The sequence below is a fragment of the Rhizobium vallis genome (assembly GCF_003985155.1).
Classification (GTDB): domain Bacteria; phylum Pseudomonadota; class Alphaproteobacteria; order Rhizobiales; family Rhizobiaceae; genus Rhizobium; species Rhizobium vallis.
Genome location: NZ_ML133695.1, coordinates 225,114 through 279,223 on the forward strand (window position 1 = coordinate 225,114; position 54,110 = coordinate 279,223).

Annotated in this window: 55 protein-coding genes and 1 pseudogene (1 of these 56 only partly in view); 37 read left to right on the forward strand and 19 right to left on the reverse strand. The window is 62.3% G+C overall.

From position 1 onward, the window contains the following. From EFQ99_RS25590 to EFQ99_RS25630, 9 genes are all read left to right on the forward strand, one after another. Positions 1-536, forward strand: partial view of a Crp/Fnr family transcriptional regulator gene (locus EFQ99_RS25590; protein WP_126923999.1) — the 3' portion only. Its footprint begins 211 nt before the window's first position; the window shows 536 of its 747 coding nt (coding positions 212-747); the start codon falls outside the window, past its left edge; its stop codon occupies positions 534-536. Positions 537-645: 109 nt separating this feature from the next. Then, positions 646-1,404, forward strand: coding sequence for a FadR/GntR family transcriptional regulator (locus EFQ99_RS25595; protein WP_126924000.1), 759 nt, complete (start codon positions 646-648; stop codon positions 1,402-1,404). A 24-nt stretch (positions 1,405-1,428) separates the two neighbouring features. Beyond that, positions 1,429-2,403 (forward strand): sialic acid TRAP transporter substrate-binding protein SiaP, encoded by a 975-nt coding sequence (locus tag EFQ99_RS25600; RefSeq protein WP_126924001.1) that lies wholly within the window; start codon positions 1,429-1,431, stop codon positions 2,401-2,403. A 60-nt stretch (positions 2,404-2,463) separates the two neighbouring features. Then, positions 2,464-3,036 (forward strand): TRAP transporter small permease, encoded by a 573-nt coding sequence (locus EFQ99_RS25605; protein ID WP_126924002.1) that lies wholly within the window; start codon positions 2,464-2,466, stop codon positions 3,034-3,036. Positions 3,037-3,040: 4 nt separating this feature from the next. Next, positions 3,041-4,447: a TRAP transporter large permease gene (locus tag EFQ99_RS25610; protein WP_126924003.1), complete on the forward strand. Its 1,407-nt coding sequence runs from the start codon at positions 3,041-3,043 to the stop codon at positions 4,445-4,447. A 9-nt stretch (positions 4,448-4,456) separates the two neighbouring features. Then, positions 4,457-5,491 carry an L-idonate 5-dehydrogenase gene (locus tag EFQ99_RS25615; RefSeq protein WP_126924004.1) on the forward strand — a complete coding sequence of 345 codons (1,035 nt, stop codon included), beginning with the start codon at positions 4,457-4,459 and terminating at the stop codon, positions 5,489-5,491. A gap of 207 nt (positions 5,492-5,698) precedes the next feature. Further along, positions 5,699-6,247: a carboxymuconolactone decarboxylase family protein gene (locus EFQ99_RS25620; protein WP_245441585.1), complete on the forward strand. Its 549-nt coding sequence runs from the start codon at positions 5,699-5,701 to the stop codon at positions 6,245-6,247. Positions 6,248-6,296: 49 nt separating this feature from the next. Beyond that, on the forward strand, positions 6,297-7,142 hold the full coding sequence (locus EFQ99_RS25625; protein ID WP_126924006.1) for a helix-turn-helix domain-containing protein: 846 nt from the start codon (positions 6,297-6,299) through the stop codon (positions 7,140-7,142). Positions 7,143-7,262: 120 nt separating this feature from the next. Beyond that, positions 7,263-8,405 (forward strand): GGDEF domain-containing protein, encoded by a 1,143-nt coding sequence (locus tag EFQ99_RS25630; RefSeq protein ID WP_126924007.1) that lies wholly within the window; start codon positions 7,263-7,265, stop codon positions 8,403-8,405. Here EFQ99_RS25630 and EFQ99_RS25635 read toward each other — a convergent pair. Together EFQ99_RS25635 and EFQ99_RS25640 are read right to left on the reverse strand one after the other, a co-directional pair. Then, positions 8,398-8,835 carry a VOC family protein gene (locus EFQ99_RS25635; protein ID WP_126924008.1) on the reverse strand — a complete coding sequence of 146 codons (438 nt, stop codon included), beginning with the start codon at positions 8,833-8,835 and terminating at the stop codon, positions 8,398-8,400. The genes EFQ99_RS25630 and EFQ99_RS25635 overlap by 8 nt on opposite strands. Positions 8,836-8,974: 139 nt before the next feature. After that, positions 8,975-10,270, reverse strand: a pseudogene (locus EFQ99_RS25640) (GGDEF domain-containing protein). A 198-nt stretch (positions 10,271-10,468) separates the two neighbouring features. Here EFQ99_RS25640 and EFQ99_RS25645 point away from each other — a divergent pair. The 3 genes from EFQ99_RS25645 (at position 10,469) to EFQ99_RS25655 (ending at position 13,182) form a co-directional block, all read left to right on the forward strand. Next, positions 10,469-12,163: a sensor histidine kinase gene (locus tag EFQ99_RS25645; protein ID WP_126924009.1), complete on the forward strand. Its 1,695-nt coding sequence runs from the start codon at positions 10,469-10,471 to the stop codon at positions 12,161-12,163. A gap of 258 nt (positions 12,164-12,421) precedes the next feature. Further along, positions 12,422-12,679, forward strand: a complete 258-nt coding sequence (locus EFQ99_RS36320; RefSeq protein ID WP_126924010.1) for a YgaP family membrane protein — start codon at positions 12,422-12,424, stop codon at positions 12,677-12,679. Next, entirely contained in the window at positions 12,676-13,182 is a 507-nt protein-coding gene (locus EFQ99_RS25655; RefSeq protein ID WP_126924011.1) for an RNA polymerase sigma factor, read from the forward strand. Before EFQ99_RS36320 ends, EFQ99_RS25655 begins: the two co-directional genes overlap by 4 nt. A 324-nt stretch (positions 13,183-13,506) precedes the next feature. On the opposite strand, the gene EFQ99_RS25660 is transcribed toward EFQ99_RS25655, so the two are convergent. Further along, positions 13,507-14,025, reverse strand: a complete 519-nt coding sequence (locus tag EFQ99_RS25660; RefSeq protein ID WP_126924012.1) for a hypothetical protein — start codon at positions 14,023-14,025, stop codon at positions 13,507-13,509. Between the two features lie 98 nt (positions 14,026-14,123). Next, the gene (locus EFQ99_RS25665; RefSeq protein WP_126924013.1) at positions 14,124-14,663 is read right to left on the reverse strand and encodes a GXWXG domain-containing protein; all 540 of its coding nucleotides are present in this window, start codon (positions 14,661-14,663) and stop codon (positions 14,124-14,126) included. A 104-nt stretch (positions 14,664-14,767) separates the two neighbouring features. Here EFQ99_RS25665 and EFQ99_RS25670 point away from each other — a divergent pair, with 104 nt between their 5' ends. Further along, positions 14,768-15,634, forward strand: a complete 867-nt coding sequence (locus EFQ99_RS25670; RefSeq protein WP_126924014.1) for a hypothetical protein — start codon at positions 14,768-14,770, stop codon at positions 15,632-15,634. A gap of 43 nt (positions 15,635-15,677) precedes the next feature. Here the strand turns inward: EFQ99_RS25670 and EFQ99_RS25675 are convergent, their stop codons facing one another. Further along, positions 15,678-16,175, reverse strand: a complete 498-nt coding sequence (locus tag EFQ99_RS25675; protein WP_126924066.1) for a metallophosphoesterase family protein — start codon at positions 16,173-16,175, stop codon at positions 15,678-15,680. Between the two features lie 138 nt (positions 16,176-16,313). Between EFQ99_RS25675 and EFQ99_RS25680 the strand changes: the two genes are divergently transcribed. Further along, positions 16,314-16,787, forward strand: coding sequence for an NUDIX hydrolase (locus EFQ99_RS25680; RefSeq protein ID WP_126924015.1), 474 nt, complete (start codon positions 16,314-16,316; stop codon positions 16,785-16,787). Positions 16,788-16,864: 77 nt separating this feature from the next. On the opposite strand, the gene EFQ99_RS25685 is transcribed toward EFQ99_RS25680, so the two are convergent. The 3 genes from EFQ99_RS25685 to EFQ99_RS25695 are packed head-to-tail and all read right to left on the reverse strand — an operon-like array spanning position 16,865 to position 18,218. Then, entirely contained in the window at positions 16,865-17,338 is a 474-nt protein-coding gene (locus EFQ99_RS25685; protein WP_126924016.1) for a nucleoside deaminase, read from the reverse strand. A gap of 14 nt (positions 17,339-17,352) precedes the next feature. Then, entirely contained in the window at positions 17,353-17,772 is a 420-nt protein-coding gene (locus EFQ99_RS25690) for a nuclear transport factor 2 family protein (RefSeq protein WP_126924017.1), read from the reverse strand. Further along, positions 17,769-18,218 (reverse strand): VOC family protein, encoded by a 450-nt coding sequence (locus tag EFQ99_RS25695; protein WP_126924018.1) that lies wholly within the window; start codon positions 18,216-18,218, stop codon positions 17,769-17,771. The genes EFQ99_RS25690 and EFQ99_RS25695 overlap by 4 nt, the downstream gene beginning before the upstream one ends. Before the next feature lie 51 nt (positions 18,219-18,269). Between EFQ99_RS25695 and EFQ99_RS25700 the strand changes: the two genes are divergently transcribed. Then, positions 18,270-18,872, forward strand: coding sequence for a TetR/AcrR family transcriptional regulator (locus EFQ99_RS25700; protein WP_126924019.1), 603 nt, complete (start codon positions 18,270-18,272; stop codon positions 18,870-18,872). A gap of 93 nt (positions 18,873-18,965) precedes the next feature. On the opposite strand, the gene EFQ99_RS25705 is transcribed toward EFQ99_RS25700, so the two are convergent. Next, positions 18,966-19,955 (reverse strand): LacI family DNA-binding transcriptional regulator, encoded by a 990-nt coding sequence (locus EFQ99_RS25705; protein ID WP_126924020.1) that lies wholly within the window; start codon positions 19,953-19,955, stop codon positions 18,966-18,968. A gap of 216 nt (positions 19,956-20,171) precedes the next feature. On the opposite strand from EFQ99_RS25705, the gene ltnD reads away from it, so the two are divergent. The 12 genes from ltnD to EFQ99_RS25765 all read left to right on the forward strand — a co-directional run bounded on the left by ltnD (position 20,172) and on the right by EFQ99_RS25765 (position 32,462). After that, positions 20,172-21,038, forward strand: coding sequence for an L-threonate dehydrogenase (gene ltnD / locus EFQ99_RS25710; RefSeq protein ID WP_342635429.1), 867 nt, complete (start codon positions 20,172-20,174; stop codon positions 21,036-21,038). Positions 21,039-21,044: 6 nt separating this feature from the next. Continuing rightward, positions 21,045-22,319 (forward strand): 3-oxo-tetronate kinase, encoded by a 1,275-nt coding sequence (gene otnK / locus EFQ99_RS25715; RefSeq protein WP_126924021.1) that lies wholly within the window; start codon positions 21,045-21,047, stop codon positions 22,317-22,319. After that, positions 22,316-22,966 (forward strand): 3-oxo-tetronate 4-phosphate decarboxylase, encoded by a 651-nt coding sequence (gene otnC, locus EFQ99_RS25720; protein ID WP_126924022.1) that lies wholly within the window; start codon positions 22,316-22,318, stop codon positions 22,964-22,966. Before otnK ends, otnC begins: the two co-directional genes overlap by 4 nt. Positions 22,967-22,968: 2 nt before the next feature. Beyond that, positions 22,969-23,733 (forward strand): hydroxypyruvate isomerase family protein, encoded by a 765-nt coding sequence (locus tag EFQ99_RS25725; protein WP_126924023.1) that lies wholly within the window; start codon positions 22,969-22,971, stop codon positions 23,731-23,733. A gap of 117 nt (positions 23,734-23,850) precedes the next feature. Continuing rightward, positions 23,851-24,837, forward strand: a complete 987-nt coding sequence (gene denD, locus EFQ99_RS25730; protein ID WP_126924024.1) for a D-erythronate dehydrogenase — start codon at positions 23,851-23,853, stop codon at positions 24,835-24,837. Next, positions 24,834-25,607: an SDR family oxidoreductase gene (locus EFQ99_RS25735; protein WP_126924025.1), complete on the forward strand. Its 774-nt coding sequence runs from the start codon at positions 24,834-24,836 to the stop codon at positions 25,605-25,607. Before denD ends, EFQ99_RS25735 begins: the two co-directional genes overlap by 4 nt. A 76-nt stretch (positions 25,608-25,683) precedes the next feature. Continuing rightward, positions 25,684-26,751, forward strand: coding sequence for an ABC transporter ATP-binding protein (locus EFQ99_RS25740; protein WP_126924026.1), 1,068 nt, complete (start codon positions 25,684-25,686; stop codon positions 26,749-26,751). 149 nt (positions 26,752-26,900) lie between these two features. Continuing rightward, positions 26,901-28,205 carry an ABC transporter substrate-binding protein gene (locus EFQ99_RS25745; RefSeq protein ID WP_126924027.1) on the forward strand — a complete coding sequence of 435 codons (1,305 nt, stop codon included), beginning with the start codon at positions 26,901-26,903 and terminating at the stop codon, positions 28,203-28,205. A 186-nt stretch (positions 28,206-28,391) separates the two neighbouring features. Further along, positions 28,392-29,324, forward strand: coding sequence for a carbohydrate ABC transporter permease (locus EFQ99_RS25750; RefSeq protein ID WP_126924028.1), 933 nt, complete (start codon positions 28,392-28,394; stop codon positions 29,322-29,324). A 12-nt stretch (positions 29,325-29,336) separates the two neighbouring features. Next, positions 29,337-30,236, forward strand: a complete 900-nt coding sequence (locus EFQ99_RS25755; RefSeq protein ID WP_126924029.1) for a carbohydrate ABC transporter permease — start codon at positions 29,337-29,339, stop codon at positions 30,234-30,236. Positions 30,237-30,337: 101 nt separating this feature from the next. After that, a complete protein-coding gene (gene ftsZ, locus EFQ99_RS25760; RefSeq protein WP_126924030.1) occupies positions 30,338-31,360 on the forward strand; it encodes a cell division protein FtsZ in 1,023 nt (340 codons plus the stop codon). Positions 31,361-31,484: 124 nt separating this feature from the next. Further along, positions 31,485-32,462 carry a L,D-transpeptidase family protein gene (locus EFQ99_RS25765; protein WP_126924031.1) on the forward strand — a complete coding sequence of 326 codons (978 nt, stop codon included), beginning with the start codon at positions 31,485-31,487 and terminating at the stop codon, positions 32,460-32,462. Positions 32,463-32,468: 6 nt separating this feature from the next. Here the strand turns inward: EFQ99_RS25765 and EFQ99_RS25770 are convergent, their stop codons facing one another. Then, complete coding sequence (locus tag EFQ99_RS25770; RefSeq protein WP_126924032.1) at positions 32,469-33,068, reverse strand: dihydrofolate reductase family protein; 600 nt, start codon at positions 33,066-33,068, stop codon at positions 32,469-32,471. Positions 33,069-33,273: 205 nt separating this feature from the next. Further along, complete coding sequence (locus EFQ99_RS25775; RefSeq protein ID WP_126924033.1) at positions 33,274-34,206, reverse strand: LysR family transcriptional regulator; 933 nt, start codon at positions 34,204-34,206, stop codon at positions 33,274-33,276. Between the two features lie 118 nt (positions 34,207-34,324). Here EFQ99_RS25775 and EFQ99_RS25780 point away from each other — a divergent pair, with 118 nt between their 5' ends. The 7 genes from EFQ99_RS25780 to EFQ99_RS25810 all read left to right on the forward strand — a co-directional run bounded on the left by EFQ99_RS25780 (position 34,325) and on the right by EFQ99_RS25810 (position 41,175). Continuing rightward, positions 34,325-35,188 (forward strand): NmrA family NAD(P)-binding protein, encoded by an 864-nt coding sequence (locus tag EFQ99_RS25780; RefSeq protein ID WP_126924034.1) that lies wholly within the window; start codon positions 34,325-34,327, stop codon positions 35,186-35,188. Positions 35,189-35,476: 288 nt separating this feature from the next. Continuing rightward, on the forward strand, positions 35,477-36,361 hold the full coding sequence (locus tag EFQ99_RS25785) for a dihydrodipicolinate synthase family protein (RefSeq protein WP_126924035.1): 885 nt from the start codon (positions 35,477-35,479) through the stop codon (positions 36,359-36,361). A gap of 7 nt (positions 36,362-36,368) precedes the next feature. Further along, the gene (locus tag EFQ99_RS25790) at positions 36,369-37,046 is read left to right on the forward strand and encodes a GntR family transcriptional regulator (protein ID WP_208722816.1); all 678 of its coding nucleotides are present in this window, start codon (positions 36,369-36,371) and stop codon (positions 37,044-37,046) included. Positions 37,047-37,103: 57 nt separating this feature from the next. Next, a complete protein-coding gene (locus tag EFQ99_RS25795) occupies positions 37,104-38,432 on the forward strand; it encodes an ABC transporter substrate-binding protein (protein ID WP_126924037.1) in 1,329 nt (442 codons plus the stop codon). Continuing rightward, entirely contained in the window at positions 38,432-39,370 is a 939-nt protein-coding gene (locus EFQ99_RS25800; RefSeq protein ID WP_126924038.1) for a carbohydrate ABC transporter permease, read from the forward strand. The genes EFQ99_RS25795 and EFQ99_RS25800 overlap by 1 nt, the downstream gene beginning before the upstream one ends. Next, on the forward strand, positions 39,370-40,185 hold the full coding sequence (locus EFQ99_RS25805) for a carbohydrate ABC transporter permease (RefSeq protein ID WP_126924039.1): 816 nt from the start codon (positions 39,370-39,372) through the stop codon (positions 40,183-40,185). Before EFQ99_RS25800 ends, EFQ99_RS25805 begins: the two co-directional genes overlap by 1 nt. Before the next feature lie 15 nt (positions 40,186-40,200). Then, positions 40,201-41,175, forward strand: a complete 975-nt coding sequence (locus EFQ99_RS25810) for a sugar kinase (RefSeq protein ID WP_126924040.1) — start codon at positions 40,201-40,203, stop codon at positions 41,173-41,175. On the opposite strand, the gene EFQ99_RS25815 is transcribed toward EFQ99_RS25810, so the two are convergent. Then, positions 41,172-42,497 carry an NAD(P)/FAD-dependent oxidoreductase gene (locus EFQ99_RS25815; protein WP_126924041.1) on the reverse strand — a complete coding sequence of 442 codons (1,326 nt, stop codon included), beginning with the start codon at positions 42,495-42,497 and terminating at the stop codon, positions 41,172-41,174. The two genes, EFQ99_RS25810 and EFQ99_RS25815, sit on opposite strands and share 4 nt — an antisense overlap. 233 nt (positions 42,498-42,730) lie before the next feature. Between EFQ99_RS25815 and EFQ99_RS25820 the strand changes: the two genes are divergently transcribed. Then, a complete protein-coding gene (locus EFQ99_RS25820; RefSeq protein ID WP_008532606.1) occupies positions 42,731-43,207 on the forward strand; it encodes an Lrp/AsnC family transcriptional regulator in 477 nt (158 codons plus the stop codon). A 37-nt stretch (positions 43,208-43,244) separates the two neighbouring features. Here the strand turns inward: EFQ99_RS25820 and EFQ99_RS25825 are convergent, their stop codons facing one another. The 7 genes from EFQ99_RS25825 to EFQ99_RS25855 form a co-directional block, all read right to left on the reverse strand. Further along, positions 43,245-44,900: an ABC transporter ATP-binding protein gene (locus EFQ99_RS25825; RefSeq protein WP_126924042.1), complete on the reverse strand. Its 1,656-nt coding sequence runs from the start codon at positions 44,898-44,900 to the stop codon at positions 43,245-43,247. Beyond that, positions 44,900-45,754 (reverse strand): ABC transporter permease, encoded by an 855-nt coding sequence (locus EFQ99_RS25830; protein WP_126924043.1) that lies wholly within the window; start codon positions 45,752-45,754, stop codon positions 44,900-44,902. The genes EFQ99_RS25825 and EFQ99_RS25830 overlap by 1 nt, the downstream gene beginning before the upstream one ends. After that, a complete protein-coding gene (locus tag EFQ99_RS25835) occupies positions 45,751-46,701 on the reverse strand; it encodes an ABC transporter permease (RefSeq protein ID WP_126924044.1) in 951 nt (316 codons plus the stop codon). The genes EFQ99_RS25830 and EFQ99_RS25835 overlap by 4 nt, the downstream gene beginning before the upstream one ends. Before the next feature lie 88 nt (positions 46,702-46,789). Beyond that, the gene (locus EFQ99_RS25840) at positions 46,790-48,400 is read right to left on the reverse strand and encodes an ABC transporter substrate-binding protein (protein WP_126924045.1); all 1,611 of its coding nucleotides are present in this window, start codon (positions 48,398-48,400) and stop codon (positions 46,790-46,792) included. A 78-nt stretch (positions 48,401-48,478) separates the two neighbouring features. Next, positions 48,479-49,192 (reverse strand): HAD-IA family hydrolase, encoded by a 714-nt coding sequence (locus EFQ99_RS25845; RefSeq protein WP_126924046.1) that lies wholly within the window; start codon positions 49,190-49,192, stop codon positions 48,479-48,481. Positions 49,193-49,432: 240 nt separating this feature from the next. Then, positions 49,433-50,809, reverse strand: a complete 1,377-nt coding sequence (locus tag EFQ99_RS25850; protein ID WP_126924047.1) for an aspartate aminotransferase family protein — start codon at positions 50,807-50,809, stop codon at positions 49,433-49,435. Between the two features lie 14 nt (positions 50,810-50,823). Next, the gene (locus tag EFQ99_RS25855) at positions 50,824-51,660 is read right to left on the reverse strand and encodes a GNAT family N-acetyltransferase (protein ID WP_126924048.1); all 837 of its coding nucleotides are present in this window, start codon (positions 51,658-51,660) and stop codon (positions 50,824-50,826) included. 309 nt (positions 51,661-51,969) lie between these two features. Between EFQ99_RS25855 and EFQ99_RS25860 the strand changes: the two genes are divergently transcribed. Together EFQ99_RS25860 and EFQ99_RS25865 are read left to right on the forward strand one after the other, a co-directional pair. Beyond that, positions 51,970-52,638, forward strand: coding sequence for a haloacid dehalogenase type II (locus EFQ99_RS25860; RefSeq protein ID WP_126924049.1), 669 nt, complete (start codon positions 51,970-51,972; stop codon positions 52,636-52,638). A gap of 12 nt (positions 52,639-52,650) precedes the next feature. Next, on the forward strand, positions 52,651-53,925 hold the full coding sequence (locus tag EFQ99_RS25865; RefSeq protein WP_126924050.1) for an NAD(P)/FAD-dependent oxidoreductase: 1,275 nt from the start codon (positions 52,651-52,653) through the stop codon (positions 53,923-53,925). Positions 53,926-54,110: the final 185 nt, after the last annotated feature.

The window sequence follows — 54,110 nt, forward strand, 5'->3', positions numbered from 1 at the left end:
TGCTCGGCAGGGACGGAATGTCGCCGCCGGCCTTTACCGCGGGGGCGGAGCGGTTTTCCTTCGACGTGATGATGCAGATCAGCGGCCACGGACGTCGCGTGGAAGCCCGCGCCCTGGCCGGCTTCCTGGTCGAACGGCCCACCATACGCCGGGCGCTTTCGCGTTTTCTTCACACCTTCTTCGTGCAGGTCGCCAACACCGCACTTTCCAATGCCGTCCACAAGATCGACGTTCGGTTGGCGAAATGGATTCTGATGTGCCACGATCGCCTGGAAGGGGAGGAGATCGAAATCACGCACGAGTATATGGCGAGCATGCTCGGCGTCCGGCGCTCCAGCGTCACCGATGCCCTGCATGTCCTCGAAGGCGAACATCTCATCTATTCCAGCCGCGGCCTGGTGATCATCCGCAACCGCACCTCCCTCGAAGCCTTCGCGGCCGATGCCTATAATGTCCCCGGCGTCTCGGGCCGCGATTGGCCGCAGACTCGCCGCCACCGTCTCGCCTCGACCTATGGCGCAATTTCTCCTGTTTAAGTTTCATGCGGCGGATTGACGCACAACCCAGGCGATGATACCGATAACACAATTGGTCAGGCCAGTTGACCAGATGCGCGCTTGAGGAGAAGCCGCCGGGGAGGCCAGAATGTTTTCGCCCGTTGAATCACGCCGCCTCTACAGGCAGGTGGCGGACCAGATTCGCGTGATGATCGCGAGCGGCGAGCTTGCCGTCGGCCAGCGCCTGCCGGCCGAGCGCGAGCTGGCGGAAAAGCTGGCGGTTTCGCGCCCGACCGTGCGCGAGGCGCTGATCGTGCTGGAGGTCGAGGGTCTCGTCAACATCCGCATGGGGTCCGGCATCTACGTGGTGCGCCGGCATGCGGCGACGGCCGCGGCAAGCGAGCGCGAGCCGGTGGAGGGGCCCTTCGAACTGCTGCAGGCGCGCGCCATCATCGAATGCGCCATCGCCGAGGAAGCCGCCGGCTGCGCTAGCCCGGAAGGCATCGCGGTGCTCGACGAAGCGCTGATGCGCATGAGCGGCGGCGTCAACGATGCGGGCGCGGTCATTGCCGCCGATCGCGCCTTTCATATCGGCATCGCCGCCATGATCGGCAATGCGACGCTGATCCGCGTGACCGGCGAGATGTTCGACATGCGCATGACGCCTTATTTCGAAAAGCTCGCCAGCCATTTCGAGGGGCCGACGACATGGCGCAGCGCCGTCGACGAGCATCGGGCTATCCGCGATGCGATCGCCGCCGGCGATGCGGCGGGCGCAAGGGCCACCATGCGCGCCCATCTCACCCTGTCGCAGAAGAGGTTTTCCGAGAGCTTCGGGGAGGAGCTCTCGGGAGAGGAGAAGCGCGGCCGCGACAAGGCGCCCGCGAAAGGAAAGACCAAGAACTAAACCCGAATTCGGGAGGAGAGAGCGATGAAGAGCAGACTGGCAACGATACTTTGCACCGCAGCCGCGATCATGGCATCGACGGCGATTGCGCACGCCGAGACAGTGCTGAAATGGGCGCATGTCTATGAAACCTCCGAGCCATTCCACACGGATTCCGTCTGGGCTGCGGGAGAAATCGCCAAGCGCACCGACGGGCGCTACAAGATCGAGGTCTATCCGGCCTCGCAGCTCGGCAAGGAAGCCGACATCAACCAGGGCCTCAAGCTCGGAACGGTCGATATCATCATCTCAGGATCGAGCTTTGCGGCGCGCGACTACAAGCCGATCGGCGTCACCTACTTCCCCTATATTTTCCGCGGTCCCGACCACCTGATCGCCTATACGAAGAGCGACGTCTTCAAGCGTCTTGCCAAAGGCTATGAAGACAAGACCGGCAACCATATCGCCGCCGTCAGCTATTACGGCACGCGCCACACGACCTCGAACAAGCCCATCGCCAAATGCGCCGACATGCAGGGCCTGAAGATCCGCGTGCCCGACGTTCCGGCCTATCTCGCCATGCCGCGCGCCTGCGGCGCCAACACGACGCCGATCGCCTTTGCCGAGGTCTATCTCGCTTTGCAGAACGGCACCGTCGAGGCGCAGGAAAATCCGCTGACGACGATCGAGGCGAAGAAGTTCTACGAAGTCCAGAAGAACATCATCCTCACCGGTCATATCGTCGATCACCTGAACACGGTGATCTCCAAGCAGCTGTGGGCGAAGCTCTCCGACGAGGACAAGAAGATCTTCGGCGAGGTGATGCAGGAAGCCGCCGAGCGCACCAGCAAGACGATCGCCGGTAAGGAAAACAGCCTGATCGCGACCTTCAAGGACAAGGGCCTCAACGTCGCCGAGGTCGACAAAGCAGACTTCGAGAAGACCGTGATGGAAAAGGTCAAGTTCGAGGACTTCGGCTACGACAAGGCCGATTGGGAAGCGATCCGGGCGATTCAGTAAAGCTTGCGGCGCGACGTCTCGACGTCGCGCCCTTCTTCCCCAACTCAGACAAGGCCGATCATGTCGCAAGAAATCCACACCCCCATCACGGCCGAGGAGATCGGCCACGAATTCGAGGGACACGCGCCGACCGCCAACGTCTCGGACTACGCCATCGAGGATTGGATCACGCTTGTTGTCTTCTGGCTGATGGCCGGCTGCGTCTTCCTGCAGTTCTTCACCCGCTATGTGCTGAACGACAGCTACGCCTGGACCGAGGAAATCGCCATCAACTGCCTGATCGCAGTCGTCTTTCTCGGCTCCGCCATGTGCGTGCGCATGTCGCGCCATATCCAGGTTGATGTGTTCTATCACTATATGCCGGTAGGGCTGGCGCGCGTGCTCGCGACCTTTGTCGATATCGTCCGCATCAGCTTTTTCGCCTATGGCTGCACCCTGATGTGGCGCTATGTCGACATTGTCGCCGACGAGCAAATGGTCACCATCGAGCTGCCGCGCAACATCGTGTTCTACTCCGTTCTCGCAGCCTTCGTGCTGATGCTGCTCCGTGCGGTCATCGTCTTCATCGCCAACATTCGCCGCGGCTACTCCGTCCTGGAGCGCCCGGAAGAATTCCAGACCGTCGAGGGTTGATCCGATGCTGCTGCTTCTTGGCTCGTTTCTGGTGCTGATGCTGGTCGGTGTGCCCGTCGCCATCTCGATGGCCGTCGCATCCGTGCTTTACATCGTTCTCTATGGCGTGGCGCCCGACATCATCGTCGCCCAGCGCATGATCGCCGGCGTCGAAAGCTTCCCGCTGCTCGCCGTTCCCTTCTTCATCCTGGCCGGCAATCTGATGAATTCGGCCGGTGTCACCGGCCGCATCTATTCCTTTGCGGTCGCCCTCGTCGGCTGGATGAAGGGCGGGCTCGCGCAGGTCAACATCATCGGCTCCGTCATTTTCTCCGGCATGTCCGGCACGGCGCTCGCCGATGCGGCCGGCATCGGCACGATCGAGATCAAGGCGATGAAGGATCACGGCTATCCGGTCGAGGCCGCGGTCGGCGTGACGGCTGCCTCCGCCACGCTCGGGCCGATCTTCCCGCCGTCCTTGCCTTTCGTCATCTACGGCATGATGGCGAATGTCTCGATCGGCGCTCTCTTCATGGCGGGCATCCTGCCCGGCGTCGTCATGACGCTCTTGATGATGATCACAGTCGCCGCCTTCGCCTATTGGAAGCGCTGGGGCTCGGACGCGCCGTTCGATGTACGCCAGCTCCTGTCGGCGGGAATGGAAATCGTCGTCGTGCTGCTGGTGCCGGTAGCGATCTATCTGATGATGCAGGTGGGCGTATCGATGAACGCCGCAGCGGGCATTGCCCTTGCCGCGCTTCTGGCGCTGGACTGGTATTTCCGCTTTTCCGCCGTCATGGCGCTGATGACCCCGGTCATCCTGATCGGCGGCATGACGATGGGCTGGTTCACGCCGACGGAGGCCGCCGTCGCCGCCGTCCTCTGGTCGCTGTTCCTCGGCCTAGTGCGCTACCGCACGATGACGCTCTCCACGCTCGCTAAGGCAAGCTTCGATACGATCGAGACGACGGCATCGGTTCTCTTCATCGTCACTGCGGCATCGGTCTTCGCCTGGCTGCTCACGGTCAGCCAGGCCGCACAGCTGCTCTCCGATGCGATCCTGTCGATCACCGACAACAAGTGGGTGTTCCTGATCCTGGTGAACCTGCTGATGCTGTTCGTCGGCTGCTTCCTGGATACGATTGCGGCGATCACCATCCTCGTGCCGATCCTTCTGCCTATTGTCGCGAGGTTCGGCATCGATCCCGTCCAGTTCGGCCTCATCATGACACTGAACCTGATGATTGGCCTGCTGCATCCGCCGCTCGGCATGGTACTCTTCGTTCTGTCGCGGGTCGCCAAGCTCTCGGTCGAGCGCACGACCATGGCGATCCTGCCCTGGCTGGTGCCGCTCTTCCTGGCGCTGATCCTGATCACCTTCGTTCCGGCCATATCACTCTGGCTGCCGCAGCAGCTCGGGTTGTTGCGATAGGAGCCCGCAATGCAGACACGTCTGGCACGGCTTTACCAGAAGGGCGATCTCAGGATCGAAACCGACACCGTTCCGGCGCCCGGTCCAGGCGAGGTGCTTCTGCAAATGGCGGCCGCAGGCATCTGCGGCTCCGACCTGCATTATTACCAGGACGGCGGCTTCGGGCCGATCCGGGTTCGTGAGCCGATCATACCCGGCCACGAGGCCTCGGGGATCGTCAGCCAGGCGGGCGAGGGGGTCGACCTCGAAGCCGGCACGCTGGTCGCGGTCAATCCCAGCCAGCCTTGCGGCCACTGCGAATATTGCTCGAAGGGCCTGCCGATCCACTGCCTCGAGATGCGCTTCATGGGCAGCGCGATGCGCCTGCCGCATGAGCAGGGTATGTTCCGGGAATGGCTTGTCGTGCCGGCTAGGCAATGCTTCGAAGCGGGAGCGGCGACGACCGCAGCGGAAGCCGCCTGCAGCGAACCGCTCGCCGTCTGCCTGCACGCGGCATTGCGCGCGGGTCATATCGAAGGCAAGCGCGTCCTCGTCACCGGCGCTGGCCCGATCGGCTGCCTGATGGTCGCCGTCGCCCGTCATCATGGCGCAGCCGAGATCGTCGTGACCGATCTTGCCGGTGCGGCGCTGGAGAGAGCAGAAGCGATGGGCGCCAGCCGCACGGTCAATGTTTCCGAAGGGCCTGCGGCGCTTGCCGAATTCGAAGCGGGAAAAGGCTATTTCGATATCGTCTTCGAATGCTCGGCCGCAGCACCCGCCATCCGCAGCGCGATTGCGGCGATCAGGCCGCGCGGCACAATCGTCCAGGTCGGTGTCACCGGCGAGATCCCGATGCCGCTCAATGCCATCGTCGGCAAGGAGCTTCATATCCACGGCACCCAGCGTTTCCACGAAGAATTCGCCATCGCCGTCGCCCTGATCGCAAGTCGCAGCATCGACGTGAAACCGATCATCCGCCACAGCCTGCCGCTCGAAGAGGCGAATGCAGCCTTCATCCTCGCCGGTGACCGCACGGTCGCCTGTAAGGTGCAGCTTACGTTTTAGAGCAGAGGCGCCTGTTTCCGGACCGAAGCCCGCTCTTTACTCCGCCCCGTGGCGAGGATCTGCTACCCTCTCGACCGGTCGGCGCCGACGCGAACCCGGCGCCGCCTCGTGGCGGCAACTACCTGCGATGTAATTGAGACCATGCACTCCGATCGGCATGCTGCAATTGCGCTGAGACAGCGCAGGAACTCATCGAGGAGAGTCGTGATGAACTTCGAAATCCACAACACCGACACCGCGCCTGAAGGATCGAAAGCCGCTTTGAACGGGCTGAAGGCGGCGTTCGGTTTCGTGCCCAACATCGCCGGCGCCATGGCGGCTTCACCCGTCCTTGTCAATTGCCTTGCTGCCCTGTTCCAGAATGTCCATGGCGGCAGTTTTACCGAACGCCAGATACAGATCCTGCTGCTCACCAACGCCGTGACCAATGGCGCGGAGTGGGCGGTCGGGTTTCATAGTTTCCTCGCTGGGGAACAAGGCGTCGCGCCGAGGGATGTCGAGGCGATCCGCTATGGTTATCTTCCCTCCGATCCGAGCGATGCCGCCCTTTCCAGGTTTGCCCGCGCGCTTATCCAGGCGAGGGGGCAGGTCGCCCCGGAGGATGCGGAGCAATTTCTGAAGGCCGGTTTCGACCGGAACCGCCTGCTTGAAGTCATTGCCGTCGTGGCGGCATCCACCATCACCAACTATACCGCAGGCGTTACGCATCCGCCGCTCGAAGCACCCTTCGACGCCCACGCCTGGAATAAGAATTAGGCCACGCCCGGTGGAGCGCCACGGGCAAAACCAAATCCGGGAGAGAGCGATGTCGACACTATCTCAGACCATTCATCGTCCGCGGCCGGCGATAGGAGAGCTGCTGCGGCACTGGCGCGCCCTGAGAGGAAAGTCGCAGCTTGATCTCGCTCTGGACACGGGCATTTCGCAAAAGCACGTCAGCTTCGTCGAAACGGGACGGTCTGCCCCCAGCCGTCAGATGGTGATCGACCTTGCCGATGCGCTCAGCGTTCCCCTGCGCGAGCGAAACGAAATCATGCTCGCCGCCGGCTACGCCCCTCATTATGCCAAGGGCACGCCCGGGGAGTTGCCTGTCGAAATCGACCGTGCGATCGGCCGAATGCTGCGCCAGCATCAACCCTTTCCGGCGCTCGTCCTGGATCGCTACTGGAACGTCATCAGGACGAATGAGGCAGCACCTGCCTTCTTCGGCAAATTCGTCGATCTTCAAAGCCGGCCGACGCCTCGCAACCTTTTGCATCTCGTTTTCGATCCGCAGGGCCTGCGCCCGTTTATCGCCAATTTCGCGGAGACGGCGCGCGGCCTGCTGTGGCGGGTCAGGCGCGAATGCGTAGGCGGGATCGTCGACAAGGCAACGGAACGCTTGTTGGCGGAACTCGCCGCCTATCCCGGCGCGCCAAGCCTGAATGACTGCGATCCGGAAGAGCAAAATAGGAGCCTGGCGGTCATCCCGCTGAAATTTCAAGCTGCCGGCAAGGCGCTGCCGATGTTTTCGATGATCACCACCGTGGGAACGCCGCAGACGATCGCCACGGAGGAGATTCGATTGGAATCGATGTTTCCGGCCGACGATGCAGCGGAGAATGATTATCTCGAATTTATGGAGCTGTCGCAGCCCGCGCAGCCGGATTGACTTTTTGCAGCAGGGCCGAGCGGTTCGCTGCCTTCATCAAGCATCAAGCAAGAAGATTCACATAAACGTAGCTGTTGTTGATTATCTCCGTCGGCGTCTTTCTTGGCTCAGAGTTCGTCGATGGATCTTGCTACGGTTCTTCTTCTCCATAAGTCATCGTTCATCGTTGGCGCATTATGCTTTTTCTATATGAGATGGCGGTCCCGGGAGCCCGGCCTTGAGCTTCTCGCGGTTGGCGATTGCCTTCTCGCCTTCGCCTCCACGCTCGCGGGAATGGGCGAGCAGGGTTCACTTCGCTATGAAATCTGGACCTTCGGGAGCTTTTCCGTCGGAGTGACCGGCTACGCGCTGATGGCTGTTGGGATCATCCAGCTAAGCGGGCACCGACGCAGGCTTTCAGATTGGCTGCTGGTGACAGCCGCGCTCATCCTGTCAATTGTCGTCGGCGTCACGCATTGGTATCTCGATAATCAAATGCGGGCCGCGGTATTCAACGCAAACGCTTCGATCTTCCTCCTCATCTCTTCCGCTGCCATCATGGTGGATTTTCTCGGTGATCGCTTGCCCGGAAGAATCGGTCTTGCCGCATCACTTATGGCCGCGATGATATTCTCGGCATTGGTCGTCCTTGGGTTGGTGTTTCCAGAATATGGTCCGATCGCCCCGCGGAATGCCTTCTTCATGCTCATCATCTGCCACTTTTCGGTGGCGTTGTTCGTGGTGGTTCTCGTGCAGGAGAGGGCGGAAGCCAAGTTAAGTCGTCTTGCAAATACCGACGCCTTAACGGGCATTCCCAACCGCCAGAACTTCCTTGCCTCTCTCCCGCACCAACTTAAGCAAGGTGATGGCTTCATCATGATAGATATCGATCACTTCAAGTCGGTCAACGACCGGCATGGCCATGAGATCGGTGATGCTGTCCTTGTCGGCGTCGCGCAAACCATCGCCGCCGCCGCTGGACGGAAGCTGCTGCTCGGCCGCCTCGGCGGGGAAGAGTTCGCGTTGTTCCTGCGCGACCAAACGGACGACACTCTGTTCGCGACGGCTGACGTCATCCGGAGAGAGATCAGCGGCTTGGCCTTTGCCGTCGAGGCCGGGACCGTAACACCAACCGTAAGCGCGGGCGTTGCGCTCTGGAGTGGCGAATGCGATGCGACAAAGCTGCGTGACCGCGCAGATCAAGCCCTCTACCGGGCGAAGCGCGGCGGGCGTGACAGGGTCGAAATGTACGCTGCCGCCAGCACCGTCACTGCGCTCAATTGAGTTCCTGGGCTAACCCGATGAGAAGGCCTTCGGGCCCGCGGATGTAGCAGAGCAAATAAACGTCCTTGTACCGGACGACCTCGCCGACGAGCTCAGCGCCGCGCGCACGCAGCCTTTCAAGCGTCTCGTCGATATCGTCGACGGTGAACATGGCGCGGAGGTATCCGAGAGCGTTGACCGGGGCGTTGCGGTGACCTGCGACGATATCAGGCTTGATAAAGCGGGAGAGCTCGAGCCGGCTGTGCCCATCAGGCGTGCGCATCATGGCAATCTCGACATGCTGATCGCCCAGTCCGGTGACACGTCCGGCCCATTCTCCTTCGATCGTGGCCCGCCCTTCGAACTCGAGGCCAAGTTCGCGAAAGAAATCGATCGCCTCGCCGAGGTCTTCGACGACGATACCTATGTTGTCCATCCGCTTGAGCGCCATGTTGCCAATCTCCGAGCTGTCGTTTCAATCGACGAGGTGTCGCCTCGCCTCACAAAGGACGTTTGAGGTGTCCCGACACCGACAGCCATTCACGCCCAATTCGCTGCTTTTCACATCAGCGCCATGGCCGATACGCGACTTACCGCAGTGCGGCGGTCTGCTCGGCGGCCTGCCGCGGCCGGCGAAAGATGGAGACCTGGTTGCGTCCCGCCTGCTTGGCGCGATAAAGGGCCATGTCGGCCTGGTGCTGGAGATTATCCAGCGAAATCTCGGAATCGAGAGCCGATTTCACCGCCACCCCCACGCTCAGCGTTACCGAAGGCCCGACGGCGGAAGAGGGGTTGGGAAGGGCGGCGGCTTCGACGCTCTCGCGGATGCGCTTGGCGATCGCCACGGCCTCTTCTTCGTCGACGCCTGGAAGCACAATCAGGAATTCCTCGCCGCCGTGGCGCGAGACGAGGTCGCGGTCGGCGCGCACGCTGCTCTGGATGATGCCGGCCACCTTGACGAGGCAGCGGTCGCCCTCGCTGTGGCCGAGACTATCGTTCAGCGCCTTGAAGTGATCGATGTCGCACATCAGCATGGACGCGACGACGCCGGCCTCACCTTTGCTCCGCCAGAGTTCCTCCAGCGTCTCCATCATCCAGCGGCGGTTGGCAATGCCCGTCAGGGGATCGGTTCTCGCCAGCCGCTCCAGCCGGGCATTGGCATCGGCAAGTTCCGCGACGCGGCGCTAGTCTCGGCAATCGAGCAGGAATGTCTTCTGCGCCAGGATGTTCATCGTCCGCCGGGCAACCACGGTCGCGATGATGCCGCAGGAAAAGAACAGGGTTCCTGCAATAACGCTGCCCGTTTCCACGAGCGGGTTGAACCACTGAAAGATAAAGTAGAGGCAGAGGGCATAACAGGCGATCGCGACCGTCCATGCCAGCGGCACGCTGAAGATGGTGATCGCGCTCGTTGCGACGAACAGCATGATGGTCAGATGCCGCTCATAGAATTCGCCGCCGGCAAAGACGCCGACCAGCGCCACCGACAGAAGAATGAGGAACATTCCCCCGAGAAGCGATGCGCGCTGAACCGCCGCCGGACGCGGCTTGCACCAGAGGAGCGTCGTTGCAATTGCCGCCGGCGGCAGAAGGCAGGCGGGGGCAACCATCGCCAGCGCAATCGGATGGGGAAGCAGGATGGCGTTCAGCGCCAGCGTCAGAACGTCGACGAATGCCACCCATGTCATCCAGGAGCGGATGACTTTCGCCGTCTGCCGCCATGCTCTTTCATCGAAGCGGCGGCGCAGCTCGGCAGTCAGTCTTATATCGCGGGTTCGCCCCGATAAAAGCCGTTCGACTTCGGCCGACATCGCACTCGTCAGCGGCCGCGGCGAAGCCGGCCCGGCAGCGGAATTCTGGGAAGAAGCGCTTCTGGCATCGTTCATCCTTGCAATATCTAGCCACAATCCGGACGTCGGCAAGGCTCGGGCACAAACGCGCTTTCGGAGTGGTTAGCTTCCCGTTCTTACCGGCCAAGCGCATGTCCGAATTCGCACATTTGGAATTTTGCGGGGCAAGATTGCCGACCCGGTCTGGGCGAGATCGCCTCGATCGTGCTACCACCACTGGCGAGGGGGTACGGGATGAGACTCAAACTGGTTGCAGTTGCGGTCGCGGCGCTGGCGCCTGTGGTGGCGATGCTCGCCTATAACGAAGTGGCGCTACGCCACCAGCGAAATGAAGAAGTGCGCGCATCGGCGGCGCAGGCGGCGAGGCAGGCATCGTCGGAAGTCGAAAGGATCGTCGAGGGCCTGCATGGCCTTCTCGTGTCCGTCTCCGCCATGCCCTCCGTCCGGCACCTCGACGTCGGCACTTGCAACGAGGCCCTCAAATCGGTTGCCGAAAGCATTCCGAACGTCAGCACCATCTTCGTCGTCGGGCTCGACGGGCGGCCGGTCTGCGGCAGCACCGCGTTTCCAGACGGAGTGGTGTTTTCCGATCGCGACTATTTCCGGCAGATTTTGAAGACCAAGGACTTCACCGTCGGCACCTACACGCAAAGCCGTCTTTCCGACAAGCACGTGCTGCCGCTCGCAATGCCCTTGATGGAAGGCGACGTCCTCAAGGCTGTCATCGTCAGCGGCATCCGGATGGACTGGCTGCAGAACCGCATCACCGAACGCGGCGTCGCTCCCGGCAATGCGGTGACGATCGCCGACGGCAAGGGAACCATCGTCGCGCGCGTTCCCCTTGCGGAGCAATTCGTCGGCACCGTGATCCCCGACGAATACCAGCGACTGGTCCATGCCGAACAGCCCGACGTGATCGAGGTCACGAGCCGGGACGGAATGGTGCGTATCGTCGGCTATCGCCCGATCGCGCTGCCATCCAGCCCCCTTTATGTCAGCGCCAGCTTTTCCAAGCCGGAGGCCTTCGCGCCAATCGAGCGGGCGACGCTGATGAACACGCTCGCCATCATCGGCGGAGCGCTGTTTTCGCTCGCCGCCGCAATCTTCATCGGCAACCGCTTCATCCTCGTGCCGATCTGGCGGATCGCCGACGTCATGGAGAAGTGGCGCGGCGGCCAGACCTCGGCCAGAACCGGCATGACGGGATCGGACGAGCTGGCAGTGGTCGGCGCCACCTTCGATCGGCTGCTGGACGAACTCGAGGAGCGCAGGCGCCGCAACGACGAAGCGGAAGCAGAGCGGATCCTTCTCGTCCGCGAACTGGCGCACCGGGTCAAAAACGGCTTCACCCTCGTCCAGGCGATCGCCCGGCAGACGTTCTCGCGCTCCGATCCGGAACGCTACAATTCCTTTGCCGAAAGGCTCGCGGCGCTGGCGGGCACTTATGATCTCATTCTGTCCGGGGAAGCATCGGCCTCATCGGTCAGGGAGATCGTCTCCGCCGCCTTGCGGGCGCATGTGGCCTCGGAGGCCGAACATATTCGTCTCGACGGAGCGGACGTGGTTCTCCCCGCCGACATCGCCCTGCCGCTTTCGCTGGTGATCCATGAACTCGCGACCAATGCCACGAAGTACGGAAGCCTCGGAAGCGAGGACGGAACTGTGGCAATCGAGTGGAAGCGCGATCAAGGCCGCGTCCTGCTGCTGTGGACCGAATCCGGCGGGCCGCCGGTGTCGAAACCGACGAAGAGGGGCTTCGGCTCAATCCTCATCGAGCGTGCCTTCCCGGCAAAGGCACGGGCGCGATCCCACTCGGACTACAGGCCCGAAGGTCTCGTCTTCGAACTCGCCTTTTCGATCGAGGAACCTGCCGCGAAGGGGGATATCGAAAGTTGCAGCCGGGAAACCGTGCATACGAGCGGAAGGTGAAATCTTAGATCCTGCTCATTCGCCTGAAGTCCATCACCCGCTTCAGCTGAGCATCGATCTCCATAACAGGGGGGTCGAACTTGCACGCCGATAAGGGATCAATATTCCGCGTCGGTTGACACAATCCGGTTAAAAATCAAACCGTAGCCATGGGTTGCGGTCCGCAATAAGATTTTCAGCAGCCTGCTAACCGGTTCGGTGCAGTGCAGATTTTTTCCAAACCTTGAACCCTTTTTGCTTCGGCAAGGCTCTTATCTGATGTTAACGCCTTATGAAAAGGAGCGACAAGTGTTTTACACGAAGAACCTTCCCAGGTGGGAGAGGATCGCCCGTCTGTTAGCTGCTGCGGCCATGGGCTCCTGCGCCGTTCATTTTTGGGGCTCGCCCGTCGGCTACCTCTGGGCCGCACTGGTTATTCCCATGGTATTCACGTCCACGATCGGTTTCTGTCCGATGTGCGCTTTGGCTGGTCGAAAGATCGCAGCAAAGAACAAACAGCTTAAGGGGTCGGAATGACTCCCCTGGCCCGGCAAGAGCTGATCGAGGCAGCAAGACACGGAGACGAGCAGGCGCTTGTGCTTCTGCTCGACGTCTGTCGGCCCAATTTGCGTCGCTACGCCCGCCGCAACTGCGCAACCGAAGACGTGGAAGAGGCCGTTCAGGATGCTCTGTTCATCCTTTATCGCCGTCTTGGCACGTTACGAACTGTCGCGACTTTCTCTGGTTGGCTTTTTCAGATCGTCAAACGTACCTGCCTACGCAGGCTGCAGAGGCGTAAATCGGAAGTGTTCGCCGAGGAGAAAGACGAGCAATCGTACGATTCCTCGGATCTGGAGATGCGGTTAGACCTTTGTCGTTCCATCATGATGTTGCCCGCTATCTATCGGGACGTCGTCATCCTGCGCGATATCAAGGGACTTACGGCGGAGGAGGCAGCGAGCAAGCTCGGCACCTCAGTCGAGGCTACCAAAAGTCGGCTGCACCGCGGTCGGTATTTGATCCGTCAATCGCTTGCATAAGGGACGCAACATGACGTTCGGCAATCGCAACCTTTCCATTCACCTCGTTAAGGGCGCGGGTGGCTTCTCCGCATTAGCGTGCGCCTTGGCAACTATGAATGAAACTCTATGGCCATCGCTCGTTCTGTTGCCTTTGTCACTATACCTGCTTCGGGGCTGCCCGATGTGCTGGACGATCGGTCTGTTTGAAACTGTAGTGATGCGTTTTCACCGACGTTGGACCGATGATGGGTCGTGAGGATCCATAGCGGTACTTGGCAGATTTTCAGCAAAGGGCGGCCCGCCTGCGCATCCGTGGCGTAGCGATTCCGAACCGGCGGCGTCCTATCTGCTTGCCGTGGAGGGGCGTTGCAGATCGATGCGGCTCGTCACCACGGATCGGCCCGACGTGAGGTCGCGGTCGACCGTCTGCAGCCGCAGCCGGTCCTGCCCGACTTTCTCGATCATGAGCGTTGCGTTCCGATCGCCATTGACCACCCGGGCCCAGGTGACGTTGAGGTTGAGCCTGTTGCCCTGCCGGCTTCCCACGAGCTTCGAGGGCTGTCCTGACGGTCCGATGTAATTACCGCTATAGCGCTGTCCCGATGCCTTGACGTTTGCCGAGAACGCCCTGGTGAAGACCGCAAGCCCGCGACATTGGCCGTTCATCGAAACGGCGGAAGCGGTGGCGTCCGATCTCAGGGTACAGGAGACGTTGAAGCTCGCGCCGCCGATCCTGGTCAGCACCATCCCGGTCCCGCTCCAGTCGCCTCCCAAAGACTGCAGGAACCCCGCGTCCGACATCTGAGCGTGAGCCGGCAGGCAGGTGAGCGACAGCAAAGTGGTGATCAGGACAGCGCGCATGACGGCACCCCCAGGGTTGCGTGCGGTAGCAACAGGATAGCACATCGCATTGTTCCCGCATTCAGGCGATGCGGCGGCATTTGCACCCGCTTCGTCCTTCACGTGTACGTGTTCTGCCGCGGGGCGGTGTCCACCCTCCGGAGTTTGAAGAAGAAACGGCGGGTGTCACCCTCGACGCACATCATGCCGGCCAGCTCCTGGTCGTTGATCCGGCCGAAGTAATCTATAACCGGCTGGCGGTCGTAGATCATTGCGGCAGTGGCCGCATCCTCGAGGGTCCGCAGCTTCAGCGATGCGATCGTGCCCCTCGCGCGGCATGCCTTCTGCAGATAGGAAAATCCGCCGCGGGCAAGACCCGTGCGCCCGAACGGCCCCGCCTTGATCGCCAGCCCAATCGGCACGAAGCCGAGGTCGATCGCCACCAGCCGATCCGGCCGCCACTGAAAGAGCAGCGCGTCGGCGCGCATGTCCGCGTGGAAACGCTTGCCGAACCAGCCGAGATTCTCCAGCACGCCATCGAGCGGATGGCCCGAGGGGATGCCGGCGCCTTTCCAGAGGCCGAGCATCTCGATCGGCTGGACAGGCTCCAGCGACCGGAACCAGGTGATCGTCTCGTTCTGCTGATCCATGGTTTTCATCTATGCTCCTTCGCCGTAGGATCAAGTCTCCCGGCAAGCGGCGGGTTTCTTCAGTTCGCTGCTGCGGCTGGCAACTGCTTGGAGCAGGTGTTCGTTTCGACCTCATGAGCAAGAATGACGTTCCAACCAGCAAGGACGGTGAAGCGCCTGTCGAGAGCGTTTCGTTCCCGTTCGACAGGATGACCGTCCAGCGCTTTCGCGAGACCTTCCCCCGCGCGCGCTGGAGCGACACGCTGCGGGCATGGACGGTTCCCGGCAAGACGGCGCGCCGCCGCATCGACCGCTGGCTGACCCGCGAAGCCGCGCGGGCCGATGTGTTTGCCGCCGAGAAGGGTCGGGACGCCTATGCGTTCGAGCCGATCCTCAGTCCCTATCTCGACGTCATCAAGACGGGCTTGCGCATCCGCACACCCTTCTCGAAAACGGTCGTCGACGAACTTCGCCAAGTGCCCTTCGCCCGATGGAACGGCGAGCTCAGCGTCTGGGAAGTTCCCTTCGCCTCCTATGACGAACTCCAGCATCGCTGGGACGCGATAGAGGCGGCGGCGAAGCGCGCCGAACCGGAAGAGCGCCGCAAACGGGCGGAAGCGCGCAAAGGCAGCGAGGACGAGGCGAAGACCCGGCGCCGGTCGGCCGAAAGGAAACGCCATCGTCTGCCGGTGCCGGCCGACGATCTTCCGCCGCCGGAGCGCCCGGTGGCGACCTCCGCTTACGGGATCGTCGTCGTGACTGATATAACAGGCGAAGTCGTCGATCCCGATCCTGTTGCCGAGTTTTATGCCGATGCCGGGGGCGAAGACGTCTGGGCGACGTGGCGGCTGCCGACGCTGGACGAGCTTATCCATACCTGGCCGGCAAAGACCGCAGCGGGCGAGCATGAACGCAAGCGGGGCTGGTGGCAGCCGACTATCTGGGAACTCAGGGAGGCGAGGCGGACGGCGCGGTCGCGGGAGCGTAGAAAGGCCCGTTGAAACCAGAGCTGCCGGCCGGCGTCGGCTCAGCGGGACTTCGTGGTCATTGCCGCGGCTTCACCGACAATAGCGTTTCCAGGGACACCGGGCGAAGGCCCTGTGCATCGACGCCGACATCGTATTGCCGGGGCAGGGGCTTCAGGCGGCCATGGGAATGCCCATGCAGGTTGAGCGACTTTCTGCCGATCTTGTTCCAGGTGCGGAAAGGATAGTGGCAGAGGATCAGCAGATGGTCGTCCAGCGTCATCTCGCAATAGTGCTGGACGCTCGCCCATCCCGTCGCCTGCGTCGTCGTCTCCGGATCGTTGTTTCCGATGATGAGATGCTTTCGCCCATTCAGCATGGAGAGCAGCTGGTCACAGTCGCCGCCGCGAAAATGCATGAAGTCGCCGAGATGCCAGATGTCATCCTCCTGCCCGACGATCTCGTTCCAGTTCCGTATCAGGGCGACGTCGTGCGCGGCCATGTCGGGAAACGGACGCCGGTCGATCTGAAGGACGCGTCTGTCGGCAAAATGCGTGTCGCTGGTGAAGTAGATCATCCGACAGAGATGGGGCGCTCGGCGCAGTTGAACAGCCATTCGCACGCAGGTCGAAACGAAATCCCATGGACATGGTATTCTCCTTACATCGGCAAGCAGCCGCCAAGGAGGAGACCATGACCGTTCCGGGAACAGCCGATGCCGGTCCGTAGCGCCGGGCTTCTCATCCATCGCCGTTTCGAGACGGAGCTGGAAGTCCTGCTCGTCCATCCCGGCGGCCCGTTCTGGGCGAAGAAGGACGAGGGTGCATGGTCGATCCCGAAAGGACTGGTGGAAGCTGGCGAAGACGAGCTGTCGGCAGCGATCCGCGAGACGCGGGAAGAACTCGGCATCGAGATATCAGGAGACTTCGCCCCGCTCGGCGAATATCGCCAACCCAGCGGAAAAGTGGTGGTCGTCTGGTCCGTAGAGGCGGACGCGGCGATTGAGGTCGGCAACATCAGGAGTTCGGAATTCCAGATGGAATGGCCTCCGAAATCGGGCCGCATACAGGCTTTTCCCGAGGTCGACCGGGCGGGATGGTTTCCGATCGCCGTGGCCGAGATCAAGATCCTCAAAGGCCAGTTTGCAATGCTTGCCGACCTCGTAAAACAGCTTGGTCAAACGAAATGAGCGGGCAAAGCCCGCCGAAGCGGCCTTTTCCGGCAGAGCTAGAGCGGTTCAGCTTTTCATGGAAGCGTAGACCCGCTTCAAGCCTTGCCCAGATGCTTCGGCCAGAACTCCTGATGTATTTCGGCCGCTTCGTCTTCGAGGTTCGTCGGACCGACCACGGTGACCACGCGCGCGCCGGTCTGCAATACCGCCCGGCTCGGCACGTTCAACCCGATCCCGGCAATCTCGCCAAGTCGCGTTTCGGAGCAGGCAAACACCATACGTCCGATGCCCGACCAGTAGATCGCCCCGGAGCACATCGCGCACGGCTCCGTGCTGGTGTAGAGCGTGCAGTCGGCAAGATATGCAGTGTCGTAGTGCTGCGCCGCCAGTTTAACCAGGTTCATCTCGGCGTGGTTCGTCATATCTCGGCCGGTGAAGACGCTGTTTTCGGCACGCAGGATGACTTCGCCGTCCTTCACCAGCACGGAGCCAAACGGTTCGTCGCCGCCTTCCATCGCGGATTTCGAGAGCGCTATCGCCTCGCGTAAAAACGGCTCGTGGTTTTCCATCGGAGTCCCCCCAGCTAGAGCGGGATGATTTTGTCTGGAATCGAAGGGATTTCCAAGGGGCTGCAAACAGGCGTGAGGTGGGTCAGCACGCACCGCCACCTGTTGTTCTCCCGGTGATAGACGTCAGTGATCCATTCGTCGGCTGATATCGGTTCGCCACGGAACATGCCCGTGTTCTGCCCGCGACCGGTAACCGTGGCGACATTGCCGAGCAGATGGACGTGATGCGTCGTCTTGGTCATCGTGTTGTGGCTCAGGACACCGGATCCGATCGCCGAGAGAATAGCCTGTGCAGGGATTGGGCCACGCTCAGGCGTCACCAGCACCCAATCCTCAGTGATGCAGGCGGCGATCTGGGCGGGATCGTTGGAAACCATCGCCGCGTTGAAGGCGCGCTCAGCCTCCTCGAGCGCTTCAAGGGCTGGCGCACTCATGCCGACATGTCCTCGTTCCAGCGGCGCTGCATCTCCTCAGGCGTGACCTGCTCGATGGTTTGCGACAACATCCAGCGATGACCGAACGGATCAAGCACCTGCGCCACCCGCTCGCCAAAACTCTGGTCGGTCGCTGGACGCAACATCGTCGCCCCGGCCGACAGCGCCTGCGCCAGTGCTGCGTCGGTCGACACCGTGTCCATGTGGAAGGTTACCGGCGAGCCTCCGACAACATCGGGAGACAGGGCTCCGAAGTCAGGATATTCGTCTGCCAGCATCATCAGCGTCTCTCCGAAACGCAGCTCGGCATGGCCGATCCGCCCGTCCGAAGGATCGGTCATGCGGAAGACTTCCGTGGCGCCGAAAGCCTCTTTGTAGAAGTCGATGGCCCGTGCCGCATCCTTGACGATGAAGTAGGCGCTCACTTTTCGGGTAAAACTCGGCATGGATGATCCTCCTTGACTGGGTCTTATATTAACGTTACGTATCGTAAAGATATGAGTCAAGAGAGTAACGCAACACCGAAGAAACGAGGGCGGCCGCCAAGCGCTGCCGCGCAGAAGCGCGCCTTGGAGGCCGCCCATGAAATCCTGATGACCGAAGGTTTTGGCCGCATGACGATCGAAGCCGTGGCGGCACGGTCCGGGGTCGGCAAGCCGACGATCTACCGCTCCTGGGCCAACGCGCAGGAACTGGCGATGGCCGCTCTTCTGGTCAACCGGCTACCGGAAGCCGAAGTTGGAGGGGGCACGGCGCAGGCGGCTCTCGTCGCGCAGATGAGAGGACTGGTGACTGCCTTTGCGAGCACGCGTGGGCGGCAGATCACGATGGCACTCGCGGCCGCCGACCCGGAAAGCGAATTCACCAAGGCCTTCCGCAATCGGGTGATCCTGTCGAGCCGCAACGCGGGTCGTGTCATCCTGGAGGAGGCTCTGGCTCGGGGAGAGATCGTTCCGCCCGTTGATATGGACGCGCTGCTCGACATGATCTACGGACCGGTCTTCTTCCGGCTGCTGGTCGGCCATCGCCCGGTCTCGCCGGAGTTTGGCGATGCAATCGTCAGAACCGCGTTGCGGGCCGTTGCACCGTCGGGCGCGTGAGACCCTCACGTCGCTACTGATGAAGCCGACATCCCGCCTGCCTGCCTGCTCATCGCGGCGCATGAAGGTGAGAACGGCGTTCTCGGCATCGACCTAGATCCCGGTGATCTCCGGTTGGAAGGCGATCACTTTTTCGGAAGGCGGGCTGCCGCGGCGTACAGACAGCAGCAGGGTCGCGGCGGCTTCGCCCATGCGGCGGCGTGGCGAGATCGAAGTCGCGATCTTGATCGGCAGCGCGCGGGCGATGTCGAGCCCGTTGAAGCCGGCGATGAGGATTTCTCCGGGAGAGGAAACCCCGAGTTCCAGGCAGGCGAAGGCGCCGCCGGTCGCCATGTCGTCGCTGGAATAGTAGATGCAGTCGAGATCGCGGGTCGTCGCCAGCATTGACATGGTCAGCTGCTTGCCATGCGCGATAGAGGAATAGGCGCCGTCGATCCGCTCGTGCAGGAAAGAAAGACCGTTCTCGCGCAGCACCTTCTCGAAGCCAGCCTTGCGCTTGCCGGCGCGCAAGTCTCTCTCCAGCCCGCAGCCGATATAGCCGAACCGCCGCCGGCCGGCCGCAAGCAGCGCCGCCGCCATCTCCTCTCCGGCCTTGCCATGCGAAAGCCCGACGTTGAAATCGACGGGCGTGCCGTCGAGGTCTATCAGCTGGATGACGGGGATATCGGCATGCTGGAGCATCCTGACCGTCTCGGGCGGCTGGTCGAGCCCCGTCACGATGATGGCGGCTGGCCGCCAGGAGAGCATGTCGCGGATGATCTCGCGCTCCTTGGCCATGTCGTAATCGGAGATGCCGAAAACCGCCTGCATGCCGGAGCCCCGCAGACCGGCGGAAATGCCCGCCAGCATCTCGGGAAAGACGATGTTCAACATGCTGGGAACGACGACGGCGACAAGGTTGGTGCGCTGCGAGGACAGCGAGAGCGCCAGCTGGTTGCCGACATAGCTCAGCCGCTCGGCCTCCTGCAGCACTTTTTCCCGCGTTTCCTTGGAGACGTCGGCGGCACCCCGAAGCGCGCGAGATGCCGTCATCTTGCTGACGCCGGCGGCAGCGGCAACCTCTTCCAGTGTGGATTTGCGCATCGCGGTGGTTCCTATCTGCCAACTGCCGCGTAAGCCGGCAACGACAGATTCATAGGCCATTTTGTAAAAAAGGAAAGCAACCAACGCTTGACACAGCCGCTTGAAATGAGCTTTGTTATCGATACCGGTATCGGTAACAGCCCCCGAAAACTTGTGTGGCACAGGAGAATAGCCGTGCGAGGCATCAGCAAATCAGCAGTCATCGGGCTCGGCTCCATGGGCTGGGGCGCGGCTTTCTCGCTTCTGAGGGCAGGTTTTGCCGTCAACGGCTGCGACGTCCGCCCCGAAGTGCTGCAGCGCTTTGCCGAAGCGGGCGGCACGGCTTGCGACACGCCGGCGGCGGCGGCCGATGGTGCGGAGGCCGTCTTCGTTTACGTCGTCAACAACACCCAGGTCGAGCATGTGCTGTTCGGCCCGCAGGGCGCGCTGGAAACGGCCGCGGCCGGCACCGTCTTCCTGCTCTGCACCACGATGGCGCCGAGCGCCACGATCGCCATTTCCGAGCGCCTTGAGGCAGCCGGCATGCTGGTCGTCGATGCGCCTGTTTCAGGCGGCCACGTCAAGGCGCTTTCCGGCGAGATCACCATCATGGCCTCGGGTTCGAACGCGGCTTTCGAGCGCGCGGGTGCCGCCCTTGACGCCATCTCGGCCAAGATCTTCCGGCTCGGCGACCAACCCGGCCCCGGCTCCCAGGTCAAGATGATCAACCAGCTTCTGGCCGGCGTCCATATCGCCGCCACCGCGGAAGCGATGACGCTCGCCGCCAAGGCGGGCATTGACCTCCAGACGCTCTATGATGTGTTGCGCGTTTCGGCGGGCTCCTCCTGGATGTTCGAAAACCGCGGCGAACACATCGTCGCGGGCGACTACACGCCCCGTTCGGCGGTCGATATTTTCGTCAAGGATCTCGGCATCGTGCGGTCGGAGGCCGAGCGCACCGGCGGCGTCACGCCGCTAGCCGCCACAGCCCTTGATCTCTTCGTCGAGGCCTCAGAGGCCGGTCTCGGGCGCGAGGACGACGCGGCGGTGGCAAAGATCCTGGCGCGCAAATGCGGCGCTACCCTGCCCGGCATGGAAGGCTAGCTTCCCATGAGAACCGTGCTCGGCTGCATCGCGGATGATTTTACCGGCGCAACGGACCTTGCGGCTCTGCTGGCGCGCAGCGGTCTGCCCGTCTCGCTGCGCATCGGCGTGCCCTCAGAGGACGAAAGTGCAGCGGATGCTGCCGCCTTCGAGGTCATCGCGCTCAAATGCCGGACCACGCCGGTGGCAGAGGCCGTCGAAGAGGCAAGCCGGGCCTTCGCCTGGCTGAAGCGGACAGGTGCTGTCCGTTTCTTCTGGAAATATTGCTCGACCTTCGACAGCACTGCTGAAGGCAATATCGGCCCCATTGCCGAAATGCTGATGACCGAACTCGGTGTGAGGCAGACGATCTATTGCCCGGCATTCCCGGAAAACGGCCGCAGCATCTTCATGGGACATCTCTTCGTCGGCGAAGATCTGCTGTCGGAAAGCCCTATGAAGGACCACCCGCTGACGCCGATGCGCGATTCCAGCCTGGTCAGGCTTCTGGCGCCGCAGGTTGGCGGCAAGGTCGGCCTTGCCAATCGCCATGTCGTCGCTCGTGGCGCGGAGGCGCTGAAAGCGCGGCTGGAGGCGCTCGCCGACGATGGCGTGCGGCATGTCATCGTCGATGCCGTTTGCGACGAGGATCTCCGAGCGATCGCCGCTACCACCGCAGATTTTCCGCTCGTGACAGGCGGCAGCGCGGTCGCCGGTCAGCTTCCGCGTCTCTATATCGAGCAAGGCATGGTTTTGCCGCCTTCCGCCAGACGCTCGGGCTCGCCGCCGCAGGGCGGGCAGATCGTGCTGTCGGGCAGCTGCTCGGCAATGACGCGGAGACAAGTTGCCCATTACGGCAGCCAGAGCGCAAGCCTGCGGCTCGACCCACTGACGCTTGCCGCCGAAGGGGCGGGGGCAGCTGAGGCATGGCTGCGGCAGCAGTCGCCCGATGCGCCGAAACTCATTTTCGCAACCGCCGAGCCGGATGACGTCAAGCGGGCGCAGGAAAAGCTCGGCCTGGAAAAGGCAAGCCAGTTGGTGGAGCAGGCGCTTGCCGATCTCGCCCGCGCGGCATTCCGGCGCGGCATCCGCCGCTTCGTCGTCGCCGGCGGCGAAACGTCGGGCGCCGTCACCAAGGCGCTTGGCGTGACACGGCTGGAAATCGGGCCGGAAATTGCCCCCGGCGTTCCCTGGACCTTTGCCGAGGTCGAGGGCGAGCGGATCGCGCTTGCGCTGAAATCAGGCAATTTCGGTCGCGAAACCTTCTTCGAGGACGCGCTCAATCTGTTGGAGGCGGCATGAGCGAAGAGACCCGGCTGCGGGAAGAAATATGCGCCATGGCGAAATCGCTCTTCGATCGCGGCCTGACATCAGGCTCGTCGGGCAATATCTCCGCGCGCCTCGGTGACGGCCGTCTGCTGGTGACGCCAACCGGAAGCTCGTTCGGCCGGCTTGATCCTGCGCGCCTTTCCCTCTTCGATGCCGGCGGCAGGTTGATCGGCGGCGACAAGCCGACGAAGGAAATGCCGCTGCATCAGGCTTTCTACGAGACTCGGGCCGCAAAGACCGGCGCGGTCGTGCATCTTCACTCCTGCCATTCCGTGGCGCTGTCGCTGCTACCCGATGTCGATGCCGAAAACATGCTGCCGCCATTGACGGCCTATTCGATCATGAAGCTCGGCAAGGTGAAGCTGCTTCCCTATTTCATGCCTGGTGATCCGGCGATGGGCGACGCGATCCGCGGCCTTGCCGGCAAACGCAGCGCCGTGATGCTGGCGGCTCATGGTCCCGTCGTCGCGGGAAAAGACCTGGAAGCGGCCGTCTACGCGATCGAGGAACTGGAGGAGACGGCAAAGCTCGCCATGCTGACACGTGACGCCAATCCCACGCTGCTCACAGGTGCGCAGATCGAACAGATCGTGCGGACCTTCGACGTGGAATGGGATTAGCGATGGCCCGTTTTTCCGCCAATCTCGGCTTCCTCTGGCAGGAGCTTGCGCTGCCTGACGCCATCCGCGCGGCGAAGGCCGCCGGCTTCGACGCGGTCGAATGCCATTACCCCTATGCGTTTCCCGCGGAAGCGGTCCGCGCCGCACTTGCCGAAACCGGGCTCACCATGCTCGGCATCAATACGATCCGCGGCAATGTCGAAGCCGGCGACAACGGGCTTGCGGCGGTGCCGGGGCGCGAACAGGAAGCGCGTCGGGCAATCGCCGAGGCCGTCGACTATGCCCAGGCGATCGGCGCGCTCAATGTGCATGTGATGGCCGGCAAGGCTTCCGGCGAAGAGGCGAAGGCGACCCTCATCGAAAACCTGCGCCATGCCTGCGATCTGGCCGGCAGGGCAGGGATCACGGTGCTGATCGAGCCGCTCAATCTGCGGGATGCGCCCGGCTATTTCCTGCAGACCTCGGAACAGGCGCTGGAGATCATCGCCGCCGTCGGGGCTCGCAACATCCGACTTATGTTCGATTGCTACCATCTGCAGATCATGCAAGGCGATTTGACCCACAGGTTGCAGAAATATCTGGCTTCGATCGGACACATCCAGATCGCCTCGGTCCCCGATCGGCGCGAACCGGACCATGGAGAGGTCGACTACCGCCATATCCTGCATTCCCTGGATGAGCTTGGCTACGACAGGCCGATCGGCGCCGAATATCGGCCGGCGACATCGACGGAAGCAGGCTTGAGCTGGCTTGGAGCCTATCGATGAAGGAGACGACGCGCATCCTGCCAACGTGATCTGCCGACCTATATGCGAGGAGGCATAGGCGCTGCGACACGGCGGGAACCTGACTGACGACACCGGCCAACGGGAGGAAGAGCCGATATGCATGTGATGATTTTGGGCGCGGCCGGCATGGTCGGCCGCAAGCTGGTCGAAAAAATTGCGCGCGAGCCGCTGGCTTTCGGCCGGCCCGTCACCCGTCTGACGCTGGCGGACGCCTTTCAGCCGCCGGTGCCGGAAGCGCTTCGGCCCGTCTCCACGGCGCTGACGGTCGACCTTGCCGGGACTGGCGCGGCCGACAGGCTGATCGAAAGCCGCCCAGATCTGATCTTCCATCTTGCGGCAATCGTCTCCGGTGAGGCGGAGGCGGATTTCGACAAGGGCTACGCCGTCAATCTCGACGGCACCCGCGCGCTGTTCGATGCGATCCGACAACTCGGCCTCAAGAGCGATTATGTGCCGCGCGTCGTCTTCGCCTCCTCGATCGCCGTCTTCGGCACGCCTTTCCCGGAGGTCATTCCCGACGAATTCTTCACGACGCCGCTGACGAGCTATGGCACTCAGAAGGCGATCGCCGAGCTGCTGCTGGCCGATTACTCCCGCCGCGGCATTTTCGATGGCATCGGTATCAGACTGCCGACCATCACGGTGCGTCCGGGCGCGCCGAACAAGGCGGCCTCCGGTTTCTTCTCCAACATCCTGCGTGAGCCGCTGGTCGGCAAGGAAGCCATATTGCCGGTCAGCGACAGCGTGCGGCACTGGTTTGCAAGCCCGCGCGCAGCCGTCGGCTTTTTCGTCCATGCGGCGACGATCGACACGGCCCGGATCGGCGCGCGCCGCAACCTCACCATGCCCGGCCTCTCCGCGCTGGTTTCCGAAGAGATCGAGGCCCTGCGCCGGGTCGCCGGCGACAAGGCCGTCGCCCTCATCAAGCCAGTGCCCGATCCGGTGATCGAACGCATCGTCGCCGGCTGGCCGACCCAGTTCGATGCGACAAGGGCCTCCTCGCTCGGCTTCAAGGCGGAAACGAGCTTCGACGAGATCCTGCAGGTGCATATCGAGGATGAACTCGGCGGGAGGATCGCATGAGCACGTTGGCGAGCGGAGAGACAAAGATCGCGCTGGTGACCGGCGGCGGCACCGGCGTCGGACGCGCCATGTCGAAAGCGCTTGGTGCTGCCGGCTACAAGGTCGTCATATCGGGCCGCCGGACCGACGTGCTCGAAAGGGCAGCCACGGAACTTGGCGGCGAGACCGGCGCGGAGTTTCTCGCGATTCCCGCCGATGTCGGCGATCCCTCTTCGGTGCGGGCGCTCTTCGATACGATCCTGGAAAAATACGGACGGCTCGATTTGCTGGTCAACAATGCCGGTGTCGGCGTGCCCGCCGTTCCGCTCGAGGAGGTTTCGTTCGGGCAGTGGAACGCCATCGTCGCGGCCAACCTCACCGGCGCCTTCCTGTGCACCCAGCAGGCCTTCCGGCTGATGAAGAGCCAGAGCCCGCGCGGCGGCCGCATCATCAACAACGGCTCCATCTCCGCCACCACGCCACGGCCCAATTCGGCGCCGTACACGGCGACCAAACACGCCATCACCGGGCTCACCAAATCCACCGCCCTCGACGGGCGCGAATTCGACATCGCCTGCGGCCAGATCGATATCGGCAATGCCGCAAGCGACATGACGAAGAGGATGGCATCAGGTGTGCTGCAGGCCAACGGCAGCATCGCCACCGAGCCGACGATCGACCCCGCGCATATTGCCGATGCGGTCGTCTACATGGCGAGCCTGCCGCTCAGCGCCAACGTGCTGACCATGACCGTGATGGCGACGCAGATGCCCTTCGTCGGGCGAGGGTGAAACCAACGAGCCGCCATCGGTCGAAAACGACAGAAATACGTGCCTGCGCAATGCTCATGAACTGGGAGGAGGGAATATGGCAAACGTTCAATTCGCGAATATCCGGAAATCATTCGGTGCGCATCCCGTCATCAAGGGGGTGGACATCGATATTGCCGATGGGGAATTCGTCATCCTCGTCGGCCCTTCGGGTTGCGGCAAATCCACTCTTCTGAGGATGCTGGCCGGGCTCGAGAACATTTCCGGCGGCGAGATCAAGATTGGCGGGCGCGTCGTCAATACGCTGCCGCCGAAAGACCGCGACATCGCCATGGTGTTCCAGAACTATGCGCTCTACCCGCATATGACGGTGGAGCAGAACATGGGCTTTTCGCTCATGCTCAACAAGGCGCCGAAAGCGGAAGCGGAAAAGCGGGTGAAATATGCCGCCGGCATCCTCGGTCTCGACAAGCTGCTCGACCGTTATCCCCGCCAGCTTTCCGGCGGCCAGCGGCAGCGCGTCGCCATGGGCCGCGCCATCGTGCGCGATCCGGAGGTCTTCCTGTTCGACGAGCCGCTGTCCAACCTCGATGCGAAACTGCGCGTCGCCATGCGCGCCGAGATCAAGGAACTGCACCAGCGGCTGAAGACGACGACGGTCTACGTCACCCATGACCAGATCGAGGCGATGACCATGGCCGACAAGATCGTCGTCATGCATGACGGCATCGTCGAGCAGATCGGCACGCCGCTCGAGCTTTACGACCGCCCCGCCAACCTCTTCGTCGGCGGCTTCATCGGCTCGCCCGCGATGAACATGATCCACGGCAGGCTCGATCCTGATGATGCCAGCCAGTTCGTCGCGGTCAACGGCACGCGGCTGCCCGTCGCCAATCCGCCGGCGAGTGCCAAGGGCCGCGACCTCGTCTACGGGCTGCGCCCCGAATATATCTCGCTCGATCAGAACGGCCTGCCGGCCGAGATCGTGGTGATCGAGCCGACCGGCTATGAGACGCACCTCACCGTCCGCCTCGGCGGCAGCGAGGTCAGCTGCGTCTTCCGCGAGCGTGTCAATGCGCGCCCGGGCGAAGCCATCCGGGTGGGGATCGACGCCGCGCATGTCCATCTCTTCGATGCCGAAGGCGGCAGGAGATTGACCGACTGATGCCACCCGGCGGGGTTAAGGAAGAAGAGGAGTCTTCCAGTCCGCCGGAGCACAAACATCCCATTTCACAGGATGTCAGACCGGACTTCACCAAGCGGGAGGTGGACGCCGGAGAACTCGCTCCCGCTGTTTCAATGAGGAGGAATCTCATGACGATCAAGAGACGTGAATTTCTTGCTGCATCGGCAGCCGTTGCCGGTGTCGCCGGTCTTGGCATCAGGCCATCTCTGGCGCAGGCCGAACCGACCTACACCCCGGAAAGCGGCGCGAGCCTGCGCCTACTGCGCTGGACGCCTTTCGTGAAAGGCGACGAAGAAGCCTGGCTCGCCAACACCAAGAAATTCACGGAAGCGACGGGCGTCGAAGTGCGCATCGACAAGGAGAGCTGGGAGGACATCCGTCCGAAGGCCGCCGTTGCCGCCAATGTCGGCTCCGGCCCCGATCTCATCATGTGCTGGTTCGACGATGCGCACCAATATCCGGACAAGCTGGTCGATCTCACTGAACTCGGCAACTATCTCGGCAACAAATACGAGGGCTGGTACGACGGCGTGAAGGGCTACGCCACACGCGACGACAAGTTCATCGCCATGCCGCTGACGGCGATCGGCAATGCCGTCGTCTATCGCGACACCCATGTGAAGGCCGCCGGCTTCAGTGAATTCCCGAACGATACGGCAGGCTTCCTCGAACTTTGCAAGGCGATGAAGGCAAAGGGCACGCCCGCCGGCTTCCCGCACGGCAAGGCGGTCGGAGACGGCAACAATTACGCCCATTGGCTGCTGTGGAGCCATGGCGGCATGATGGTCGACGAGGGCGGCAAGGTCACGATCAACAGCCCTGAGACGCTCGCCTCGATCAACTATGCCAAGGAGCTCTACGCGACCTTCATTCCGGGCACGGAAAGCTGGCAGGACGTCAACAACAACCGCGCGTTCCTCGCCGGCCAGGTTTCGCTGATCGCCAACGGCGTTTCGGTCTATTACACGGCCAAGAACGATCCGAAGCTCGCCGACATCGCCAAGGACATGCGCACGACGAACTTCCCGATCGGGCCTGTCGGCAAGAGCGTGGAGCTTTTCCAGACGAGCTCGCTGCTGCTTTTCAAGCACACGAAATATCCCGAGGCGGCCAAGGCCTACATCAAGTTCATGATGGAAGCCGACCAGATGAATGCCTGGATCCAGGGCTCCAGCGCCTATTGCTGCCAGCCCCTCAAGGCCTTCGCCAAGAACCCGATCTGGACCGCCGATCCGATCCACGCGCCCTATGCGCGCGCTTCGGAAAAGCTGCGCCCGAACGGCTATGCCGGCCCACTGGGCTACGCCTCCGCGGCGACCATGGCCGACTATGTTCTGGTCGACATGTATGCCGCTGCCGTCACCGGCCAGAAGTCGCCGGAAGATGCGATGAAGGAAGCCGAACGCCGGGCGAACCGCTACTACCGCATCTAATCGGAGCCCGAGACAGGCGGCATGCCGATCACAAGGCATGCCGCCAGCTTCTCTAAAGCGCGTCGCACGAATTTTGATCCATACACCGCGCTTTAGTTCCTTGTTTTTATGCATGTCGTTGTCCCGGAACCGCTGAACACTTCCGGGCGACATGCATCAGGACCGAAAGCAAACTGGAGGCATGCAATGTCGACCTTGAAATCCGGGGATACGCGCGGCCCGATCTCCTCGCTCATGCAGAACAACAATGTGCTCGGCTTCCTGTTCATGCTGCCGGCCGCCGTGTTCCTCGTCTGCTTTCTCACCTATCCGCTCGGGCTCGGCGTCTGGCTTGGCTTCACCGATACGCGGATCGGCCGCGACGGCGTCTTCATCGGCCTGGAGAACTATCAGTTCCTCGCCGACGACGCCGTTTTCTGGATGTCGGTCTTCAACACCATTCTCTACACTTTCGTCGCCTCGCTGCTGAAATTCGTGCTCGGCCTCTGGCTGGCGCTGCTCTTGAACCAGCACCTGCCGTTCAAATCCTTTTTCCGGGCGATCGTGCTCTTGCCCTGGGTGGTACCGACAGTGCTTTCGGCCCTGGCCTTCTGGTGGATCTACGATTCCCAATTCTCGATCATCTCCTGGTCGCTGATGAAGCTCGGGCTGATCAGCGCGCCGATCAACTTCCTTGGCGATGCCACCAATGCACGTATTTCCGTCATCGTTGCCAATGTCTGGCGCGGCATTCCGTTCGTGGCGATCTCGCTGCTCGCCGGCCTGCAGACCATTCCGGCCTCGCTGCAGGAAGCCGCCTCGCTCGACGGCGCGACGAGCTGGCAGCGCTTCCGCTATGTGACGCTGCCGATGCTGACGCCGATCATCGCCGTGGTCATGACCTTCTCGGTGCTCTTCACCTTCACGGATTTCCAGCTGATCTACGTGCTGACCAAGGGCGGGCCGGTCAATGCCACGCATCTGATGGCGACACTCTCTTTCCAGCGCGGCATTCCGGGCGGCCAGCTCGGCGAAGGGGCGGCCATCGCCGTTGCCATGATACCCTTCCTGCTCGGCGCCATCATGTTCAGTTTCTTCGGCCTGCAACGCCGCAAATGGCAGCAGGGTGGTCAGGATTAGGGGGAAATAACCATGTCGACAAATCTCAATTCGGCCGATGAGGTCCTGACCGACAATGCCGAGGGCATGAGCTATCTGAACCGCCTGCCGCGGCGGGTGGTGATGCTCTACCTGCCGATGGCGCTCTTCGTTTTCGTGCTGCTCTTTCCCTTCTACTGGATGGCGATCACCGCCGTGAAGCCGAACGAGCAGCTGACGGACTATAACAATTACAGCCCCTTCTGGGTGGTGGGGCCGACGCTGGACCACATCAAATACCTGTTCCTGGAAACCTCCTATCCCGGCTGGCTGTGGAATACGATGCTGGTGGCCGTGGGATCGACGGCGCTGTCGCTGGTCGCCTCGGTCTTCGGCGCCTATGCGATCGAGCGCGTGCGCTTCACGGGTTCCCGGCAGATCGGCCTCGTCATTTTCCTCGCCTATCTCATTCCGCCGTCGATCCTGTTCATCCCGCTCGCCTTCATCGTCTTCAAGCTCGGGATCTACGACTCGCGCCTGGCGCTGATCTTCACCTATCCCACCTTCCTGATCCCGTTCTGCACATGGCTGCTGATGGGCTATTTCCGCTCGATCCCGTTCGAACTCGAGGAAAGCGCGCTGGTGGACGGCGCCAACCGCTGGCAGATCCTCATCAAGATCATCCTGCCGCTCGCCGTGCCCGGCCTGATCTCGGCCGGCATCTTCGCCTTCACGCTCTCCTGGAACGAATTCATCTACGCGCTGACATTCATCCAGTCCTCGGAGAACAAGACCATCCCGGTCGGCGTCCTGACCGAACTGGTGCGCGGCGACGTCTTCGAATGGGGATCGCTGATGGCCGGCGCGCTCTTCGGCTCCCTGCCGGTCGTCATCCTCTATTCTTTCTTCGTGGATTATTACGTGTCCTCGATGACGGGTGCAGTGAAGGAGTAGCGCTTTCGCCCTGCCTGTGCCTTTTTACGTCCTTAATCTGCCGAACGATTCGTCGCCGCGGGCGAGAATGGGGCATTCAAAGGACAAGAGAGGATTATGCGATGACGGACGCCAAGAGCGGCATTTTGGGGTTGCGGCCGAACATCACCGTCATCGGCGTCGGCGGTGGCGGCGGAAATGCGATCAACAACATGATCGCGGAGAAGCTCGCCGGCGTCGAGTTCATCGCGGCGAACACGGATGCCCAGGTGCTTGCGACCTCGAAGGCCACCCGGCGCATCCAGCTTGGAGCGCAGGTGACCGAGGGGCTCGGCGCGGGCTCGTTGCCGGAGGTCGGTCGGGCGGCGGCCGAGGAGTCGCTTGACGAGATCATGGATCACCTCAGCGGTTCGCACATGTGCTTCGTCACCGCCGGCATGGGCGGCGGAACCGGAACGGGCGCCGCCGCGGTGATCGCACGGGCCGCCCGCGATGCGGGCATCCTGACGGTCGGCGTCGTCACCAAGCCGTTTTCCTTCGAGGGCAATCGCCGCATGCGGACGGCCGAGGTCGGCATCGAGGCACTTCGCCAGGCCGCCGATACCGTCATCGTCATTCCCAACCAGAACCTCTTCCGCATCGCCGATGCGAAAACCACCTTTGCCGATGCCTTCATGACCGCCGATCGCGTGCTCTACTCGGGCGTTGGCTGCATCACCGACCTCATCGTCAAGGAAGGCCTGATCAACCTCGATTTCGCCGATGTGAAATCGGTGATGCGCGGCATGGGACGGGCGATGATGGGCACGGGCGAGGCCACGGGCGAAGGCCGGGCGATGAAGGCGGCGGAGGGGGCGATTGCAAACCCGCTGCTCGACGACCTCTCGATGAAGGGCGCCAAAGGCGTGTTGATTTCGATTTCGGGCGGCTCCGACATGACACTGTTCGAAGTCGACGAGGCGGCGAGCCGCATTCGCGACGAAGTGCAGGCGGATGCCGAAATTGTCGTCGGCGCCATCTTCGACCGTGGCCTTGACGGAAGGTTCCGGGTCTCGGTCGTGGCGACCGGCCTGGAAGGCAGCGGCGCCGCCGCCATGCCCGGCTTCGCCGCGGAAGAACAGCAGATACCGCGCATATTGCAATAAGGCCGTCAGCACGGCTCGAAGCCTGCAAGAGAGTAGGGGGAAGGGAAGCGGCGGCAGCGTAAGCGTTGACCGACGGCTTCCTCCTCCGGTGGAACAAGTATGGCCGGCGATCATTTGTTGGATCATGAAACCTGTCACACCGATCGCAACACTGGTTCTGCTTTTCTCATTCGGTACGGCGAATGCGCTGGAACTGACGGCCGATGCCATCAACACCGCATCGCTTGCTTCGATTGCGCAAGAGCGCCCAAAGAAACCGTCGCCGGACCCGGATCCGGCGATCGTGCGTCTCCAGGTGCTTCTTGACCGCGCAGGTTCTTCGCCGGGCGTGATCGATGGCTTGTATGGCGAGAATGTCGGCAAGGCCGTCGCCGCGTTCGAGACGATGAACAAGCTTGCGCCCGACGGCAAACTCGATCCCGACGCGCTCGGCCGGCTGGAAACCGGCCCAGCCATCGTCGAAAGCTATATCATCACCAAAGAGGATGCCGGCGGTCTCGTCGACCGCATTCCCGAGGATTACGGGGAGAAGGCGGGGATGACGAGCATGGGATATACCAGCGTGGAGGAGAGGCTGTCGGAGCGGTTCCATATGGACATCGATCTGCTGAAGGCGCTCAATCCCGGCACCGAATTCGCACCCGGCAAAACGATCGAGGTGGTGACGACGGGACCTCCCAAAGAGGGGAGGGCCAAACGCATCGAGGTGAATGCCAGGACGGGACAGGTCCTGGCCTATGACGAAGGCGGATCGATGCTTGCGGCCTATCCGGCGACGGTAGGCAGCAGGGACAATCCGTCTCCGAGCGGTACGCACAAGGTCAAGGGTGTCGCGCGGATGCCCGTCTACCGATACGATCCGAAGATCAATTTCAAGCAGGGAAAGAACGACAAGATCCTAACCATCCCCAAAGGACCGAACGGACCGGTCGGCAGCATCTGGATCGATCTGACCGAGCCGACCTACGGCATTCACGGCACGCCCGATCCGGAACTGATCGACAAGGGCGCATCGCACGGCTGCGTCCGCCTGACCAACTGGGATGCGGAAGAGCTTGCTGGAATGGTGAAACCGGGCGTGACGGTCAAATTCGTCGACTAAATATAGTCAGGTCGGTCGATAGATCTGAGCCATCGAGCCCTTCGGAAAGACCTTTGAGCCGATCAGCTCGAGCTGCCTGGGTTGGGCGAGGTCGGAGAAGATCGGCAAGCCCTTGCCGAGGGCCAGCGGATACACCATCAGCATGTACTGATCGACCAGATCATGGGCGATGAGGCTGCGCGCAAAGGCGGCACCGCCATGGGCGATGATCGGCTTGCCATCATGGGCTTTCAGCCTGGCGATTTCTTCGGCCAGATCGCCGCTCGCCACATAGGCCTCACCCCAACTTTCCGCGCCGGGCTGCAGCCCTTCACCGCGCCCTTTGGCCGTTTCAGCAGCCTTCAGGATCGCCGGCCCTTGTTTTGAGAAGACGGCCTTCGGAATCTGGTTCATCGGCGGGGCGAATACTCCTGTCGCGGTCGGCCAATAGCTGGCCATGCCCTGGAAGGTGCGGCTGCCCATGATGTGCAGCCCGGCATTCCACGCATTCTCCACCTTCCAGGCAATGGCCTCCTGGTCGCCGGAAAATATCCATTCGGTTTCGCCCTCGGGGCCGCTGACAAAGCCGTCGAGCGACATGGCCATGGTCAGGATCAACTCTCTCATCGCTTTCTCCTTGCGCTGGTTCGACCCAAGGACGGGCGAGATCAATCTGTTCCGACAATGCGCATTCGCCAAACCCGAAAATCGTGACGACAGCGTATCGTGCAAAACTGTTTGACCACCGCAGCAACGGCCGGTGGCAAACTCGATTTATTTACCCTCGAAATCATGCATCCTGTGCTTACCTGGGCCGCAAGCTGTCCTTGAATTAGGCCAACGCTGATCTTCCGCCGCCGGCGGCTGATCCGACGATTTCGACGCAGAAGTCAATGAAGGTGCGAACCTTGGCCGGCACATGATGGCGGGAGGTGTAGAAGCAGTGCAGCGGAAAGGTCTCATCAGGCCAGTCCGGATAGAGATCGACCAACTGACCAGAGTCGAGATAGGGCTTCATGCCGAGCGAGAAGACCTGGGCAATGCCGATCCCCGCGAGACAGGTAGCAAGCGTCGTGCCGGCATCATTGACGAGAATGCGGCCACGAGTTTCGATCGGCACCACCTTCTTTCCGCGCCGCAACTCCCATTCGAAAGGTCTGCCCGTCAAAGGATCCTGATACAGGATGCAGGTATGATCGGTTAGGTCGGCAGGCAGCTTCGGCGTGCCGTGCCGCTTAAGATAGGACGGCGCGGCAACCGTGATCACCCTCGTGCGAAAAAGCTGTCGGGCAATCAGCGAGCTCTTCGCCGGGATTTCGCCAAAGCGCACCGCCACATCCATGCCGTCAGCGACAAGGTCGCCGATTTCGTTCCGCGTCACCACCTCGATCTGAAGATCGGGATAGCGGTCGAGAAAGGCGCCGAAATTCGGCCCGAGGATCAGCCGCGAAAAATAGGGATCGACATTGATCCGCAGCCTCACACGCACCGTCTGCGTCGTCCCGGCCGCATAGGCAGCGGCTTCTTCGATGCCGCCGAGTAGCGGCACGACCTGCTCGTAGAAACGCGTACCGTCATCGGTGAGTCTCAGGGAACGGGTCGTCCGGTCGAGCAGGCGCACGCCGATGCGGCTTTCAAGTCGCGCCACCGCACGGCTGATTCCAGAAGCTGTCAGCCCCAGCGCCTCGCCTGCCCGCGCAAAACTACCGCTCTCAACGACGGCGGCTAGCACGCTAACCCCATTCAGCAATCGTCCGTCGAACATCATCCAGTTCCTGATGTTTTGTCATGAATTATCTGACAAAAGCGCAATTCAGTCAAAAGCCACTTTGGCGCATCTTTCATTCATCGCGGCGCAGGCCGCTGCCAAAAGGAGTCCGAGAATGTTTGCTGTGACTGGAATAACGGGTCAGGTTGGCGCCGTGGTCGGCGCGAAATTGATGGATCAGGGACTGCCTGTCCGTGCAGTCCTGCGCAATGCGGAAAAAGCAGGCGCCTGGCGGGATCGCGGTGCGGAAATCGCCATTGCCGACATGACGGACGCGCCGGACCTCGCCCGGGCCTTCGAAGGCGCCGAGGGCGTCTTCCTGCTTCTGCCGCCAACCTTCGATCCTGCGCCGGGTTTCCCGCAGGTAAAGGCAATCATCGAAGCACTGAAGACGGCGCTCACAAAGGCGTCTCCAAAGAAGGTGGTCTGCCTATCGACGGTCGGCGCTCAGGCAAAGGAAGAGAATCTTCTAAGCCAGCTCGGTCTCTTCGAGCAGGCTATGTCGACACTTCCGCTGCCGGTCGCCTTCCTGCGCGCCGGGTGGTTCATGGAGAATTCAACCTGGGACATCGCGCTTGCAAGGGAGAGCGGCATCATGCCAAGCTTCCTGCAGCCGCTCACCAAGCCCGTGCCGATGGTTTCGGTGTGCGATGTCGGCGCCGTTGCGGCCGAAATGCTGCAGGAGGACTGGGCCGGTAAGCGCATTGTTGAGCTTGAGGGCCCTTTTCGCATCACGCCGCTGCAGATGGCGGAGGCCTTCTCTATCGTGCTCGGCAAGGCGGTTCGTGCTGAGCTGGTTGCAAGAGAGACCTGGGAAGCGCTATTCTTGAACCAGGGCATGCAGAACCCCCGACCCCGTATGCGCATGCTTGACGGCTTCAACGAAGGCTGGATCGAATTCGGAGGCGGTGAAGCCGGATCCCGCAAGGGCACAACGACCTTTGAGACCGCTATCCGCAAACTGGTCGAACGCCATTGATGACCAAGCCGACAGCCTTCAAGTACTCACGGCTCCTTCGGCCAAACTCCGACCACATGCCCGGCGCTGGACTTCGTACCCGAGATCGACGCCGTGTCCACGTGCCACCACTCCGTGGCCATCGCCACGAAACCGGCACAGGTTCGATCGCGCGGTGGTGCTCGGCTTTCCCCGCTCCTGTCAACAGCCAGAACCTTCTTCATGGTGGCCGAGCGCAGTAAACAATCACATCTTTACAACTAACATGTTAGTCTGCTATGCCTAACTCATCAGCTGGGAGAAATAACGTTGACACAGAAATTCGGGCTTTCGGTCGCTCTCGCCACCCCGTTTGACGGCAATGGTGATATTGTGATCGATGCGATGATCGCGCAGGCGCGGCGCTGCCTTGCTGCCGGATGCTCCAGCGTGACGCTGTTCGGGACGACGGGGGAGGGCTCCTCCATCGGCAGCCTGGAACGCGAGCGCGTTCTTTCAGCCTTCTTCGATGCCGGCATTGCGCCGGAGAATATCATCGTCGGCGTTCTGGTCGACGCCGCCGAGGATGCGGCGTTGCAGGCTGATCATGCTCTTTCCAAGGGCGCCCGCAATATCCTTCTTGCCCCGCCGTCCTATTTCAAGAACGTCAGCGACGACGGCGTCTTCCTTTGGTTTTCGGCCGTGTTCGCGATACTCGGCGACAAGGCGCGCGATATCATCGTCTACAATCTTCCCTCAGTCACCATGGTGCCGCTGAGCGTATCGTTGATCGGCCGGCTGCGGGCCGCCTTTCCGCATATCGTCACGGGCGTCAAGGATTCCTCCGGCGACTGGCCTTACACCGAAGCGCTTCTCAAGGCGCATAGCGATCTCATCATCCTGGTCGGCGACGAACGACACCTCGCGAGAGCCGTGCGGCTCGGCGGCCAGGGTGCGATATCAGGCATGGCGAATTTCCTGCCCCGCGAAGTCAGGCTGATGGCCGAGGACGGCAAGGACGATCCGCGGGTCGAGGATTTCGTGCCCGAATTGCTGAAATATCCCGTCATCGCAGCCGTGAAGGCGATGGTCGCGCGCGTGGCCTCGGAGGAGATCTGGCTTGCGGTTCGCCCGCCGCTCGTTTCATTATCGGGCGAAGGGCAGGCGCAGCTCTCTCTGGCTTTCGATACTCTTTTCCGCTCGAAAGCAGCATAGGTCGGAGATGTTTCTGGAGGAGGCGATGGACGGAACCGAGGAGCAGCCGACACTCAGGGAGAAGGCGTATGCGAGTTTCACGCGCCATCTTCTTGCGCGTGACGTGCGTCCCGGCCAGTTCGTTTCCCAGCGCCGCCTCGTCGAGCTGACGGGACTGCCGCTCGGCGCCATCCGCGAGCTCATCCCCCGGCTCGAAGCCGAAGGGCTGATCAAGACCGTGCCGCAGCGAGGTCTGCAGATCGCCCACATCGATCTCGTCCTCATTCGCGAGGCCTTCCAGCTGCGCGTGTTCCTGGAGAAGGAAGCCGTGGCGCTCTTCACCAAATCCGCCTCGGACGAGACGATCGCAAAGCTCTTGAAGCAGCACCGGGATATCGCCGATGCCATTCGAAGCGGCGACGGTTCGCACGAACTGGAAGTGCGCGCCCAGGCCGTCGATTGGGGCATGCATGACGCCTTCATCGATGCGCTTGGAAATACCATCATCTCGAACGCCTACCGCGTGAACTCGATCAAGATGCGCCTGATCAGCCAGGACCGCTTCCGCATCGCGGGTCACGTCGGGCCCGTCATGGGCGAGCACCTGAAGGTGCTCGAGGCGATCGAGCGGCGATCGGCGGAGGACGCCGTCAACAGCCTTGTCGCACACATCAATAACGCAAGGGATCGTGCGCTGGGGATTTAATCGGGAATAAGCGGCCGGAGGTGAGGAGATCGCCGGCAATAAAGGAGGAGGAGTCACATGCCATCATTCTTCAATCCGACGAGGCGAGGCTTCCTGGCGGGTACGGCCGCGCTCGGGGCAAGCAGCATGCTCGGCATGCGGCAGGCATCTGCCGCGGTCGACTGGAAGCGTTTCACCGGCACCACGCTCGAGGTGAACCTGGTCAAGAGCCCGCGCAGCGAAATACTGCTGAAGTACCTGCCTGAATTCGAGGCGCTCACCGGCATCAAGGTCAATGCCGAAGCGACGCCCGAACAGCAGCAGCGGCAGAAGACGACGATCGAGCTGAGCTCGGGCAAGCCGAGCTTCGACGTCGTTCATATGAGCTACCATGTCCAGAAGCGGCAGTTCGAAAAGGGTGGCTGGCTTGCCGATATCAGCAGCTTCCTGAAGGACACCTCGCTGACCGACCCGTCTTTGACGGAAGGTGACTTCGCCGAAGCCGGCCTCGCCTTCGCCAAGGATGCCAACGGCGTCCTGCGCTCTCTTCCCTTCTCGGTCGATTACTGGATCATCTACTGGAACAAGGCTCTGTTCGAGAAGAAGGGGCTCGCCTACCCCACGAGCTTCGAGGAGCTCGCAAGTGCTGCGGAGGCGCTCACCGATGCCTCGACCAACACTTACGGCTTCGTCGCCCGCGGCCTGAAGAACGCCAATACGCCGGTCTGGACGACGCTGCTGCTCGGCTATGGTTCGAGCCCGCTCGGCCCCGACGGCAAGCTGCGCACGACATCGCAAGAAGCGGTGGATGCGGCGAAGCTTTACCAGAGGCTGATGACCAAGACCGCCCCTCCCGGCGTCTCCGGCTTCAACTGGGCCGAGGCGCAGTCGGCCTTCCTGCAGGGCAAGATCGGCATGTGGCTTGACGGTGTCGGCTTTGCACCGCCGATCGAGAATCCGGAAAAATCGCGCGTCGTCGGCCAGGTCGGCTACGGCATCATTCCGAAGGGCCCGAAGGCGCAGGCCGCAGGCACCTTCGGCGACGGGCTGGGTGTCGTGGCGGCAAGCCAGAGGAAGGAAGCCGCCTATCTCTTCTGCCAATGGGCGATTTCGCATGAAATGGGCGCACGCCTGCTACAGGCCGGCGCCGGCGTTCCCTTCCGCCAGTCGATCCTCGAGGATGCGAAGGTGCGCGAAGGCGTCAAGATGCCGGCCGCATGGCTGGATGCCGTCGTCGGTTCCGGCAAGATCTCGCAGCTCGCGCTGCCGGTGATCATTCCGGTCACCGAGTTCCGCGACATCTACGGCGTCGGCCTCACCAACATGATCGGCGGCGCCGATCCCGCGACCGAGCTGAAGTCGGCAACGGCCCAGTTCGAACCCGTGCTGGCGAAAAGCGAGGGATAATGGCTTCGGCGGGCATCGAAACGGCCGCTATGGCCAAGGCGTCGAAAGGGGGGAGCAAACCGGACCGGTTTGCTCCCAACTACTGGCCCTTCGTCATCCCGGCGCTCATCGTGACTGCAGCCGTGATCGTCTTTCCATGGGTGTTCACGGTGTGGATGAGCATCAACAGCTGGACGCTCGGCCAATCGCAGGTCTTTGCGGGACTGGACAATTATATCAGGCTCGCCGTCGACATGCGCTTCTGGGAGTCGCTCTGGCATACGGTGCTCTATACGGCGCTCTCCGTGCTGGTTCCGCTTTTTCTCGGAACGCTCGCCGCGCTGATCTTCGATGCCCAATTTCCGCTGCGCGGTCTCATCCGAGGCATATTCGTGATGCCGATGATGGCGACCCCCGTCGCCATCGCGCTCGTCTGGACGATGATGTACCATCCCCAGCTCGGCGTCCTCAACTATCTCCTCTCCTTCGCAGGCATCGCCCCGCAGGAGTGGATCTACAATCAGGCCAGCGTCATCCCCTCGCTGGTCCTGGTCGAAAGCTGGCAGTGGACGCCGCTCGTCATGCTGATCGTGCTCGGCGGTCTCGCCGCCGTTCCGCGCGAGCCTTATGAGAGTGCGGAGATCGACGGCGCCAATGTCTGGCAGAAATTCCGTTACCTCACGCTGCCGATGATCGCGCCGTTCCTGATGATCGCGGTGATCATCCGCAGCATCGATGCCGTGAAGAGCTTCGACATCATCTACGCGATGACCCAGGGCGGCCCGGGCACGGCGTCGGAAACGATCAACATCTATCTCTATAACACCGCCTTTGCCTATTACGACATCGGCTATGGCTCGGCCATGGCAGTCGTCTTCTTCATGCTTATCGTGCTGCTCTCCTTCGTCCTCATGATGATCCGGCAGCGCGTGAACTGGTCCGACGGGGAGGCACGCTGATGAAGCGCAAGACGCTCGATCGCATCGGATTGCTGTTCGTCGCGCTGGTGATGATCTCGCCAGTCGTGCTGTTCTTTCTCTGGATGATCTCGCTGTCGCTGAAATATGAGATCGACAACGGCGCCTATCCGCCGATCTTCATCCCGGAGCGCTTCGCCTGGTCGAATTATGTGAAGGTCTTCGAGGAGAACAACTTCTTCCTCTACCTCTGGAATTCGGTGCTGGTGACGGGCGCGGCCACGCTTCTGGCGCTCCTGATCGGCGTGCCGGCCGGATATGGCATCGCACGTCTCAAAGCCGAGAAGTCCGCCATGGTCATCATGATCGCGCGCATGACGCCGGGTCTTTCCTTCCTGATCCCGCTCTTCCTGTTGTTCCAGTGGCTGAACCTGCTCGGCACGCTGGTGCCGCAGATCATCATCCATCTCGTCGTCACCGTACCGATCGTCGTCTGGATCATGATCGGCTATTTCGAAACGACACCGATGGAGCTGGAAGAAGCCGCAAGCATCGATGGCGCAACACCCTGGCAGGTGTTCCGCATGGTCGCGCTGCCGATCGCAAAGCCCGGCATCGTCGTCGCCTTCATCCTGTCGGTGATCTTCTCCTGGAACAATTTCGTCTTCGGCATCGTGCTCGCCAGCCGCGAGACCCGCACGCTTCCTGTCGCCGTCTACAACATGCTCTCCTTCGAGCAGGTGAGCTGGGGTCCGCTGGCGGCGGCGGCGCTGATCGTCACCTTGCCGGTGCTGATCTTGACGGTGTTTGCGCAGCGGCAGATCGTGGCGGGCTTGACGGCCGGGGCCGTCAAGTAAGCAGGTGAGACAAAGATTTTGACTTCTTCCGCCTTCGATCCACCTCCTGGCCCGCCGCGCCGCGTGCTCTGCGTTGGCGCGGCGGTTCTCGACACCCTCTTTCGCGTGCGCTCGCTGCCGGCCGGCCAAGGCAAGATCCTGCCCTACGACATGCTGCAGGTCGCGGAGGGCATGGCATCGAGCGCGGCATTCGCCGTCGCGCGGCTCGGCGGCCATGCCAGTCTCTGGGGTGCGGTCGGCGACGACGCCACCGGCGACCGCATCATGACTGATCTCGGCAATAGCGGCATCGACACGAGCGGCATGCTGCGGGCGGAAGGCGCGCGCTCGGCCGTTTCGACCATCCTGATCGATGATCGGGGAGAGCGCCTGATCGTGCCTTTCTACGATGCGCGGCTGCACGAGACGATCAAGCCGGTGACCGCACAGGATGTCTCGTCCTTCGACGCCGTGCTGGTCGACGTGCGATGGCCGAAGCTTGCGCTGGCGACGCTGCTGGCGGCGAGAGAGGCGGGTAAGCCCGCCATTCTCGACGGTGATGTTGCCGGCGACGGGGTGATCGAGATGCTGGCGCCGGCGGCAAGCCACATCGTCTTCTCGCAGCCGGCGGCCGAACGCCTTGCAGGAACGGCCGATCTCCCGGAGGTCGTCAGCCGTCTGAAACGAAAATACGAACATGCCTTCATCAGCGTCACGTCAGGCGAAAACGGCTCGTTCTGGTTCGACGACCCCGCCAGTAAAATCCGTCATCTCACAGCGCCTGAAGTGGAGGCCGTCGATACACTGGCGGCCGGCGACATCTTCCACGGCGCTTTCGCGCTCGCGATTGCGGAAGGCATGCCGATCGAGGAGACGATGCGATTGTCGTCCATGGCGGCGGCTCTCAAATGCCAGGTGTTCGGCGGCCGCATCGGCGCTCCGAGCCGAGCGGAAGTCTGTGTTGCCATGCGGGACTGGGACGCCACGCCGCTCAGTTTACTTCCCGTCTAAAAATCGGCGACTTTGCCCCAGGCCGATTTCCTGAACCGCGCGGGGTGATAGGGCTTGGGATCGACGATCGGCGTGTCGCCGCTGACGATATCGGCGATCAGGTGGCCGGCGCCGGGGCCAATGCCGAATCCGTGCCCGCTGAAGCCGGCGGCCAGGATGAAGCCCGGTATCTCAGTGATTTCGCCGATCCCGGGCACGCCATCCGGCGTGCTGTCGACATAACCCGCCCAGGCGGCGGTGACCTGGGTTGTCCTGAGATCGGGAAGGAGTTCAAGGGCGCGCGCGTGCGTGCGCTGGATCGTCGCCTGATCGACCTTGGGGTCGAGAATACGCATCCGCTCCATCGGCGTGGGTGCGTCCAGCCGCCATCGCCGCAAGGTTTCGTGACCGGATCTCATTCCCTCCCATCCGCCGGGCGCCAGGCTTCGCCACCGCCGGATGAACATCGGCAGAAACTGCGGCGCGTAGCGAAATTGCTGCGGCGTCAGGTCGACGCGGCCGCCGCCGCTGATGGCAAGTGTATAACCGCCATCGCCGCGGCGCGTGGCAGAGACGGCGGAGGTGTGCAGCGCATCCGGCAGCGCAGCGGCCGGCGCGGAAACCGCAAGGATCGATGAGCGGATCGAAGCCTGCGGAAAGCGGATGCCGAGCTGGTGGCAGAAGGAGGAAGCCCAGGCGCCGCCGGCGAGAACCGCGGTTTTCGTGCGAATGGTGCCATGCTCGGTGACGACGGCGGAAAGACGCCCGCCTTCGGTCTCGATGCCGCGGGCCGCGCAGGATTGGCGCACCGTGCCGCCGAGCTTCAGGATCGCGCGCGCCACCGCCGGGGCAGCACTCGCCGGGTCGGCCGTCCCGTCGGTCGGGGAGAAGACGCCGCCCTTCCAGGATTTGCCCGTCGCGCGGCCGCGCTCGCTCGCCTCGGCGCCGTCGAGCATATGGGTGGTGACGCCGGCGGTGCGGGCAAAGTCGCGCCAGCGCGCCCAGCCCGCCAGTTCCTCTTCGCTGTTGCTGAGATAGAAAAGCCCGCAGCGGCGAAAGCCGGTATCCTCGCCTGAGACAGCTGCGAAACGCTCCCAGAGATCGAGGCTCTTCGTCGCCATCGGCAGCTCCCGCGCATCGCGGTTCTGCTGGCGGCACCAGCCCCAGTTCCGGCTCGACTGTTCCGCACCGATCCGGCCCTTCTCGACGAGAACGACCTTCAGGCCGCGCTGCGCCATGTAATAGGCCGCAAAGACGCCGACGATGCCGCCACCGATGACAACGGCATCGGCAGCTGCGGGAAGCGTCAGGGGCGACTCAACGAATTTCAGCGGTGCAGGCATGAAGCGGTCTCCGGTTGCGGCATAATCTAGCGGGGTTTGCGCATGCGGCGTTGCTGGAGTTCGACCGGCCGGCAGCAGAACATGCCGTCTTGCCGGAAGCGTGCAGACAGTTGTGCTTCGCGCCGACGCGCAAAACGAAATAGACAGGTAGAGGCAATGTGTTACCTTCAATCAAGGGAAAGCTGCAGCATAATCTGCCGTGTTCCGTCGGCCATAACCCGAATAGGTGCTTCGTGAAACTCGATCGTATTGACGTCAAGATCCTCCACGAACTGCAGAAGAATGGGCGCATCACCAATGTGGAACTGGCCGACCTCGTGGCGCTCTCCCCGAGCCCCTGCCTGATGCGGGTCAAAAAGCTGCAGGCGGAGGGCTACATCGAAGGCTATTCGGCGCAGATCAACGTCGGCAAGCTCGGCCAGACGCTAACGGTCTTTACCGAGATCACCCTGAAGAACCACCGGCAGATCGATTTTGCCCGCTTCCTCGCAGCGATCGAAAAGGTCGAGCAGGTCATCGAGTGCCATCTCGTCTCCGGCGGCTATGATTACCTCGTCAAATTCGTCACGTCGGGGATCGGCGAATACCAGACGATCATGGAACGTCTCACCGACATGGATGTCGGCATCGACAAATATTTCAGCTTCGTGGTGCTGAAGTCGCCGATCGTCAGGGCCCATATGCCGCTGACGAGCCTGTTTCCGCTCTGAACCTTTCCAACAAAGGTGCGCGGCTCCAGCGCCGGTCCTAACCCCTGCTATAGGCGCGCACCAGTTCCGGATCCTGTGTCAGCCCGTCGAGCCAGGCCGGATCGAGCTTCGGCACCGAGGAGAAGAGCAGCTGGGAATAGGGATGCTGCGCCGCCTTGATCTTTTCGGGTGTGATTTCCTCGACCTTCCTGCCGTCATACATCACGACGATCTCGTCGCAGATCGCCTCGACCACCGAAAGGTCGTGGCTGATGAAGATATAGGAGAGCCCGAGTTCCCGCTGCAATTCCTTGAGCAGATCGATCACGGCGGCAGCGACCACCGTATCGAGAGCCGAAGTGATCTCGTCGCACAGGATCAGCTTCGGATCGGCGGCGAGCGCGCGGGCGAAATTCACGCGCTGCTTCTGCCCGCCCGAAAGCTCTCCCGGCCGGCGATGGCGAAGGCTGCGCGGCAGACGGACCATGTCCATCAATTCGTCGACGCGGGCGCTGCGCGCCTTGGCCGGCATACCGTGGTAGAAGACGAGCGGCCGGTCGAGAATATCCTCGACCGATTTTGCCGGGTTCAGCGCCGTATCGGCATATTGGAAGACGATCTGCATCTCGCGCAGCTGGTCGCGCGAGCGTTCGCGGGCGCTGTGACCGAGTTCCTTGCCGTCGAAGACGATCTTGCCGAAGGCGGCAGGCAGGATGCCAGCGATAGTGCGGGCAAGGGTCGACTTGCCGCAGCCGGATTCGCCGATAATGCCGAGATTGCGTCCTTTCTCGACCTTGAGGCTCACCTGCTGGACGGCGCAGACCAGGGGCCGGCCATCGGCCTGGCGCTGGCCGTAACCGGCAACGACGTCTTCGATCGTCAACAGCGGCGCCGGCACGGCCGCGCCATCGGCTTCGGGATTGCGCGCCTTCGGCTCGAAAGCAGCGAGCAGCTCGCGTGTATAGGGATGTTTTGCCGCGGTGAGGATCTCTTCCGTCGTGCCGGCCTCCTGGACTTCGCCGCCCTTCAGCACGACGATCCGGTCGGCGATCTGGGCGACGACGGCAAGGTCGTGCGAGACGTAAACGCCAGATATGCCGCCCTTCTTCATGGCCGACTTGAAGGCGCGCAGCACTTCGATCTGCGTCGTCACGTCGAGCGCCGTCGTCGGCTCGTCGAAGATCATCAGCTTCGGGTCGCCGATCAGCGCCATTGCCGCCGAAAGACGCTGCAGCTGGCCGCCGGAGACCTGATGGGGATAGCGTGTGCCGATGATCTCCGGTTCAGGCAGGGAAAGCGCCCGGAAGAGTTCGACCGCACGCCTCCTTGCCTCTTCGGCCGACATCAGCCCGTGGATGCGCGTGACCTCGATCACCTGATCCATGATCGTGATGGCGGGGTTGAAGGCGGCGGCGGCCGATTGCGGCACATAGGCGACCTCCGTGCCGCGCAGCCTGGCGCGCTGTTTTTCGCCAAGCTTGACCATGTCCTTGCCGTCAAGCGAGACGCTACCGCCTGAAATGCGACAGCCCGGCCGGCAATGGCCCATCAGGCTGAGCGCGATCGTCGTCTTGCCGGAGCCGCTTTCGCCGATCAGCGCGACGATCTCGCCCTCGGCGATGTCGAGGCTGACGCCGCGGATGATTTCGACGCGGCGGCCGGAATCGGTGGTGGCTTCGACCCTGAGGTCACGGATTTCGACGAGATTGGTCATCACTCGCTCCGATCTCGAATTTTCTGCGGCAGATTGTCGATCAGCAGGTTCACGCTGATCGTGAGGCTGGCGATCGCCAGCGACGGGAACATGACGGCGGGCGCGCCAAAAGGCAGGCCGCCGATATTTTCGCGCACCAGCGCGCCCCAGTCCGCATAGGGTGGTTGCACGCCAAGCCCCAAGAAGGAGAGGCCGGAGAGCAGGAGAACGATGAAGACGAAGCGGAGCCCGAGATCGGCAAGCACGGGCCCGACGATATTGGGCAGAATTTCCGAGCGGATCAGATAGAGGGTGTTTTCGCCACGGATGCGGGCGACGGTGATGAAATCCATGGAATTGACGTTGACGGCGAGCGCCCGCGCGAAACGGTAAGACCCCGGTATGTAGATCACCGAAAGCGTCAGGATCAGCACCGGAATAGACGAACCGACGGCTGCGACCACGACGAGGCCGAAGAGCTTGCCCGGGATGGAGTTCATCGCATCGAGAAAGCGCGAAAGCAGGGTGTCGAGCCAGCCACCGGCCACAGCCGCGATCATTCCGAGCACGACGCCGCTGAAAAAGGCGATGGTTACGGCCGCAAGCGAGATGCCGACCGTGTAGCGCGCGCCCATCAGGATGCGCGAGAACACGTCGCGGCCGAGATAATCCGACCCCATCCAGAACTGCTGGGATATCGGACCGAAATAATCGGTATCGACGATCTCGCCGACGGGGTAGGGGATGAGCAAGGGCGCGAAAATCGCGATGAAGGCCCAGATGAGAATGACGGCAAGCCCGAGGAGCCCGACGAGGTTGAAGCGGTAGCCGAGCCGGCGCGTCATGGCTGGTCGTTGTTGGATATCGGATGTCATCGCAGCCTCGGATTGGAAAGAATGGCGATAATGTCGGCAAGCGTGATGAGGATCAGGTAGCCGAGGCAGAAAATCATCGCGCAGCTCTGGATCAGCGGCAGGTCGCGGGTGGCGACCGCATCGACCATCAGTTTGGCGATGCCGGGATAGTTGAAGATGGTCTCGACGATGATCACCCCGCCGAGCAGGTAGGAGAGTGACAGGGCGATCGCGTTGACGATCGGGCCGAGCGCGTTGGGAAGGGCATGCCTCAGGACGATGCGGGTTCGCGACGCGCCTTTCAGGAGAGCCATCTCGACATAGGGCGTGTTCAGAGTTTCGACGACTGCTGCGCGCGTCATGCGGATCATCTGCGCTGAGACAACGAAGGTGAGCGTGATGACAGGCATGGCGTAAACACGCAGCATATCGGCAAGCGAGTGGACTTCATTGGCAAGCGACAGCGCCGGCAGCCAGCGGAGATAGACGGCAAAAATCAGTACCGCCGAGGTCGCCACCATGAACTCGGGCACTGAAATCACGCCGATGGTCAGGATCGTCACGATCCGGTCGTAGACGGAACCGCGCAGCATCGCTGCGGTGATGCCGAGGGTCAGCGCGATCGGCACTGAGAACAGCGCGGTCACGCCTGCGAGCTTCAGCGTGTTGACGAAGCGGCCGCCGATCAATTGGCTGATCGGCATGTCGTTGGCGTAGGACGTGCCGAGATCGCCGGAAAGCAGTCCGTAAAGCCAGCTGAGGAAGCGCAGGATCGCCGGCTGGTCCAGATGCATGGCCTTGCGCAGGCCTTCGACGGCTTCCGGCGTTGCCGCCTGCCCGAGTAGGATGGTCGCCGTATCGCCGGGCAGCATCGTCGTGGCGAAAAACACGGCGAAGGAGACGATCACCAGGGTGACCAGGGCAATGAGCAACCGGTTCGATATGAGGGACAGCACCTCTTTGTTCATGCGCGGGCTCCCTTCGGCATTCGGTTGAGGATTATAACGCAGGGGAAGGCAGGCCGGGGACAATTTCAGCCCCCGGCCGCTCTCTTCCTCAGCCTTCGAGCCAGACATATTCCGCGAAGGCGTAACCCATCTGGCCGCCGAGCGGGCTGGGCTCCAGGCCCTTGAGCTTGGCGGAGGTCGCGTCAACGTTGGAGAGATAGGCCGGAATGATCGTGCCGGCCTGGTCGGCGATCATGCCCTGCATCTCGTTGTAGATGGCCTTGCGCTTATCCTGGTCGAGCAGGCCGCGCGCCTCCAGCAGCATCTTATCGAACTTCTCCGACTTGTACTGGCTTTCATTCCAGGGCGCGTCCGATGCGTAGAGCAGCGAGAACAAAATGTCGGGCGTCGGGCGCGGATTGATGTTGCCGAAATGAACAGGCGCCTTCAGCCAGTAATTGTCCCAATACCCGTCCGACGGGACCCGCTGGACATCGAGCTTCATGCCGATTTCGGCACCCGAGGCCTGGATGATCATGGCCATGTCGATCGAGGAATTCGCCGCTTCCGAAGCGACGACCGGGATCGACTGCCCAAGGACGCCAGCCTTCTGGAAGAGGAACTTCGCCTTGTCAGGGTCGAAGCTCTTCGGCTTGAGATTGGCGTCGCGATAGAAGTTGACGGGAGAAACCGGCTGGTCGTTGCCGACTTCGCCGAGGCCGCGCAGCGCCGATTTGACGATCTGCTCGCGGTTAACGAGATATTTCATGCCTTCGATGAAGGACTGCTTGCTGCCCGGCTCCATATCGAGGCGGATATTGAGATTGGTATAGTTGCCGGAGGTCGTCTTCGACAGCACGAAGCCGGCGCCCTGGCTTTCCACAAGGCGCATCGAGCGCGGATTGATCGAGGCGGCAAGATGGATGTCGCCCGACAGCAGCGCATTGACGCGGGCATTGTCGTCGCTGATCGCGAAATATTCGAAGGAATCGACGTTCGGGCCGGATTTCCAGTAGTTCTTGTTCTTGATGCCGACCGAACGGACGCCGGGCTCGAACACTTCCCGGACGAAGGCGCCGGTGCCGTTGGCCTTGGAAAAATCCGTGGTGCCGTCGGCGACGATCATGAAGTGGTGCATCGACAGGATCGTCGGCAGGTCGGCGTTCGGATTGGCGAGCGTGATCTCGGCGGTCTGTTTGTCGACCGCTTTGACGCCTGATATCTGCGCGGCGATCTTGGCGACCTTGGAGCCGACGGCCGGATCGAGGTGACGCTTCAGCGAGAAGACGACGTCATCAGCGGTCAGCGGCTTTCCGTCATGGAAGGTTACGCCGCTGCGCAGCTTGACGGTCCAGACTTTCGCATCCTTGGATTCGATCGCCTCGGCAAGTTCCATCTGCGGCGTGCCCGTCTTATCGAGGAAGGTCAGGCGATTGTAGAAGGAGCAGCAGCGCACATAGTCCGTCGACAGCGAGGCCTTTGCCGGGTCGAGCGTGTCGGCCGTCGAGGACGACCAGCCGGCCGCCTTGAGGGCGCCGCCGGCAACGGGCGTCGCCGCAACCGCGTTGGAGGCGCGGCCGAGGATCAGGCCGCCCGCCGACATGGCGACGCCGCCTGCCAGCATCATCTGCAGAAGCTCCCGCCGGGTTGCGCCGCGGCGGATGGCGTTTTCGATCTTTGCGTCGTCCGACGCAGTCCAGTTGGTGATCTTATTGGTCATATCATTCCCCTTTTGTCGTCTGGTTGGGGGGCTGCCCGTCTCCACGCGGGCTTGGCCCCGATCGGGTCTTCCCGCGGATCAGCTCCGCGCTGCGGTCACGGCCTCGGCAAGGCCGGCCATTGAAGTAAAGTGGTAGTCGGGCTCGGTGAATTCGGCCGGCTCGATGGTGCCGCCATATCCTTTCTGCGCATGGCGTCGCTCGATCCAGCAATTTGTCATGCCGAGCGCGCGCGAGATGCCGATGTCATGATACTGGCTCTGGGCCACATGCAGTATATCGCTTTTCGACGCGCCCTCGGCGGCCACGAAATCGAAGACGCTCTCGAAGAAGGCCGGATCCGGCTTTTCGGTGCCGGTGTCATCAGCCGTGAAAGCGGCATGGAACGGGTTGCCGAGCGCTTCGGAGAAATGGTCGAAGGCCCAGCGGCGGGCATTCGTCATGGCGATCAGCCGGTAGTCCAAGGCAAGCCGCGCCATCGCAGCCGCGCTGTCGGGAAATGCCTTCCATGCCCTGGCTGAATCGCGCAGGCGTTCGCCATAGCGCTTATCGACGGGCAGGCCGAGCTCAGGGGCTATGGCGAGATAGACGCGCACGAGATCATCAGGGAACAGGGACGCATTCTCGCTGTAGCGGGCAGCGCGATAAAGCGTCAGCGCCTGCTCGCCGTCGATCGTCACATCAGCTTCGGCCGCGATCTCCTGAAGGCAGGATTTCAGGCCGCTCTCGAAATCGATCAGCGTTCCGACGACGTCGAAACTCATATATTTGAATTCAGGCAGAGACTTCGTCATGTCGTGTCCCCAGTGTCGGGCGCAAGCGGCATGGACTGCCGCCGCTTCGCAAAAATCTATGTCGTTCCCAAGCCCGGCTTCGCGCCGGGTCCTTATGATGAACCCCTATTTTTTAGGGGTGCTTGGCTTCTGCTCACTTGGAGTTTGGCACCTTCTCGGCATGGATTGCGCCGAATAGACGCCGTGATGCGGCACAAAATTCCGAATATCGGCATCCGGCGGTATTTCGCCGGCTGCGGTTCAATCCCGCAGCGCCCGCCTGACGTCGGGGTCCTCCAATGTCTGGTCGAGCGTCTTGAGCGTCCTTTCCAGGATCGCGTCGATATCGGCATCGGTGCAGCAGAGCGGCGGGGCATAGCCGAGAACGCCGTTGGCGAAGGCGCGGATCACCAGGCCGTTCTCCCAGGCGCGGTCGAAAATGCGCCGGGCAGGCTGCGCTTGCGCCGGAAGCGGTGTACGGGCCCGCTTGTCGGTCACGAGCTCGATCGCCGCAAGCATGCCGCGTCCGCGCACATCGCCGACCAGGGGATGATCCCTCATCGCCTCGAGGCCCGCCATCAGCCGGGCTCCGGCCTTTCTCCCATTCTCCAGCAAGCCGCCCTCATAGAGCTTCAGCACTTCAAGAGCGACGGCGGCGCTGACCGGATGGGCGGAATAGGTATAGCCGTGGCCGACCGCCGAAGCGCCGGCGCCCTCGGCAATTACCTGGTAAACGTGGTCGGCCATGAAGACCGCGCCCATCGGCACATAGCCCGAGGTCAGCCCCTTGGCGGTCGTGATGAAGTCGGGAACGATCTCATCCTCGGAGCAGGCAAACAGCGGCCCGGTGCGGCCGAAGCCGGTGATCACCTCGTCGGCGACAAAGAGAATATCGAGCTCGCGGCAGAGATCGCGCATCGCCTTCAGCCAGCCCTTGGGCGGCACGATCACGCCACCGGATCCCTGGATCGGCTCGGCATAGAAGGCCGCGACGCGATCCGGGCCGATCGCCTCGACCTTGGCGCGAAGTGCTGAAAGCGATGCCGCGATGATCGCCTGCGGGTTGTCGCCGACAGGATTGCGATAAGGGTAGGGCGACGGAATCTTGTGCTGCCAGTCGAAAGGGATGCCGAAGCCGGCGTGGAAAATCGGCAGCGCGGTCAGACCCGCGCCGACCGTCGAGGAGCCGTGATAGCCCTGTTCCAGCGAAATGAACTGGTCGCGCTGCGGTTTTCCGCGGGCGATCCAGTAATAGCGGATGAAGCGGATCGTGCTGTCGACGGCATCCGAACCGCCGAGTGTGAAATAGATATGGTTCAGATCTCCGGGCGCGCGCTCGGCAAGTTCGGCGGCAAGACGGATGGCCGGTTCGGAACCGAGGCCGAAATAGGCCGTCGCATAGGGCAGGTCGCGCATCTGGCGTGTGGCGGCCTCGACGATCGTCTCATGGCCATAGCCTGCGTTGACGCACCAGAGGCCGGCGAAGCCGTCAATCAGCTGGCGGCCGTAGGCATCGGTTACCGTTGCCCCCTTGGCGGAGGCGAGAACCCGTACGCCCTGCGCTTCGTGACCGCGATAGGAGGCAACCGGATGAACGAGATGGGCGCGGTCGAGCTCGATGAGAGAATTGCTGTACATTGACGTCTCCTGCCTCAGCCGAGGGCCTGATTGACGAGTGCGAAAGTGGCGGCGGCCGGATCGGCACGGCCCGGGATCATCGGCTTTGCCATGGCGATCCCCCCGCCGACATGGGCAAGACCTTGTTCGGCAAGCCAGGGCACCAGCCCGGTATCGACTGTGGTGTCGACCCGCAGAAATTGTCCGGGGCGCCGGGCGATGAAATGCGCGACAAGGGCTTTGGCATCGTCGAGGCTACCAGCGACAACCGGACCGATGACCTCGCCGCGGCCGAACGTCCGAAGTGCGGCGAAGCCGCAAACGCGGCCGTCCCGGCGCATCACCGCAAATTCGCCGGCCGCCGCGAGGTAGGCGAGCAGCCGCCTGCGATCGGCGCCGAAGGCGCGGCGGTCGAGTTCGATGATTGCCTCCATGTCGCCGGCGGTCGCGGCCTCCGTCCCCGGCAAAGCGGTAATCTCTTTCGCCACGCCCTGATGCTGCCGGATGGCGCCGGTCTCCCTGAAGCCAAGCTTTTCATAGAGCGGCGACCCTTGCTCCGTCGCGACCAGCCGCAGGGGGCGGTTGCCGGCGAGCTCCAACGCGGCGTCCATCAGCTTGCGGCCGAGGCCACGCCCGCGCATCACCTCGTCGACAATCACCATGTTGATGGTGGCGCAGTCGGCTTCGTATATCGTCGTCAGCACGGTTCCGACGACCCGGCCATCTTTAATCGCAACCGCGCCTTCACTGAGGACAAAGGCCATCTGCCAATCCTCCAGCCGGTGCGGCCAGCCCGCCTGCCGGGAGAGTTCAACTGCGCCCTCCAGGTGTTCGGGGCCGAAAGCCACGAGATCGATCTGACGTGTCTGCATTGCGATGTCCTTCATCTCTTGCCGCAAAGTGTGGTGCAGGATCGACCGGCAGATCGTCTGAAGGCGTTGGTGTCGGCAGTATCTTATAGCGTTGCCCCGAGGCCCCGCCGCATCTTATGCTGGCAGGCGCAATTCCCCCCGCAGACCTCTCCGGCAAAACGAGCCTTGGCGGTGGCGGCCGCACACAACCTTCTGCCAAAGCCGGCTCAGGATACGAAACATTCTGCTTCGACGGTCCGGATTTCAGCTGAGCACACGCTCAAGCCGCAGCCTATGATGAGAGCAGCTGGAACATCAGAGGATACCGTCATGGCTCACTTCCGCCCGAAATACATCACCTTCGACTGCTACGGCACGCTAACGAACTTCCAAATGGCGGAGGCCGCCCGCGATCTCTATGGCGAGCAGCTGAGTGAACCTCATATGCTGGAGTTCATCCGGAACTTCGCCGCCTATCGCCTCGACGAGATCATGGGTGACTGGAAGCCTTACAATGAGGTCGTGCACAATTCTCTTGAGCGGGCTTGCAAGCGCAACGGCATAATATTCCGCGAGGAAGCCGCGCGGATGGTCTATGAGCGCGTGCCGAGCTGGGGGCCGCATCCGGACGTTCCGGCCGGCCTTGCCAAGGTCGCCAAGGAAATTCCGCTGGTCATCCTTTCCAACGCCATGAACGCGCAGATCATGTCGAACGTCGAAAAGCTCGGAGCGCCGTTCCATGCGGTCTACACCGCAGAGCAGGCCAATGCCTACAAGCCGCGCTTCCAAGCCTTCGAATATATGTTCGACATGCTGGGCTGCGGGCCCGAAGACATTCTCCATTGCTCGTCGTCCTTCCGCTACGACCTGATGTCGGCCCATGACCTCGGGATCAAGAACAAAGTCTGGGTCAACCGCGGCCACGAGCCTGCCAACCCCTATTACGGCTATGTCGAGATTCCTGGTATTTCGGACCTGCCCGCCGTCGTCGGGCTCTGAGGACGCGAGGCGATGAAGCTCCAATCCTACTGGCACGACACGGCTCCGGCCTTCGCCAACGCTGCGCAGGGACCCGTGGAAGGCCATTATGACGTCGCGGTCGTCGGCGCCGGCTTTACCGGGCTCGCAGCAGCGCGCCAGCTCGCCAAGGCAGGTGCGCGCGTCATCGTGCTGGAGGCCGAGAGGATCGGCTGGGGAGCCTCCTGTCGCAATGGCGGCCATCTCAACAACGGCCTTGCGCACAGCTTCATCGGCGCCAAGGCCGAACTCGGCAGGGAGCGCGCCATTGCGCTCTACCAGGCGTTCGACGCCTCGATCGATACCATCGAGGCGATCATCGCCGAGGAGGGGATCGACTGCAATTTCCGCCGCGCCGGCAAGCTAAAGCTCGCCTCCAAGCCGCAGCATTACGAAGCGATCGCCCGCAATTTCGAGGCGGTGCATGCCGAGGTCGATCGCGAGACGGCTCTTCTGTCGGCGAGCGACCTGAAAAGCGAGGTCGGCTCCCCCTTTTACGGGGCGATGCTGTCGAAAAAAAGCGCCATGATGCATATGGGGCGCTATGTCGTCGGACTGGCGGAAGCCGCCCGGCGCCATGGCGCCACGATCGTCGAAAGGGCTGGCGTCACCGACCATCGCCAAGCGGATGGCAGACACCTGCTGAAGACATCCAAGGGTGCCGTGACGGCGGATCAGGTGCTGATCGCGACCGGCGCCTATACGACGCCGAATTTCGGTTATTTCCGCCGCCGCATCATCCCGGTCGGCAGCTTCATCATCGCCACGCGGCCGCTGACGGAAACGGAAATCGCGGACACAATGCCCGGCAACCGCACTTGCGTGAACTCGATGAACATCGGCAATTACTGGCGTCTTGCGCCTGACAACCGGCTGATCTTCGGGGGTAGGGCGCGCTTTTCCGCCACGTCAGATCAGCGTTCCGACGCCAAAAGCGGTGCGATACTGCACGACAGCCTCAGCCGAATTTTTCCGCAGCTCGCCGATGTCGGGATCGATTATTGCTGGGGCGGGCTGGTCGACATGACGAGCGATCGCTATCCCCGGGCGGGATATCAGGACGGGGCATGGTTTGCGATGGGCTATTCCGGCCACGGCGCGCAGCTCTCCACCCATCTCGGAATGACGATCGCCGACGCGATCCTCGGCCGCCCGGATCATAACCCGCTCAAGGGATTGGAATGGCCGGCGGTTCCCGGTCATTTCGGCAAGCCCTGGTTCCTGCCGCTGGTGGGGCTCTATTACAAAATGCTCGACAAGATCCGGTAGCCGGCTGCGCCTTCCTTCTGGAACGGATCGAGGGGCTGCGAAAGCAGCCCCTCGACTTTGTCTTCTCTAATCGGCGTGGCGAGGTCAAGCGCCTACGAGTTTTCAGCCTGTGCGGTTTGTGACGTCGTTCGCGGCCCGCGCTTCTCTCCGGGATAAGCTTTGAAGCTCTCCCACCATGGTATCAG

Coding starts and splice junctions, on each gene's coding strand:
- EFQ99_RS25740 (WP_126924026.1), top strand. CDS start 25,684: ATGGCAAACGTTCAATTCGCGAATATCCGGAAATCATTCGGTGCGCAT.
- EFQ99_RS25735 (WP_126924025.1), top strand. CDS start 24,834: ATGAGCACGTTGGCGAGCGGAGAGACAAAGATCGCGCTGGTGACCGGC.
- EFQ99_RS25600 (WP_126924001.1), top strand. CDS start 1,429: ATGAAGAGCAGACTGGCAACGATACTTTGCACCGCAGCCGCGATCATG.
- EFQ99_RS25680 (WP_126924015.1), top strand. CDS start 16,314: ATGCCGGTCCGTAGCGCCGGGCTTCTCATCCATCGCCGTTTCGAGACG.
- EFQ99_RS25665 (WP_126924013.1), bottom strand. CDS start 14,663: ATGAAAACCATGGATCAGCAGAACGAGACGATCACCTGGTTCCGGTCG.
- EFQ99_RS25690 (WP_126924017.1), bottom strand. CDS start 17,772: ATGAGTGCGCCAGCCCTTGAAGCGCTCGAGGAGGCTGAGCGCGCCTTC.
- ftsZ (WP_126924030.1), top strand. CDS start 30,338: ATGACGGACGCCAAGAGCGGCATTTTGGGGTTGCGGCCGAACATCACC.
- EFQ99_RS25805 (WP_126924039.1), top strand. CDS start 39,370: ATGAAGCGCAAGACGCTCGATCGCATCGGATTGCTGTTCGTCGCGCTG.
- EFQ99_RS25655 (WP_126924011.1), top strand. CDS start 12,676: ATGACTCCCCTGGCCCGGCAAGAGCTGATCGAGGCAGCAAGACACGGA.
- EFQ99_RS25840 (WP_126924045.1), bottom strand. CDS start 48,400: ATGACCAATAAGATCACCAACTGGACTGCGTCGGACGACGCAAAGATC.
- EFQ99_RS25815 (WP_126924041.1), bottom strand. CDS start 42,497: ATGCCTGCACCGCTGAAATTCGTTGAGTCGCCCCTGACGCTTCCCGCA.
- EFQ99_RS25755 (WP_126924029.1), top strand. CDS start 29,337: ATGTCGACAAATCTCAATTCGGCCGATGAGGTCCTGACCGACAATGCC.
- EFQ99_RS25700 (WP_126924019.1), top strand. CDS start 18,270: ATGAGTCAAGAGAGTAACGCAACACCGAAGAAACGAGGGCGGCCGCCA.
- EFQ99_RS25645 (WP_126924009.1), top strand. CDS start 10,469: ATGAGACTCAAACTGGTTGCAGTTGCGGTCGCGGCGCTGGCGCCTGTG.
- EFQ99_RS25775 (WP_126924033.1), bottom strand. CDS start 34,206: ATGTTCGACGGACGATTGCTGAATGGGGTTAGCGTGCTAGCCGCCGTC.
- denD (WP_126924024.1), top strand. CDS start 23,851: ATGCATGTGATGATTTTGGGCGCGGCCGGCATGGTCGGCCGCAAGCTG.
- EFQ99_RS25845 (WP_126924046.1), bottom strand. CDS start 49,192: ATGACGAAGTCTCTGCCTGAATTCAAATATATGAGTTTCGACGTCGTC.
- EFQ99_RS25725 (WP_126924023.1), top strand. CDS start 22,969: ATGGCCCGTTTTTCCGCCAATCTCGGCTTCCTCTGGCAGGAGCTTGCG.
- otnC (WP_126924022.1), top strand. CDS start 22,316: ATGAGCGAAGAGACCCGGCTGCGGGAAGAAATATGCGCCATGGCGAAA.
- EFQ99_RS25625 (WP_126924006.1), top strand. CDS start 6,297: ATGTCGACACTATCTCAGACCATTCATCGTCCGCGGCCGGCGATAGGA.
- ltnD (WP_342635429.1), top strand. CDS start 20,172: ATGGGCTGGGGCGCGGCTTTCTCGCTTCTGAGGGCAGGTTTTGCCGTC.
- EFQ99_RS25660 (WP_126924012.1), bottom strand. CDS start 14,025: ATGCGCGCTGTCCTGATCACCACTTTGCTGTCGCTCACCTGCCTGCCG.
- EFQ99_RS25635 (WP_126924008.1), bottom strand. CDS start 8,835: ATGGCGCTCAAGCGGATGGACAACATAGGTATCGTCGTCGAAGACCTC.
- EFQ99_RS25770 (WP_126924032.1), bottom strand. CDS start 33,068: ATGAGAGAGTTGATCCTGACCATGGCCATGTCGCTCGACGGCTTTGTC.
- EFQ99_RS25605 (WP_126924002.1), top strand. CDS start 2,464: ATGTCGCAAGAAATCCACACCCCCATCACGGCCGAGGAGATCGGCCAC.
- EFQ99_RS25855 (WP_126924048.1), bottom strand. CDS start 51,660: ATGCAGACACGTCAGATCGATCTCGTGGCTTTCGGCCCCGAACACCTG.
- EFQ99_RS25595 (WP_126924000.1), top strand. CDS start 646: ATGTTTTCGCCCGTTGAATCACGCCGCCTCTACAGGCAGGTGGCGGAC.
- EFQ99_RS25670 (WP_126924014.1), top strand. CDS start 14,768: ATGAGCAAGAATGACGTTCCAACCAGCAAGGACGGTGAAGCGCCTGTC.
- EFQ99_RS25800 (WP_126924038.1), top strand. CDS start 38,432: ATGGCTTCGGCGGGCATCGAAACGGCCGCTATGGCCAAGGCGTCGAAA.
- EFQ99_RS25610 (WP_126924003.1), top strand. CDS start 3,041: ATGCTGCTGCTTCTTGGCTCGTTTCTGGTGCTGATGCTGGTCGGTGTG.
- EFQ99_RS25865 (WP_126924050.1), top strand. CDS start 52,651: ATGAAGCTCCAATCCTACTGGCACGACACGGCTCCGGCCTTCGCCAAC.
- EFQ99_RS25835 (WP_126924044.1), bottom strand. CDS start 46,701: ATGAACAAAGAGGTGCTGTCCCTCATATCGAACCGGTTGCTCATTGCC.
- EFQ99_RS25620 (WP_245441585.1), top strand. CDS start 5,699: ATGAACTTCGAAATCCACAACACCGACACCGCGCCTGAAGGATCGAAA.
- EFQ99_RS25795 (WP_126924037.1), top strand. CDS start 37,104: ATGCCATCATTCTTCAATCCGACGAGGCGAGGCTTCCTGGCGGGTACG.
- EFQ99_RS25705 (WP_126924020.1), bottom strand. CDS start 19,955: ATGCGCAAATCCACACTGGAAGAGGTTGCCGCTGCCGCCGGCGTCAGC.
- EFQ99_RS25765 (WP_126924031.1), top strand. CDS start 31,485: ATGAAACCTGTCACACCGATCGCAACACTGGTTCTGCTTTTCTCATTC.
- EFQ99_RS25630 (WP_126924007.1), top strand. CDS start 7,263: ATGGATCTTGCTACGGTTCTTCTTCTCCATAAGTCATCGTTCATCGTT.
- EFQ99_RS25860 (WP_126924049.1), top strand. CDS start 51,970: ATGGCTCACTTCCGCCCGAAATACATCACCTTCGACTGCTACGGCACG.
- EFQ99_RS25745 (WP_126924027.1), top strand. CDS start 26,901: ATGACGATCAAGAGACGTGAATTTCTTGCTGCATCGGCAGCCGTTGCC.
- EFQ99_RS25695 (WP_126924018.1), bottom strand. CDS start 18,218: ATGCCGAGTTTTACCCGAAAAGTGAGCGCCTACTTCATCGTCAAGGAT.
- EFQ99_RS25830 (WP_126924043.1), bottom strand. CDS start 45,754: ATGACATCCGATATCCAACAACGACCAGCCATGACGCGCCGGCTCGGC.
- EFQ99_RS25850 (WP_126924047.1), bottom strand. CDS start 50,809: ATGTACAGCAATTCTCTCATCGAGCTCGACCGCGCCCATCTCGTTCAT.
- EFQ99_RS25675 (WP_126924066.1), bottom strand. CDS start 16,175: ATGATCTACTTCACCAGCGACACGCATTTTGCCGACAGACGCGTCCTT.
- EFQ99_RS25750 (WP_126924028.1), top strand. CDS start 28,392: ATGTCGACCTTGAAATCCGGGGATACGCGCGGCCCGATCTCCTCGCTC.
- otnK (WP_126924021.1), top strand. CDS start 21,045: ATGAGAACCGTGCTCGGCTGCATCGCGGATGATTTTACCGGCGCAACG.
- EFQ99_RS25780 (WP_126924034.1), top strand. CDS start 34,325: ATGTTTGCTGTGACTGGAATAACGGGTCAGGTTGGCGCCGTGGTCGGC.
- EFQ99_RS25615 (WP_126924004.1), top strand. CDS start 4,457: ATGCAGACACGTCTGGCACGGCTTTACCAGAAGGGCGATCTCAGGATC.
- EFQ99_RS25790 (WP_208722816.1), top strand. CDS start 36,369: ATGTTTCTGGAGGAGGCGATGGACGGAACCGAGGAGCAGCCGACACTC.
- EFQ99_RS36320 (WP_126924010.1), top strand. CDS start 12,422: ATGTTAACGCCTTATGAAAAGGAGCGACAAGTGTTTTACACGAAGAAC.
- EFQ99_RS25825 (WP_126924042.1), bottom strand. CDS start 44,900: ATGACCAATCTCGTCGAAATCCGTGACCTCAGGGTCGAAGCCACCACC.
- EFQ99_RS25685 (WP_126924016.1), bottom strand. CDS start 17,338: ATGGAAAACCACGAGCCGTTTTTACGCGAGGCGATAGCGCTCTCGAAA.